Origin of the sequence: uncultured Sanguibacteroides sp., assembly GCF_900543425.1 — a bacterium.
Classification (GTDB): domain Bacteria; phylum Bacteroidota; class Bacteroidia; order Bacteroidales; family Marinifilaceae; genus Gabonibacter.
This window is the reverse complement of the sequence record NZ_UQRQ01000026.1, coordinates 1-41,545: the sequence shown is the minus strand read 5'-3', so window position 1 is coordinate 41,545 and position 41,545 is coordinate 1. Positions and strand designations below refer to the sequence as shown.

Annotated in this window: 27 protein-coding genes, 1 tRNA gene and 1 pseudogene; 17 read left to right on the top strand and 12 right to left on the bottom strand. The window is 42.7% G+C overall.

The window, feature by feature from the left end; genetic code table 11:
- From QZR76_RS12160 to QZR76_RS12150, 3 genes and pseudogenes are all read left to right on the top strand, one after another.
- Nucleotides 1-1,751: pseudogene (locus QZR76_RS12160) on the top strand (cation-translocating P-type ATPase); the annotation flags it as partial.
- A 20-nt stretch (nucleotides 1,752-1,771) separates the two neighbouring features.
- Nucleotides 1,772-4,042, top strand: a complete 2,271-nt coding sequence (locus QZR76_RS12155) for a cation:proton antiporter (RefSeq protein WP_027201058.1) — start codon at nucleotides 1,772-1,774, stop codon at nucleotides 4,040-4,042.
- Nucleotides 4,043-4,252: 210 nt separating this feature from the next.
- Complete coding sequence (locus QZR76_RS12150; RefSeq protein ID WP_027201057.1) at nucleotides 4,253-5,524, top strand: hemolysin family protein; 1,272 nt, start codon at nucleotides 4,253-4,255, stop codon at nucleotides 5,522-5,524.
- A 10-nt stretch (nucleotides 5,525-5,534) separates the two neighbouring features.
- Here the strand turns inward: QZR76_RS12150 and QZR76_RS12145 are convergent, their stop codons facing one another.
- Both QZR76_RS12145 and QZR76_RS12140 read right to left on the bottom strand, forming a co-directional pair.
- A complete protein-coding gene (locus QZR76_RS12145; RefSeq protein ID WP_118258304.1) occupies nucleotides 5,535-5,915 on the bottom strand; it encodes a NifB/NifX family molybdenum-iron cluster-binding protein in 381 nt (126 codons plus the stop codon).
- An 80-nt stretch (nucleotides 5,916-5,995) separates the two neighbouring features.
- On the bottom strand, nucleotides 5,996-6,898 hold the full coding sequence (locus QZR76_RS12140) for a bifunctional methionine sulfoxide reductase B/A protein (protein WP_118258305.1): 903 nt from the start codon (nucleotides 6,896-6,898) through the stop codon (nucleotides 5,996-5,998).
- 128 nt (nucleotides 6,899-7,026) lie between these two features.
- On the opposite strand from QZR76_RS12140, the gene QZR76_RS12135 reads away from it, so the two are divergent.
- From QZR76_RS12135 to QZR76_RS12125, 3 genes are all read left to right on the top strand, one after another.
- Nucleotides 7,027-7,575, top strand: a complete 549-nt coding sequence (locus QZR76_RS12135; protein ID WP_118258306.1) for a DUF308 domain-containing protein — start codon at nucleotides 7,027-7,029, stop codon at nucleotides 7,573-7,575.
- 275 nt (nucleotides 7,576-7,850) lie between these two features.
- Entirely contained in the window at nucleotides 7,851-9,191 is a 1,341-nt protein-coding gene (gene argH / locus QZR76_RS12130; RefSeq protein ID WP_294143082.1) for an argininosuccinate lyase, read from the top strand.
- Between the two features lie 522 nt (nucleotides 9,192-9,713).
- Nucleotides 9,714-11,048 (top strand): sigma-54 dependent transcriptional regulator, encoded by a 1,335-nt coding sequence (locus tag QZR76_RS12125; RefSeq protein WP_270429442.1) that lies wholly within the window; start codon nucleotides 9,714-9,716, stop codon nucleotides 11,046-11,048.
- A 14-nt stretch (nucleotides 11,049-11,062) separates the two neighbouring features.
- Here the strand turns inward: QZR76_RS12125 and QZR76_RS12120 are convergent, their stop codons facing one another.
- The 9 genes from QZR76_RS12120 to QZR76_RS12080 all read right to left on the bottom strand — a co-directional run bounded on the left by QZR76_RS12120 (nucleotide 11,063) and on the right by QZR76_RS12080 (nucleotide 18,868).
- On the bottom strand, nucleotides 11,063-13,543 hold the full coding sequence (locus QZR76_RS12120; RefSeq protein WP_117775029.1) for an ATP-binding protein: 2,481 nt from the start codon (nucleotides 13,541-13,543) through the stop codon (nucleotides 11,063-11,065).
- A gap of 86 nt (nucleotides 13,544-13,629) precedes the next feature.
- Complete coding sequence (locus QZR76_RS12115) at nucleotides 13,630-14,220, bottom strand: type 1 glutamine amidotransferase family protein (protein WP_034502005.1); 591 nt, start codon at nucleotides 14,218-14,220, stop codon at nucleotides 13,630-13,632.
- Nucleotides 14,221-14,391: 171 nt separating this feature from the next.
- Nucleotides 14,392-14,466, bottom strand: a tRNA-Arg gene (locus QZR76_RS12110).
- Between the two features lie 80 nt (nucleotides 14,467-14,546).
- Nucleotides 14,547-15,014: a biopolymer transporter ExbD gene (locus tag QZR76_RS12105; RefSeq protein ID WP_027200553.1), complete on the bottom strand. Its 468-nt coding sequence runs from the start codon at nucleotides 15,012-15,014 to the stop codon at nucleotides 14,547-14,549.
- Nucleotides 15,014-15,598, bottom strand: a complete 585-nt coding sequence (locus tag QZR76_RS12100; protein WP_027200552.1) for a biopolymer transporter ExbD — start codon at nucleotides 15,596-15,598, stop codon at nucleotides 15,014-15,016. Before QZR76_RS12100 ends, QZR76_RS12105 begins: the two co-directional genes overlap by 1 nt.
- Before the next feature lie 26 nt (nucleotides 15,599-15,624).
- Nucleotides 15,625-16,071, bottom strand: coding sequence for a hypothetical protein (locus QZR76_RS12095; protein WP_117721796.1), 447 nt, complete (start codon nucleotides 16,069-16,071; stop codon nucleotides 15,625-15,627).
- A 3-nt stretch (nucleotides 16,072-16,074) separates the two neighbouring features.
- Nucleotides 16,075-16,887, bottom strand: coding sequence for a MotA/TolQ/ExbB proton channel family protein (locus QZR76_RS12090; RefSeq protein ID WP_294143081.1), 813 nt, complete (start codon nucleotides 16,885-16,887; stop codon nucleotides 16,075-16,077).
- Nucleotides 16,888-17,014: 127 nt separating this feature from the next.
- Nucleotides 17,015-18,055, bottom strand: coding sequence for an asparaginase (locus tag QZR76_RS12085; RefSeq protein WP_294143080.1), 1,041 nt, complete (start codon nucleotides 18,053-18,055; stop codon nucleotides 17,015-17,017).
- A 33-nt stretch (nucleotides 18,056-18,088) separates the two neighbouring features.
- Nucleotides 18,089-18,868, bottom strand: a complete 780-nt coding sequence (locus QZR76_RS12080; RefSeq protein ID WP_294143079.1) for a TatD family hydrolase — start codon at nucleotides 18,866-18,868, stop codon at nucleotides 18,089-18,091.
- A 126-nt stretch (nucleotides 18,869-18,994) separates the two neighbouring features.
- On the opposite strand from QZR76_RS12080, the gene QZR76_RS12075 reads away from it, so the two are divergent.
- The 11 genes from QZR76_RS12075 (at nucleotide 18,995) to QZR76_RS12025 (ending at nucleotide 40,239) form a co-directional block, all read left to right on the top strand.
- Complete coding sequence (locus QZR76_RS12075) at nucleotides 18,995-19,531, top strand: RNA polymerase sigma-70 factor (RefSeq protein ID WP_294143078.1); 537 nt, start codon at nucleotides 18,995-18,997, stop codon at nucleotides 19,529-19,531.
- Between the two features lie 225 nt (nucleotides 19,532-19,756).
- Nucleotides 19,757-20,977: a FecR family protein gene (locus QZR76_RS12070; protein ID WP_294143077.1), complete on the top strand. Its 1,221-nt coding sequence runs from the start codon at nucleotides 19,757-19,759 to the stop codon at nucleotides 20,975-20,977.
- 86 nt (nucleotides 20,978-21,063) lie between these two features.
- Nucleotides 21,064-24,456, top strand: a complete 3,393-nt coding sequence (locus QZR76_RS12065; protein ID WP_294143076.1) for a SusC/RagA family TonB-linked outer membrane protein — start codon at nucleotides 21,064-21,066, stop codon at nucleotides 24,454-24,456.
- Nucleotides 24,457-24,468: 12 nt separating this feature from the next.
- Nucleotides 24,469-26,052 carry a RagB/SusD family nutrient uptake outer membrane protein gene (locus tag QZR76_RS12060; protein WP_294143075.1) on the top strand — a complete coding sequence of 528 codons (1,584 nt, stop codon included), beginning with the start codon at nucleotides 24,469-24,471 and terminating at the stop codon, nucleotides 26,050-26,052.
- A gap of 20 nt (nucleotides 26,053-26,072) precedes the next feature.
- Nucleotides 26,073-26,822 (top strand): DUF4843 domain-containing protein, encoded by a 750-nt coding sequence (locus QZR76_RS12055; protein WP_294143074.1) that lies wholly within the window; start codon nucleotides 26,073-26,075, stop codon nucleotides 26,820-26,822.
- Between the two features lie 19 nt (nucleotides 26,823-26,841).
- On the top strand, nucleotides 26,842-28,491 hold the full coding sequence (locus QZR76_RS12050; protein WP_294143073.1) for a PKD-like family lipoprotein: 1,650 nt from the start codon (nucleotides 26,842-26,844) through the stop codon (nucleotides 28,489-28,491).
- A 38-nt stretch (nucleotides 28,492-28,529) separates the two neighbouring features.
- On the top strand, nucleotides 28,530-29,450 hold the full coding sequence (locus tag QZR76_RS12045) for an ABC transporter ATP-binding protein (protein WP_294143072.1): 921 nt from the start codon (nucleotides 28,530-28,532) through the stop codon (nucleotides 29,448-29,450).
- A 24-nt stretch (nucleotides 29,451-29,474) separates the two neighbouring features.
- Nucleotides 29,475-31,838 (top strand): Gldg family protein, encoded by a 2,364-nt coding sequence (locus QZR76_RS12040; RefSeq protein ID WP_294143071.1) that lies wholly within the window; start codon nucleotides 29,475-29,477, stop codon nucleotides 31,836-31,838.
- Between the two features lie 733 nt (nucleotides 31,839-32,571).
- A complete protein-coding gene (locus QZR76_RS12035; protein WP_294143070.1) occupies nucleotides 32,572-33,015 on the top strand; it encodes an immunoglobulin domain-containing protein in 444 nt (147 codons plus the stop codon).
- A 192-nt stretch (nucleotides 33,016-33,207) separates the two neighbouring features.
- A complete protein-coding gene (locus QZR76_RS12030) occupies nucleotides 33,208-36,519 on the top strand; it encodes a hypothetical protein (protein WP_294143069.1) in 3,312 nt (1,103 codons plus the stop codon).
- A 423-nt stretch (nucleotides 36,520-36,942) separates the two neighbouring features.
- Nucleotides 36,943-40,239, top strand: a complete 3,297-nt coding sequence (locus QZR76_RS12025; protein WP_294143068.1) for a hypothetical protein — start codon at nucleotides 36,943-36,945, stop codon at nucleotides 40,237-40,239.
- Between the two features lie 209 nt (nucleotides 40,240-40,448).
- On the opposite strand, the gene gdhA is transcribed toward QZR76_RS12025, so the two are convergent.
- On the bottom strand, nucleotides 40,449-41,545 hold a 1,097-nt coding region (gene gdhA, locus QZR76_RS12020; protein ID WP_294143067.1), incomplete at its 5' end, for an NADP-specific glutamate dehydrogenase.

Genomic DNA, 41,545 nt, shown 5'->3' with positions numbered 1-41,545 from the left:
TTCCACCAATAATCTGGTGCGGAAGATGCACGCTTGCGAAACGATGGGTGCTACAACCGTTATTTGTACGGATAAAACGGGAACCCTGACCCAAAACCAGATGACCGTGTACAAAACCAACTTCTACGGTCTGAAAGATCAACAACTAGCTGATAACGAGAATTCTCGACTGATAAAAGAGGGTATTGCCGTGAATACAACTGCATTCCTCGACTTTTCCGATCCGGACAAAGTGAAAACCTTAGGCAACCCGACCGAGGTTGCCTTATTACTCTGGCTAAACGGACAACAAGCAAATTACCAAGAACTCCGGGAAAATGCCACGGTGATCGACCAGTTAACCTTTTCCACGGAACGGAAATACATGGCCACATTGGTTGACTCTCCCGTCATGGGAAAAAAGATTCTATACGTGAAAGGAGCTCCCGAAATCATCTTCGCTCAATGTAAGAACGCATTGATCGACGGGGAAGGGCAACCGATCGCCAATTACAAAACGACCGTGGAGAACCAATTGCTGGAATACCAAAATCAAGCCATGCGAACACTGGGTTTTGCTTACCAAGTCATCGAGGATAATGAATCGCATTTTAAAGACGGACGCTTATACAACACCGAATTAACCTTCCTTGGTATCGTAGCAATTTCTGACCCGATCCGCCCGGATGTACCGGACGCGGTAAAACGCTGTTTTGATGCCGGAATACAAGTAAAAATGGTGACGGGAGATACACCGGGTACGGCAAAAGAGATCGGAAGACAAATCGGTCTGTGGACAGAAAAAGATACCGATCGGAACGTGATCACTGGAGTTGAATTTGCACAATTAACCGATAAAGAGGCCTTGGATCGGGTACTGGATTTAAAAATCATGTCCCGAGCCGATGGACAAACAACGCCTCGTTCAATTGCTACAACAAAAACAAGTCATCGTGGCCGTTACCGGGGACGGGACGAACGACGCCCCCGCCTTGAATCATGCACACGTGGGTCTATCCATGGGTAGCGGAACCTCCGTGGCTAAAGAGGCCAGTGACATCACCTTGCTAGATGACTCATTCAGTAGTATAACCTCTGCCGTGATGTGGGGACGTTCTGTATATCAAAACATTCAACGATTTATCTTGTTCCAGCTTACCATTAACGTGGCAGCCTTGATTATTGTATTACTAGGCTCTTTGTTCGGCTCGGAACTTCCCATCACGGTAACACAGATGTTGTGGGTAAACCTCATCATGGACACGTTTGCTGCCGGGGCTTTAGCCTCACTCCCGCCTAGCCCGGAAGTGATGAAACGAAAACCGAGAAACTCGAATGCCTTTATCATCGTCCCTCAAATGCAGAGACTGATATTAGCCACCGGAATCACGTTCGTGGTTATCCTACTCGGCTTGTTATATGTACTCTCCAATTATGCCGGAGGTATTGAGGCCGGAACACCGGAAGGACTTCGTAACCTGACGATCTTCTTCACGGTATTCGTGATGTTACAGTTCTGGAACATGTTTAATGCAAAGACTTTCGGAACAAATGATTCCGCCTTTAAAAATATATTCAAAAGCGAAGGCTTCCTCACCGTGGGAATGGCAATTATCGTGGGACAGATACTCGTAGTCAACTTCGGTGGTTCCGTTTTCAGGACCATCCCGTTGACCTGGAGCGAATGGATCTGGATCACGCTTGCCACGTCTCTTGTACTTTGGGTGGGAGAAATATTCCGGGCGTTCAAACGAATGAAAAACAGAAAGTAGTGTAAAAATTATTGGGGATCATGAAAAGGAATAGCACAAACTACTGGATATATCTCGGCATGATGACCGTCTTCTGTGCTTTGATTTACTTTGCACTTTGCACGGGTCAACATATCGATCATTCAGAAGTCAGTAGTACGGTAAACACGGAAATGAGTTCATTTGAACTATTCAAACGAATCATTTCCGACAACCTGACAAACTCACTAACGATCTTGTTGTTACAAATCATCGTGATTTTGATCACCGTCCGTATTTTCTCATTCCTTTTCAAATACATCGGGCAACCCGGTGTTATGGGTGAAATCGTGGCCGGAATCGTCTTGGGACCTTCGTTGCTGGGATATTTCTTTCCGGAATTCTCTGCCGCACTATTCCCTCCTGAATCACTGATGAACTTGAACCTATTAAGCCAGATCGGGTTAGTTCTGTTTATGTTTGTCATCGGACTAGAGTTAGATTTCAGTGTCATAAAAGACAAACTAAACGAAACTCTGGTCATCAGTCATGCCGGAATCGTGGTTCCTTTTTTCCTGGGAGTGGTAGCTGCCATCTGGGTATACGCTGACTACGGGGCACAACAAGCGGAATTTTTACCTTTTGCCATGTTCATCGGGATCAGCATGAGTATCACGGCCTTCCCCGTGTTGGCCCGAATCGTGCAGGAACGTAACATGACAAAGAGCCCTGTCGGAATGTTATCCATAGCCTCGGCAGCCAATGATGACGTCACCGCATGGTGTTTACTGGCCATCGTAATCGCCTTAGCTAAAGCGGGTAGTTTCGTCAGCGCCCTCTACACCATTGCCTTAACGCTCGTCTATATCGCCTTCATGTTTATGGTCATGCGTCCGTTTCTGCGTAAAATCGGGGATATTTATGCCAACTCGGAAGTCATCAACAAGACCTTCGTGGGATTCATATTCTTGTTTCTGGTACTTTCGTCGGTAGCAACAGAAATCATTGGTATTCATGCCCTTTTTGGGGCATTTATCGCCGGGGTGGTTATGCCCACGAACATCGGGTTCCGTAAAGTCATGATGGAAAAGGTGGAAGACATTTCTTTGGTATTCTTTCTTCCCCTATTCTTTGCCTTTTCTGGATTACACACGGAAATCGGTTTGATTAACACGCCGGAGCTATGGGGTGTGTGCTTACTGTTCATCGTGGTAGCCATTGCCGGAAAGTTTGGGGGGTGTACGCTGGCTGCACGGGCTGTGGGCGAAAACTGGAAAGATAGTCTTATCGTCGGCACGCTAATGAACACACGGGGACTCATGCAACTCGTGGCCCTGAACATCGGGTTCGAGATGGGAATCCTTTCTGCCCAAATGTTCGTGGTATTATTGATCATGTCTTTATTGACCACGTTCATGGCAACCCCTATGTTGTCGCTCGTGGAAAAGATATTTGCCAAACAAGAGGAAAAAGCCCATCACCACGAGAAAGTGTTGCTCTCCTTTGGTCGTCCCGAAACCGGTAGAACCTTACTGGGTATGGCTGATCTTTTACTAGGACATCGGCTACAAAACAGTCAACTTATTGCCACGCACTTCACGTTGGGAACTGACTTAAATCCTGCCAAAGCGGAAGAATTTGCAGAAGAGAGTTTTATCCCCCTTCGGGAAGAGGCTCGCCATCTGAATTTACAGGTAGATGAACGTTATCAAGTAACCGACAAACTAATTCAGGAAATGGTTCACGTGGCCAAGAAAGAACACGTGGACTACCTGTTCGTCGGAGCAGGACAACAATTCATGCAGGACAATAGCACGGCCCCCGGAAAACTAGGTAAACGATTCACCACGATTTCCCGCTGGCTGAAACAATTAAAAGATCGCCCGTTACATTTACCGGGAACGCTACTCCGGCAAAAACTGGAATCTATCATGGATCACGTGGATTGTTCCGTGGGAATCTTCGTGAACAGAGGTTTCACGCAGGCTTCCCATATCTTACTTCTCGTTGATAGTGAAGACGACTTGTTTCTCTTCAATTACGCCAGAACCCGGTTGGGCGAACAAAGCATGACCATCCGAATTTGCTTTATCAACGAACAGGTGGATAAACAACTACAATCCAGAATCATGAATGATTTCGTTCAAATCGATTCAAACAAATTCGTACTGGACAAACCATTAACCATGAACACTTTTATTGAAAACAAAGAAACCTTATTAGTGATGAGTTATACCACTTGCGAAAAGCTGTCAAAAGATCAGGAACTTTTTGCAAAGTTACCCTCACTCCTAATTATAAGACCGAGACAATTAAAAGTTGAGAAAATTTAGAGTAATGTAGAATTTAAAATTTAGAATTCAGAATGGAAAAAACTACCCCCTCTGGCTCCCCCTTACACCGGTGAAGCAACGGACGCAAGAAGACGTTTCAATGTTACATTGTAGCGTTTCCTCCCCCTGTGCAAGGGGGAGTTAGAGGGGGTAGCTAAAGCGCTGACTTTGGGCGGCTGGAATCTAAAATCTAAAATTTAAAATTAATATATGGAATTTCTAATCATCATAGGACTTATCATTTTAAACGGGGTACTCGCCATGTCTGAAATAGCGATGGTCTCTGCCCGTAAATCCCGTCTTGAAACAGAAGCCAAAAGCGGGAACAAATCCGCACAAAGAGCATTAAAATTAGCAAATCAACCGGATCGATTCCTTTCGACCATACAGATTGGAATCACGTTAATCGGTATCCTTACCGGTCTTTATTCCGGGCAAGCCCTCGCTGGAGACTTGGCAGTATGGGTAGAAAAAATAGAGGTGTTACAACCTCACGCATTACTAATATCCAAAACGCTTATCGTAATCGTCGTGACTTATCTCACACTAATTTTCGGGGAACTCGTACCCAAACGCATAGGAATGGTCGCCGCGGAAAGAATGGCAAAACTAATTGCCGCCCCGATGGATATTCTTTCCCGTATAGCCTCACCTTTCGTGTGGTTACTCTCTGCCAGCACGTCATTCATGATGAGACTATTGGGATTGAACAAATCGGGAGAGAACAAAATCACGGAAGAGGAAATTAAAGCAATCATCCAAGAAAGTACCGCCGAAGGTGAGATTCAAGAAGTAGAACAAGACATCGTGGAACGGGTGTTTAATCTCGGAGACCGGGATCTCGGCTCCATCATGACACACCGGAGTGATCTCATCTGGCTGAACATACAAGATAGTAACGAGACTCTACGAGAAACGGTAAACGCACATCTTCACACTATTTACCCGGTGGCTGACACGAAATTGGATAATATCGTCGGGGTTGTTTTCCTGAAAGACCTTTTTGGAAGAATGGATACCCCGGATTTTAATCTAAAATCCATCGTTCGCCCACCTCAGTATTTTCCCCAGAATCAAAGCGTGTATAACGCCATGGAACATTTGAAACAGGGACATATAAAATATGGATTGGTCACGGATGAATTCGGAAGTATCGAAGGGATCGTGACGTTACAGGATATTCTAAAAGCCTTGATCGGAGACCTGCCGGAGCTTGGAGAAGAGCCGGACATCGTGCAACGGGAAGATGGTACTTATCTCGTGGACGGCCAATGTCCTTTCTATGATTTCTTGGCCTATTTCGATATGGAATGTCTTTATGCAAACCATTACTACAACACGTTAAGTGGACTGATCTTAAAGATTTTGGAACATATTCCCCAGACCGGAGAGAAATTGACCTGGTATAACTTCGAGTTTGAAATCGTGGATATGGATGCCGCTCGAATCGACAAAGTCCTTGTCAAAATAAACAAAGAGTAAGGGGTTTCCCTTACTCTTTATGATGACTACACTGGTGTTCTTCCCCTTCGTGATGATGATGGCAACCGATGCCGGAATCCAGGATAAACCCTTTTAAATAACCTTCCGCTATTTTCCGGACATCCCCTTTACAACCACGGAAAACTTTAATTCCTTGGTCACTTAATACCTTTAAAGCACCGTCACCCATGCTGCCGGCAAGCATCACGGTAACCCCTTTTTCTTTCAACACAGAAGCAATATTCGATTTACAACCGCATCCTTGTGGAGAAGGGAGTGTTTCAGTATTCGTGATATTTTTATCGTCATCTACCGTGAACAGCGTGTAATATGCGCAATGTCCAAAATGATCATCAACAACGTTTTCTCTTGTTGGTACTGCAATTTTCATGATTCAATTCCTTTCTTTTATATAAATAAATTCTCTGTTATCCTTTGAAATATTTATCCAAACAAAGGTACATGATTTTTTCAAAATCGCCTCGTATATCCATGACAATAAGGCAAAGTTCCTTTCCTAGTATAGTAATTCTGATGATAATCCTCTGCCACCCAAAATGTTGTAGCCGGAGCTAACCGGGTCACCACCGCATAGCCCTTCACTTTTAACTCCTGTATCAGCTTTTCAGCCACGGCCTTCTGTTCCGGACTATTATAGAATATTTCCGAACGATATTGTTCTCCGTAATCCGGTCCTTGGTGATCTTTTTGCGTGGGATCATGTATTTCGAAAAATAACTTTGCCAACGTCTCGTAATCGGTCTTCGATGTATCAAACAACACTCGTACCGCCTCCACGTGTCCCGTGTTTCCCTCACATACTTCCTCGTAAGACGGGTCCTCAACTTTCCCGCCAATGTATCCGGACTCAACGGCAAGCACCCCGGGAGCCTTTTTCATGTAATACTCCACACCCCAAAAACATCCCCCGGCAAAAATAGCCGTGTCTATTTTCAATTCTTCCGCGGGAACAAATTCCATCGAGATCGAATTCACACAATGACGGGTATTCTTCGGGGTAAAACCCTCCCCCATGAACACGTGCCCCAAGTGCGCCCCACAACGAGCGCAGACAATCTCTGTCCGCCTCCCGTCAGCATCCGGTACCCGTTTCACCGCTCCCGAAATCTCATCATCAAAACTCGGCCATCCGCACTGGGAATCAAACTTATCCTCTGAACGGTAAAGCGGAGTCCCGCATTGCTTGCAAACGTATGTCCCTTTTGCCTTAAAATCATAATATTTACCCGTGAAAGGTCTCTCCGTCCCTTTATGAATGATTACCTGTTTTTCATCCGCTGTTAACTCTTTCTTTTGTGCCATAATCATGTAGTTTACTAAAAACAACATCAAGAATAATATAATTGTTCTCATCATCGCTTTTTTATACTCTGAAACGTATTTCCCATCATTTGGTTATTTATTTTTAATGACAATATAACAACTTTTTGAATGCATTTCACATATAAAGAAATAAACTAAACTTAAAAAATATCAGAGAAATGACTACAACAAGTGCAACAACATCTACCGGCCCTAAAGGATTCAGATGGTTATATCTTATCCTGGGGATCGTGTTATTCGTTTTTGGTGTCGGTATTATCCGGCACCCGGTGGCTTCCTACTTCGGACTGGCCATGTATTTCAGTATCGTTATCATTGTTATCGGAATCAGTGAAATCATGAACGCTTTTGCAGGCGGTAACTCCCGGCATTGGGGATGGGGATTGTTCATCGGGTTACTTGACCTGATTATCGGTTTTATCCTATTGATCCACCCGATCATCACAGAAGACATACTTCCTTACATCGTCGGCTTTATTCTCATGTTCAAAAGCATTGATTACATTGCCGAATCATTACAGATGTCATCACTAAAAATCAGAGGCTGGGGATGGATATTCATCGCAGGAATCATCACCTTGTTCTTTTCCTTCATGATCGTTTTCTATCCCCTATTCGGAATATTTAACATCATCATCTGGACCGGTCTTAGCTTCCTCTTCGCCGGTATCTCTTCATTTGTATATGCCTTTGTAGGGAGAGGATAACAAACTAGAGGGTGTGTCAAAAGTCATTTTTCAAACTCCCTCCCCCCTTCGGGGTACTCCCTCTATAAACAGAGGGAGAGTTGAAATACTCCCTTTCTTTGGTAAGAGTCACCAACTCCTCCTCTGTTTATAGAGGAGGTGGCACGAAGTGACGGAGGAGTTTCTTGAGGATAAAATACCTTTTGACACACCCTCTAGTTGAAAAGATAAAAGTAGAAAATCAAAAGGCGTTGGCTTTGTACGGCTGGAATCTAAAATTTAAAATCTAAAATAGAATGAAGCTTTGGGATAAAGGATATGATATAGATGGTTTTACGGAATCATTTACAATAGGGAAAGACCGGGAGCTAGATGTTATGCTGGCGGGGGCCGATGTCATTGGGAATTTGGCTCACTTGAAAATGTTACATGCCGTGGGCTTGGTGAACGGGGAGGAATATAAATCTTTACAACGAGCATTGGTTGATATTTACGGGATGGTGGAAAGAGGCGAGTTCGTGATAGAAGAGGGAATTGAAGATGTACATTCTCAGATTGAGTTATTGTTGGTGCGGGAATGTGGGGATGCGGGGAAAAAGATTCACACGGGACGTTCTCGGAATGATCAGGTGTTACTTGATTTGAAATTATTTACCCGAGAGGCAATATTCGAGACGTTGGAACATATAGAACGTTTGTTTGATTTGTTGATACGGCGGGCAGAGGAGAATAAAGATGTGTTGATTCCCGGTTACACGCATTTGCAGGTGGCCATGCCTTCTTCTTTCGGCTTGTGGTTTGGTGCTTATGCCGAATCGCTTGCTGACGATTTGTTGGCGTTAAAGGCGGCTTACGATATGGTGAACACGAATCCTCTTGGTTCCGGGGCGGGTTATGGCTCGTCGATTGCTTTGAACCGGCAAATGACGACTGATTTGCTCGGATTTTCAAGTTTGGCTTATAACGTGGTTTACGCCCAAATGCAAAGAGGAAAGATGGAAAAGAACGTGTTATTCGGGTTGGCTGCCGTGGCGACGACTTTGGGACGTTTGGCTGCTGATGTTTGTCTTTTTGCTTGTAATAATTTCGGGTTTGTACATTTGCCGGATAAGTACACAACAGGGTCCAGTATCATGCCGCACAAGAAGAACCCGGATATATTCGAGTTAATCCGAGCGAAATGTAATCACTTGCAGTCGCTTCCCATGCAAATGGCTATGATCTGTACAAACCTGACTTCCGGGTATTTTCGGGATATGCAATTGACCAAGGAGTTGTTTTTACCCGCTTTTCAAGAGTTGAACGATTCCCTTTTTATGGCTCATCTCGTGTTTCAGGAAATGGAAGTGAAACGGGATGTTTTATGCGATTCCCGTTATGCCTATATTTTTTCCGTGGAGGATGTGAATGAACGAGTAATGGCCGGGATTCCATTCCGGGAGGCTTACCGGGAAATTGGTATGCAAATTCAAGAGGGGCATTACCGTGATGGGTTACGGGAGATTCATCATACACACGAGGGAAGCATGGGTAACCTTTGTCTGCCGGAGATTAAAGATAAATTCGAGCAAAGAGTATCTGGCTGGGATATTACTACGGTTCGTGAGGCGGTAGAAGACCTGTTGGGGAACAGGTAATCTACATTTTGGGAACAGGTTGTAGGGATTTTTTCCACACTTGTTCTACATCTTTCCACATACTTATTCTTTCAATGTTGTTGTGCAAGTAATTGATATACATAACTATGTTTCGCAATTACGATTTCTGTTCAGCGATGGCATACAATTCTCTATACTATAAGCAAATGGTTGAATGATTAAAATTGATTGGTTATGGGAATTTGTATATTTTTTATCGTAATAGCTATTTCGGGACTTTTGTTACCGCATTTCTTAGCAGAACCTGAAATGAAGTAGTGTGAACGTAATTATCTTTATGATAGACAATGATTAATATAAATACGACGGATATACGTCAATATCTGTTAGTAAGAGCGGGAGTTTTATTCGTGTAGTTGGAGGTTTGAAGAGATTTATTACATTTGTTTCTAGCAGGTATCTCTTTTTTAGAGGGTTACCTGCTTTCTTTTCCTAAATTCCGTTAAAAACTTTTTTGTTTAGTCGATTAAGGCTATTTTCGTGTTAGAAATAAATCGACTTATGGCAAAGATTTTAATCGTGGATGACGATACAACATTTTGTATCATGTTGAGAAAATGGTTGGAAAAACGTGGATTTGAGGTAGATACTGCTTTTTCCTACAAAGACGCTGTAAAACAATTGGATAAAGCAGGATTTGATCTCGTGTTGACGGATTTGCGTTTGCCGGATAAGGATGGGATCGATTTGCTCCGGGTGATCAAGGAAAAAACACCGGAAACACAGGTACTTCTAATGACGGGGTATGCCGATATACAGACTGCGGTTACAGCGATTAAACTGGGAGCTTTTGACTACGTGGCTAAGCCTGTTATCCCGGATGAGATTCTTAAAAAGTTACAGGAGGCTTTGAAGTTGGAGGCTGGTCCTGTTGCCAAGTCTATTCCTGCGAAAGCGAAAACGACGAGCTTTTCTTATATAAAAGGAGTGAGCGAGGGTGCCGACCGGCAATATGAATATATTCATCTGGTAGGGCCTACCACGATGACGGTTTTGATTAACGGGGAGAGTGGTACGGGTAAAGAGTATATCGCTCGCCTGATTCACTCGATGAGTAACCGGAAGGATGGGCCTTTCGTGGCGGTTGATTGCGGGGCGATACCGAAGGACCTTGCCGCAAGTGAGTTCTTCGGACATATTAAAGGTTCTTTCACGGGCGCTGTTACCGATAAACAGGGGTATTTCGTGACCGCATCGGGGGGTACAATTTTCTTGGATGAGATTGGTAATTTGCCTTATGACGTGCAAGTTCAGTTGTTGCGCGCACTCGAAGAGCGAAAGGTGCATCCGGTGGGTGGGAATGTTGATATTCCTTTTGATGTTCGTATTATTTCAGCCACGAATGAGAATCTCAAAGAGGCCGTCGCAAGTGGTCGTTTCCGGGAGGATTTGTATCATCGTTTGAATGAATTTTCCATTCAGGCATTGCCCCTTCGGGAGAGAAAAGAGGATATTCTGATTTTTGCCAATCATTTCTTGGATAAGGCGAACGAGGAGTTGGGGAAACAAGTGGCTGGGTTTGATGAGGAGGTTATGCGTATTTTTAGAACTTACTCGTGGCCGGGGAATTTACGGGAAATGCGTAATATCGTGAAACGGGCGACGTTGTTGTGTATGGGGAGTTTGATTTCTAAAACTTGTTTGCCCCCGGAGTTGGAGCAAAAACCCGTGGAGCCTGAAAAGACATCTACAACACGGCGAGAGATGGAAATTGAACTGATCAGGGATGCCATGCAGAAATGCCGGAATAACAAGAGCGAGGCTGCCCGTATGCTCCAGATAGACAGGAAAACATTGTATAATAAATTAAAAAGTTTCGGTCTGGAGGACTTATGAGATATTTTGAGAGATTATTGGCGTGTTTCTTTTTCCAGTAATTGGAGAACATCGTTTCCTTCTTGTAGGATCTTTTCAATATTCTCTCTTATTTTATTTTCCTCTGTATCCAATGGCATTTTTTCCAAGAAAAGCAATGAGGGAATGACATCGTTAATTGCTAGTTGCTTGAACATGGGTAGCATTTTGTGTGCTAACTTGGCAATCTGTTCCGTTTCATGTGATTCCAGATGTTGGGCCAATAGCTGAAAATTGGTCTTGCAATCCGATATAAAAGACCCGATAATTTGATTGGCGGCATCTTTATCGTTATCGGCAAAGACCATGATCATGTCTAAATTGTAAGGGGCGTTTTTATCGGAGGTTTGTGTTGTCGGTTGATTCATCTCTATTGCGCATCCTAATAGGTCGTTTACCCTGCTATAAAGTTGTTCCGGGGTATATGGTTTGTTTAGATAAGCTGAAAAGCCTGCTTCTTGATACTCCTTTTCGTGCATATCGTCACGGGCAGACAAAGCAATTACCGGAATGTTTTTTATTTGTTGGTTTGGGGATTCACGGATTTGTTGCACAAGTTCGAATCCGTCCATTTCCGGCATCTGGATGTCGGATAGAACAATATTATAATTCCCTTTTTCCAAACGGGATAGCGCCTCTTGAGGATGCGTACATGTATCACATTGAATGCCTGCTTTTCTGAGTAATTCTGTTGTGACGGTCAATTGAAGGATGTCATCATCGACGATAAAGGCTTTCATCCCTTCATGCATAACCGGGAGTGAAGAGGGTGTTTCTGTCGGTTGGGATTCCTGTGATGTGGCCTTTATCAACGGGAATTTAACCGTGAAGGTACTTCCCTCGCCTTTTTTACTTTCGAGGGTTAATTCACCATCAAGTAAATGGACGAGTTGTAATGTGATTGTTAAGCCAAGACCTGTACCTTCGGCCCCGTTGTTGTGCTGCGGGGTTAGGCGGGTGAATTCTTTAAATATCAATTCTTGTTCTTCTTTCGTCATTCCCGGTCCGGAGTCTTTGATTACAATGATAAACTGGTCGTCTTTTGTACCGGAAATAAAGGCGGATAAAGAAACTTTTCCTTCCCGGGTATATTTTATGGCGTTCGATAGGATGTTAACCACGATTTGGCGAACTTTCATGGAATCACCAAGGTAAAGTCCGTTTAGGACGTTGCTAATATCGCTTTTCAATTTCAGGTTCTTTTGTGCCGCTAAAGGGAGGAAACTATCCGCCGTCTCTTGTAACAGGCGTCCCGGGTTATATGGAACCGTGTTGATTTCCATTTTGTTGGATTCCAATTTGGAGAAATCAAGCATATTGTTGGCAAGATGCAGGATATGTTCGGCAGACCCCTTCATGTTTTTGAGAAAATAGTGCTGTCGCTCTTCCAGTTGGGTGTTATTTATTAGTTCAATGTACCCGATGATGGAGCTTAGAGGGGATTTTATGTCGTGAGTGACAGTTAGCATGAGTTTCTCCCGGTTATGTAGTAACCGTTCCGTGTATGTTTTTGCCGCTTCTAGTTCCCGCCTGTATCGTTGACTTTGCGTGATGTCATTGATAATAAGAACGACGAAAAAGACCACTAGTACGCAAGCGATGATTGCGATCCAGGATATAGTTCTGGTGAGATGATGCGTCGTGATTTGCTGTTGTTCTAAGCGTATCATCGTGTTTTCGAGTTCTTCTTTTTCAAGGTCTTTCAGTACTCGCTTGAGGCGTTCCGTGATGTGTTGACCACTCTGGATAACGATATCCTCTCGCCGGGAGACTTCCGCATCGATCTCTTCTTTTTGCTGCTGGTACTGGCTCCATGAATCCCGAATTACGTTCATTAATGTGTCCGTGTTGTTATTTGTTGTGACCATACTGAGCGTGTCAACGATGCGATGGAGGGTCGTATCGACTTTTAGGATGGAATCTCTTTTTGTTCGGAATAATCCTTTTCTTTCCCGGATGATATAGTTACTGTCAATAACGGTAATAATCTTTTCCCGGAGATCGGGGATGACATCTGCCGAATCTTTGAGCGTACCTATTTTTTCAATTGTTTTGTTATAGAAATCTTCGGGTATATAGTATTTTTTGACGTAATACAGGTCTTTCAAATTCTCGATACGTTTGCCTAAAAGCGTATTTATCGTGTCTATTCGCAGGTTCTGTTCTGAGCTTATGGATAGATTTTTCAAGGTATCCATATTATCCTTGATGTCCTCTATCAATTTCATATACGTGTCAAAATTCTTCTGTGTCCCCGTTTGGGAAAAAGCGATTCCGGTATTTTCTGCCTCGTATAGTTTGGTGAGCGTGTTACTTATGATGAATAGTTTTTGTTGCATGACGATTTCATCATTCCCTTTTTGGGTTAAGGCAATAGTTTGTTTGTAGATAAAGACAATTGCAATTGCTCCTAACAAGAGAATTAGGATATATCCCGTGATGAGTTTGAGCTTGGTAAATTTGAAAGGTCTTTGCATAGCGAACAGATTTATAGCAAATGTATAAAAAAATAGTCAACCAATTAATAAGGTTGACTATTTTAGACGTGCCGATGTACTACTCTTTAAAGTTCGTTTTTGTAAAATGAATAAGTCTCTTCTATAATTTCTGGTGTTGCGGCATCCAATTGATATAAAATCTCCCGGCAAAATTCCAAAGGAGCATTACCGTTAGCCGTTACGATGTTATTGTCTCTTACGGCTTGATCGTTTATGTAATTAGCTTCACCCGTGTACTGGGTACCCGCATATTGTTTGAGGTAATCCAGTGTGTTACTTGTATGTTTCACATGGTTGAGGAAGCCATGCATTCCTAGATACACGGAGGCATTGCAGATTCCGGCAACCAGTTTGTTTTCTGCGATTGCTTTCTTCACTAATGATGCGATGGGGTTCGCCTCGGGCAAAAACCAGTTCATACCGCCGATGAGTATAAGTCCTGCATAGTCATTCGGCAGGTCATTAATATCGTAATCCGGCAATACCCTGAACCCGCCTATCGAGCTGATGGGATCTTTGGATAGAGATAACGTTTTCACCTTGTATTTAATCGGACATCCCGGTTTGACCCCCATATTTAGACAGGTGGAGATATAAGCACCTTCCCAGTCTGCAAAATTGTTTAGCAGTACAAAAATCACTTCTTTTTTATCCATTCTTTTAATATTTGGTTTATTCTATTTGCCAGATCGAAATCTAATATCATCTGTATTCTTTCTACAAATATAGGGAAAAACAAGAGTAGTTCGTTATTTGGATGCAGATTGGGGCATGGCAAAAAAGAACCCTCTATAACATTTTATGTTTTAGAGGGTTGTGTAGTAAAGTGGTGATCCCCACGGGACTCGAACCCATATCAAAGGAACCGGAATCCTTCATTCTATCCATTGAACTAGGGGACCATATTATCCGATTGCAAAGCTAATCAAATTTTTAAAAAAAGGGAGCAAATTGCTCCCTTTTTTAATGTATAATAGATAAACTATTTTACTTTTTTACGAGTAGCGTAGCTTATACGTAAAGAATTTGCTTTACGCAATTCTTGTTTTACGTCGGTTACGATACCCATTTTCGTAAACTGATCAACTTTTAAGTTATTCGTGATCATATTCCGTTCTTCCTCTTTACGAGTTTCTTGTTCAGCAGCAACGAAACTACTGATTTCATTTACGTTTGCCAGCTTATCATTCAACTGAATACGAGGTTCACTTCCGTAAGTAGCCACGTACTGGTCTTTCGGTTTTCCGATAAAGATGTTACTTACTAAAGATTTTTTCTCTAGTTTGCTAATCTCTTTTGCTTCGGGCATACCGTTATCAACCATCACGAGAACTTCTCGCATCGTGGTACTAACCATGAAGAAGAATAATAGCATGAACACGATGTCCGGTAGAGACGCTGTTGAAATAGCAGGAGTCTCTTTTCCGCCTTCTTTTCTAAATTTAGCCATTACTTCTTTCCTCCTTTCCCGATGTTTTTAGGTTCGGCCTCGGATATTGCGGTCGGAACAAGTTTTCTCACGGCGTCCATTTGTTCTTCCGTAAGTTCACTATATTTCTTACCCCATTTTTCCATGGCTTTTATATCCCTAATTTCATTATATGCTGCTGTCAATTCATCTTGAACGGCAATATACATTTTGTATGAGGTCCCCCGGTCACTTTGTAGAGAGATAATTCCTCTTGAAACTTCAGCTTGACCAAAGAAAGGAATTTCCTTAACAACTTTACTCGGTAAATCTTCTCTATTTTGCGGGTTCAAAATAAACTCTTTAGCCTTTTCCTTCAGGTTCTCAATTTGCATCAGTTCCCCGTTCACGGCCAACAAATCGTTCTTATTTACCAAAACTTGTAAGATATTACGTTTGGCAACAGGAGGTGCGATAACTTGATCTGGTGGCGGCATGGGCGGTAACCGTCTGAATAATCCCGAATCCACATCCATTGTTGTTGTCATCAAGAAGAATGTCAACAGCAAAAAGGCGATATCCGCAGTGGAAGAGGCATTAATCTCTGGTGTTTTTTTTCTTGCCATAATCTCTTTTTTATTCTTCAGGAAAATTATCTAACGCGTCTAATAATTTCTGTTACAACAATAGCACCGATAGCTCCTATACCTAAGAAATAGGTTGTGATTAGGATGGTATCCGTGAATTTTAAAGTTCCCGGAACGTTATCTGAACCGCTGTATCCCGGAATGTTCATGATTGTTCCGTCAGACATAGAGTAAGCGATTAACACAAGAACGATGATTCCTGCGAGAGCAATAAAGCTCTTCATTGCTTCTTTAGGTCTGGTGAATAATCTGGCAATCGGGAATACTAACGCCGCAACAATAGCAACGCCAAACAGTAGATATGACCACCATAGTAGTTGTTCCGTGTATACCGGGGTAACATATTGTGAATTTGGAAGTTCACCTCCAAAATAGAATAACCCCAGCAACACGACCGTAATGACGAACATTACGATGGTCACAATATTTAATATTTTGTTTATTTTCTGCATGGTTTAGTGTTTTTGATTGTATTTGACAAGAATGTCTAATAAAGTTACGGAAGCATCTTCCATGTCATTCACGATTCCCTCGATTTTTGCAACACAGTAGTTGTAGAACACTTGAAGAATCATGGCAACGATCAAACCGGCTACGGTCGTAATCAATGCAACTTTGATACCTCCGGCAACCAAAGACGGTTGAATATCACCTGCAGCCTGAATCTTATCGAAGGCGTCGATCATACCGATTACAGTTCCCAAGAACCCTAACATCGGAGCCAATGCGATAAACAAGGCGATCCAGGACATTCCTTTTTCCAATAATCCCATTTGAACTGATCCGTAAGATACAACTGATTTCTCAACCATATCTATACCTTGGTCGTAACGGGAAAGCCCTTGATAGAAAATACTTGCGATAGGGCCTCTTGTTGTTCTGCAAACTTCTTTAGCAGCCTCAACTCCTCCGTTTTCCAGCGCATCCTCTACTTTGTCTATTAATTTTTTAGAGTTAGTAGAAGCCAAGTTCAAATAAATAACTCTCTCGATAGAAATTGCCAAACCAAAGATTAGAGCCAAGATAACGAAGCTCATGAATGCCGCTCCACCTTCGATGAATTTTTGTTTTACTACAGCATGGAATGAAGAACTCTCTATATTTTCTTCGTCATCCATGGATAGGGTCGGTGTGCTTGTTGCAGGTTCTTCTGTTTCCGTGGTTTGGATATCGACACTTACTGTCTCATTTTCCTGTGCCATTAGCATAGATGATGCTCCAATAGTAAGCATTCCAAAAACTGCTATTAGTGCAAATAATTTTCTCATGATCTATTTAACTGATTTTTAGTTTATAAATAATTAAAATTTAACTCTATATTTTGTTTTCTTCTCACTTTGTTTACTTGTACTTGGTTTCCACCACAAATTAGAGCGGCAAGGTATAAAAAAAATGTTAAAACCCAATGCGTTTTGGGGATATTTCTCCCTTAAGCGTGTTATTTAAACATTTTTTTATTTCGTTAGGGTCTTTATATTTGCCTAACACGTACATCATCTTGGTTACCGCTGCTTCTGTCGTGATGTCATAACCACTTATTACTCCGCAATTTAATAACTCTCTACTGGTTTCGTATTTTCCCATTTCCACGCTTCCTCCTTGACATTGAGTCACGTTATAAACATATATTCCCCGGTGTAATATTTCCTCTATTTTGTTAAGAAAAACTTTATTTGTAGGAGCGTTTCCGGAACCATAGCTCTCTAAAATGAGGCCTTTTAATCCGGGGATATTCATAATGGCATCCATGATCTCGGGGCGCATGCCCGGAAATATTTTGAGGATAGCGATATTCGTATCTACATCACAAAAAGCGGAAACGGTTTCCGTGCGGGGAGTGTAATCGATTGCACCGTAATTGTAATGTATATGAATCCCGATTTTTGCCAAAGGGGGATAATTGAACGATTGGAAGGCATCGAAGCTCTCTGCATTGATTTTCGTGGTGCGATTCCCCCGGAACAATTTATCTCCGAATAACACGGATACTTCAGGAACAATCGCTTTACCCTCGTCGTATGCCGCGGCAATTTCCACGGCGGCAATCAGGTTCTCTTTTCCGTCCGTTCTGATTTTTCCAATGGGCAGTTGTGAACCGGTAAAAACTACCGGTTTATCTAAGTTGTTCAGCATAAAACTCAGGGCAGAGGCAGAATAGGCCATCGTATCGGTTCCGTGCAGAATAACGAATCCCCGGTATTTATCGTAATTTGTCAGGATAATCTGACATAATTCTTTCCATAGTTCGGGTTGAAGATCGGACGAGTCGATGATCTCGGGTAAGGTATAGCTGTCGATCAGAAAACCGAACTCTTTGATCTCCGGAACTTCTGATGCGATCTGGTCGAAATTAAACGGACATAATGCTCCGGTTTCAGGATCATTTACCATACCGATGGTTCCCCCGGTGTATATGATTAATACTGGTTTTTCCATAAACGTGGTTTTGGACTTTAAACAGGAATAACTTTATTCGCACCTTTCACTATGCAAATTAAATAAATTAGTCGCATTGTTTGTCGTAGTTGTCTCTATTTTTTTTACTTCAACCCCTAATATTTCAGCAATTTTAGCGGCTATATACGGAATATAACTACTTTCATTTCTTTTTCCCCGGAAGGGAACCGGAGTAAGATAAGGTGCATCCGTTTCCAAGACAAGGTGATCTGCTCCTACTTCCCTTACCACCTCGGCCATAAGCGATTTTTTATAGGTAACAACACCCCCGATGCCCAATAGGAATCCGAGATCGATGGCTCGTTTGGCATCTTCCGTGTTGCCGGGAAAGCAATGAAGGATTCCTTTCATGTTGTAATGTTGACGTTTTAGCACGGCAAAGATTTCATCAAGAGATTCACGAGAGTGAATAATGATCGGCAGATTCGTTTCTCGGGCGACATTCAATTGTCTTTCGAATACCTCTATTTGCTCTTTATAGTAAGTTTTATCCCAGTAGAGATCGATTCCACACTCCCCGATACCGTAAATCGTGTACTTCCCGAGAAGTTTCTCAAAGGCCGCGTACTCCTCTTTATAGGAAGCATGAACGGAAGTGGGATGCACCCCGAGCAAGGGGAGCATTACGTGTGGGTGTTGTTCCGCGAGAGTCAACATGGAGGAACGAGTGGTCCGGTCGATGTCCGGCAGTATAATATACTTCACGTCGGCGGCCAGCGCTCTTTCCACGACTTGCTCCCGGTCTTCTTCGAATTCTTCGGCGTAGATATGAGAATGTGTATCTATAAACATATGGAATTTATTTGCTGTTTAGTCAGAAACAAAGATAATGAATCATCGGGGGAATCTCAATATTTAAAGAAAATTTGGATTTCGTTTGATTTTTGCTAATTTTGACCCAATTCTTCCGGCATAATTATGAATATTGTGATAGATAGGATACAACAAGGCAATGAACTTGCTTTTAAAGAACTGTTTGATGAATTCTATCAAGCCTTGTGTGCGTTTGCAACAACTTACCTGAAGGATGATGTATTGGCTGCCGATATCGTGCAGGAGGTTTTTGTTAAATATTGGGATCGTCGTAATGATTTCGATAATCTTTTTAAGGTCAAATCTTTTCTTTATACCGTTGTCCGTAATGATTGTTTGAATACAATTCGAGATAAGAAGGGAAAAAGAGAGGATATTTCGGTTATTGAATCGGATATTTTCTATGTCGATAATTTAGTGGAAGAAGAGGCTTATCGTATTTTTTATAACGCGGTAGAAGCTTTGCCGCTCCAGACCCGGGAAGTTATTCAATTAGCTTTAGACGGATTGAAAAATGCAGAGATCGCAGAACATATGGGAATAGCGGAAAGTTCCGTGCATACCTTGAAGAAGCTTGCTTATAAAAAATTGAAAGTGACGTTGAAAGACTATTATTATCTCGTGTTTATTTTCTTACCCTAATTTTTTCTTTGAATATAATTGTTTGTTTATAAGCATATTGTCGCTTCGTATCAAAAAAATAAGTAAAAAAGTCTGTTTTTCGTTCCCCATAAAAACGGGTTTTTGTGTTATATAAATAATGAACGATGAATGGATGCTAAAAAGGATCGTTTGATAGTATAAAAATAGATCAAATGTGATTTTTTACTAATTATTTGATAATAAATAAAGAAGGAGATTTCTAATATGATAAAAAACGAGCAAAAAAGACCGGAAAAGAGTGATTCAATAAACGATCCTTTTTTGATAGCTCGATGGATTGCAGCTTTTTTGACGGGCGAATTGACGGAAGAGGAGAAGGGTGAGTTGGAGGCCTGGCGAAAAGCTTCGGAAAAGAATGATGATTTGTTTGAACGTATTGTAGATGAAGAGAATCGTAAGTTAAAAAGAGCTCAGTTCACCTCTTTCAATAAAAAAATGGGATGGGAGAATTACCAGGAAAAACAATTTCGGAGAAGACAACGAAAGTTCCTTTCGCGTTTTTTACCTTATGCGGCCGTGGTTATGATCTCGTTGAGTGGTGCTCTTTATTTTTTTATTAACCGGGAGCCGGATAAAAAAGTATCTGTTGCACCGATGAACACGATTCTTCCGGGAACTCCTAAAGCCATATTGACGTTGGCCGACGGCCAAAAGATCGATTTGGAGATCATGAGCGGAGCGATCAAGACGGAAAAAGAGCAGGCTTTTATTTATAATACCGGCCAGCAGCTTACTTATAGCGATACTTGCCTCGCGGAGATATCGGATACGGTGGCTTACAACGAGATCACGGTACCGAAATGCGGAGAATACCAATTGAGCCTGAGCGACGGTACGTTGATTTATTTGAATTCGATGACTAAAATTCGCTATCCGATCCGGTTTACCGGGGAGACAAGGGAGGTGGAACTGGAAGGAGAGGCTTACTTTATTGTGGCGAAAAATACGGAGAAACCGTTTATCGTAAAGACAACTTCTTATGATGTGACAGTTTTGGGAACCCAGTTTAATGTTTCGGCCTATACGGACGAAGCGAATGTGACCACTACCTTGGTACAGGGTACCGTGGCGGTTTCCGGCAATAAAATCGACAGAGTCAGACGATTGATTCCCAATGATCAATTTGTTTTAAACAAAACTACGGGCCAAACGGAATTAAAGCAGGTGGACGCCAGCTATTCTACAGCGTGGAAAGACGGCAAATTCCGTTTCCGGGATGTTCGTTTGGAAGATATTATGCGGGCTGTAGAACGGTGGTATGATGTCAAAGTTATCTATGAAGATGAAGAGGTAAAGGATTTCCGTTTTGGGTTTAACATGGGACGCCATGAAATGATAGAGCCTCTATTAAGGATATTCGAGTTAAACGGTAAAATAAAAATTCAAAAGGAAGGAAAAGTTTTAAAAGTAAAGCGGGATCGATAAAGAACAGGAGATGCCGGTAACATCTCCTGCCTAAACCATCTCGCTCGAGCGAAATAATCTATTAATGCAATTTAAAGAACAAATTTATGAAAAAAATTCTGATGTCTCTCCGGAATCCATCCGGAAGATTAAAAAAAGCATGGGTTATGTCAAAATGGACTCTATTATTTGTTCTTCTGGGGATGTTAAATGTACATGGGGCGGTCTATTCCCAGAATGAACGGCAGGTAACACTTTCAATGAAAGACGCTTATTTGAAAGATGTGATTTGGGCAATCGAGCGTCAGACGGCTTTTATTTTTATGTACAATCAAGAAGATCTGGACAAGGTGGGGAAGATCGATGTCGAACTTAAAGCTTCCAAAATCGAAGAAATCTTAAAAGTTTGTTTGAAGGGAACGGGATTGACTTACGTGATTCAGGATGCGGTGATCGTGCTGAAACCAGTCGCTCCCGACGACAAAGTAAAGGAGATCCGCATTGTTGGAAAGGTGATCGATGAAAAAAAGCTTCCCTTACCCGGTGTAACCGTTCTGGTAAAAGGAACGAGATTGGGAACTGCTACTGGTTTCGACGGAAAATATTCGTTGAAATTGCCGGAAAGGAAAGACATTGTGTTGGTCTTTTCATTTATGGGAATGGAGACCCAGGAGATCAAATACGCCGGCAAAGACACCATCAACGTGACACTGAAGGAGGATAAGGTCAAACTTCAGGATGTGGTCGTAACCGGATATTTAAACGTCCGGAAAGAGAGCTTTACCGGCAATGCAACCACTGTAACGAGAGATCAGTTGATGAAGGTCAATAACAAGAACGTGATAGCGGCATTACAGGTTTTCGATCCCTCTTTTAGAATCAAAGAGAATAAGTTATGGGGATCGGATCCGAATGCTTTGCCGGAATTTAATATTCGAGGCGAATCTTCCATAGGGCAACAAAAAGGGTTGGATATCGAGAAGGAACGAAGGACTCAAAGAACGAATCTGAAGAATAATCCCAACTTGCCGATTTTTATTTTAGACGGTTTTGAGGTAGATGTACAAAAAATCTACGATATGGATATCAACCGTATCGAGAGCATGACCATATTGAAGGATGCTGCCGCTACTGCCATGTACGGTTCGCAAGCTGCTAACGGAGTGATCGTGGTAACTACCGTAGCTCCGAAACCGGGAGAGATGCAAATCTATTATAATTTTTCCGGTAGTGTGGATATGCCCGACCTATCCGATTACAATCTTTGTAATGCAGCTGAGAAATTGGAGGTGGAACGTTTGTCCGGTTTGTATACTTCCGATAATCCGGATACCCAAATAGATTTGACGGCTAAGTATTACCAGAAATTGAAAGAGATACAGAGGGGTGTAGATACCGATTGGATGTCAAAACCTTTGCGTAATGTTTTTGGTCATACTCATAGTTTGAATTTATCAGGTGGTGTGGAGAATATTCGTTATAGCCTCGATTTGAATTATAATGAGGGTAAAAACGGAGTGATGAAGGGATCTTACCGGCATATTTATGGGGCGGGATTGACGTTTGATTATCGTGCCGGTAAATGGTTACAATTGTTGAATACGGTCAGTTATTCGGTAACTCGTTCCGAAGACTCTCCTTACGGACAATACACGGAGTATACGAAAGCTCAGCCTTATTCTGCCATTTATGATGAAAATGGGAAATTGATCAAAGAAATTGAAACGGGCGTCAATACAACGATCAATCCTTTGTGGAAGGTGGCTAATCTGAACAGCTTCTTTAATAAAATGAACCAAAATGATATCACGGATAATTTTCAGTTGAATATCGTATTGATAGAAGGTTTACAGTTTAAAGGACAATTTGGAATCCGGAGCGTAACTTTCAGAACGGAGAATTTCACGGACCCTGCTGATCCTTTCTACTCGATAGCGGCTGCTGAGGATAAAGGAGAATTGCGAAGAAGCGATAATAAAAACTGGAATTGGAACTTGAAAGGTATGTTTTATTATAATCGGGCGATAAACAAACATTTTATTAATGCAACGGCCGGAGTAGAGGTTTCAGAAAATCAATCCGAAACGACGTCTGTTACCTTAAATGGCTTCCAATTGGGTAATATGAATAAACCGCAATTTGCGGCTAAACAGCCGAAACCGATACAGGAAACGGAGTCTACCAGCCGTAAAGTTGGTTTCTTGGCATCCGTAAACTATTCTTATAACGATGTTTATCTGTTCGACGGTTCTGTCCGATTAGACGGTAGTTCCGATTTTGGAAAAGACAAGCAGTTTGCTCCTTTCTGGTCTGTCGGCGGCGGTATTAATTTTCATAATTACGCTTTTTTGAAAGACCATTGGTTAATCAGTCGATTGAAATTGAGAGCAACTTACGGTTCTACCGGAAATGTAGGTTTTGCTCCCTATTCGGCGATTACAACTTTCCAGACGGCTACCGATACTTGGTTTTATACGGGTCCTGCCGCTAGCTTAATGGCTTTGGGTAACCCGAGGTTAACCTGGCAAACAACAGATAAATTTGATATCGGATTGTCGGTAACCTTCCTGCATGACCGAATCTTTTTGGAAGGATCTTATTATCATAATAAAACACGGGATTTAATAGATGATATGAATATTCCGACTTATTCAGGATTCTCTTCTTATAAGGTAAATTCCGGTTCTACTCTAAACGAAGGTTTTGAGTTAAGCATGAATGCAACTGTGTATCAAAACAACGACTGGATGGTGACGTTGAATGCCAATTTAGCTTCAAACAAGAGTAAGATTACAGCCTTGGGAGAAGAGATGAATACTTATAATCAGAAGATTTTGGCGGAGTATGAGAACGATCGTACAGAATATGGCGATGTATTGAGTCGTCCTGTAGCCTTCTATTATAAAGGGAAATCTTTGAGTGCGATCTATGCAGTGCCTTCGGACGGGATAGATCCTGCTAACGGAAAAGAACGGTTTATCAAAAAGAACGGGATGTCCACTTATACTTGGAATGCTAATGATCAGGTCGTCGTGGGGGATAATAGTCCAGATGCACAAGGTTCTTTTGGGGTGAATCTTGCTTGGAAAGGGATCACGATGAGTGCGTATTTCGATTATCGATGGGGGGGACAAACCTATAATTCGACTTTAGTAGATAAGGTGGAAAATGCTCAAATCTCTACTGAAAACGTGGATAAACGGGTATTGTCTGCCCGTTGGAAACAAGCCGGAGATATGGTTCCTTATTATGATATCAGTAAAAATCCGACTAAAAACCCGACCAGTCGTTTTGTTCAGGATGATAACCGTTTGGATTTTACGAGTCTTTCTATCAGGTATGATTTTAATTCCGAATTGATTCGGAAATGGAAAATGAGAAATTTAAGTATTCTTTTTAGTGCAAACGACCTGTGTAAATGGAGAAGTGTAAAGGAAGAACGGGCTATTAATTATCCGTTTGCAAGAAGTTTCAGTTTTACGGTAAATGTAGGATTTTAAATAAAAGTAAATATGAAAATGTATGTTAATATATTCGTGTTGGCCCTTGTCGTAATGTTTTCCTCCTGTAAGGATTGGTTAGACGTTACTCCGGACGGCCAAGCCACGGAAGGAGATTTGTTTTCCTCCGGTAATGGCTATCGTTCCGTGTTGAACGGATTATATAAGGCCATGGGTAATACACAATTGTATGGAATGGATTTAACCTATGGAATGATCGATTGTATGGCCCAGATGTACGATTTGGAGACAAACGGGGCCTTTGCGAATGAAAAATATAAGGATGCTCAGAAATTTGACTATAAAAGTTCGAATCTATCCGGTTCTATAGAGGATATATGGGCAAAGGCTTATAATATTATTGCTAATGCCAATGCTTTGATTCAAAATATCCAGAATGCTTCTGATAATATATTTGCGGAAGGAGAAATGGAACGTAAAATGATATTGGGAGAAGCGTTTGCTTGTCGCGCTTTGATACATTTTGAATTGTTGCGTTTGTTTGCTCCGGCTCTTGTAAATGATGACGGACGTACTTATATTCCTTATATAGATGCTTATCCGACACTCCAGACCGGAAAATTAGGCGTAAAACCCGTTCTGGAGAAAGTAATTACCGATCTGAAAACAGCGCGGGAACTAACAGCTGTATTTGACACGACTGTTGTCGGTCGAGCTGTGAATATTGTGGGAACAGGACGTTTTTGGAATCTTTTTGAGGTTAATGGCGCAAGTATAGACAAATATATTGACGGTTTTCAGAGTGAACTGGTAGATGATTTCTTTAAAGGAAGGGGATATCGATTGAATTATTATGCCGTAACGGCTCTTTTGGCCCGGGTTTGTCAGTATGCCGGGATGGAAAAAGATGCATTCGATTATGCCGAAGAGGTGGTAGGATTCAAAATGAAATTGTTAGATGGAAGAGAAATATCCATGTTTAAGGATGATTTTTCCGGGATAATGGCAGTGGATGGGCATATGACTGAAAGTTTTGAAAAGAGGAGTGATTTAAAAATGGTATCTAACCTGATATTTGCGGCTTATGATAAGTTAGCCTACGAGAGGGATGGTATTTATAAAACTTATTGGACCGCTTCAGTTATTCCCAATTGGTTTCAAATATCGGATTCTTATTTTAAACGGGGAGATGTGGATGAATCCGAAACGGATTATCGTTGGAGATACTTGATGTATATGGGGAACTATTTATATCCTGTATCCGGTAAATGGTATCCTCATCAGAATGATGTCCGTACGCAGGAGAGGTGTGTGCCGATTTTTCCGGTAATACGTGCTACGGAAATGCAATATATTATGGCAGAATACTACGCTCGTAACGGAAATATTGGAAAAGCTTACGAAATATTGAATGCTATCCGTGAAGCTCGTGGTATTAGGGGTAGTTCGTTATCCGGTTTGTCATGGGCAGAATTTCAGGCAGATTTGATACATGATGCTCGGAGAGAATGGATATCGGAAGGGCAAATGTTTTATCTCTATAAGCGTTTGAATGCCGGTTTGAAAATCGGTGATCAAGTACGACCGATGACTCGTGATGAATATTTATTACCTGTGCCTGCTGATATAAAATGATAATTAATAAATCGGATACGATGATGAAAAAATATATTTTACTATTGATTTGGATTCCTATGTTTTTGATTTCCTGTGATAAAGAAAACATAGAGGTATTTCATGGGACAACCCAAATCTATTTCGATAAATTCTATATGAATGCGATAAAGCCTGGAACGGAACAGGCAGATTCTACCGTAATGTCGTTTTTCTTTTTTCCGGAAGATACGAAAATGATCGAGGCTTCGTTGGTGGTTAATCTATCAGGGACTCCTTTGACTTCCGATCTGAAATTCGGCTTAAAAGTGATAAAAGAGGGTACTACGGCAAAGGCGGATGAGTATAAATTGGATGAATATTATACTTTTCATGCGAAACCGATTTCTTCGGGACAATTGGAAATTAAAGATACGATACATGTAAAACTTTTGTATAGCGATCGATTGAAAGATTTGGAAGAGGGTGTAAGGTTGGTAGTTGAATTAGTACCAATAGATGGTCTTCAATTGGGACAGTACGAACGTCGTCGGGCCGTGATTATTTCTACTGCCCTCGAATCACAACCGGAATGGTGGACCCAGGAAGTGGAAATAACGCTTTTAGGACGTTATTCGCAAAAGAAATATAAACTGTTTTTACAACATGCTGACCCCAAAGGGGAATTTAACGAAGAGTTGATAGAGAATCGTCCGGATTTGGCCCTCGAATATGTATTGAAATTTAAAAAATGGTTGGCCGATAATCCCGGACAAACGGATCAATATGGAGAAATAACGGTGGAAATTTAATAATTAAAAAAGATCTGTTATGAAAAAACTAAATATATTGTTTTACTTGTCTTTCTTCCTTTTAATCGGTTGTTTGGAAGACGAAGGAAATTATGACTATAAAAATATCAAAGAACCGAAATGGTATGCCGATCCTATAGCACAACCGATAAGTGTTTATGGCAAAGAAGGAGAAATTATGGAATTTCGCGGGCATAAAGCTTTTAAATGGGAAACCGATTCGGCTCAACGGGAAAAAGAGGTCCGGTATGAGTGGGTTCTAAAAGGGGTTGTCATAGGGGAAGAAGCTGATTTTGATATAAAAACCGATTCGGTGATCAAAAAGATCAATCTGACAGAATTCCCGGCAGAAAACGAATACCTGTATGGAACGTTTACGATTATCGATAAGGAAACGGATACCCGTTTCATCTCAAAGGTAACTTATTTTATTACGGCATCGAGGGGATCAGGTGATTGGTTTGTATTGGCGGAAGACGGGGCGAATGCCAAATGTTACTACATCGACCGTATGGTGGATCAACAAACGAACAAAACAACGTTTGAAATTAAGGATTCTTACGATAAGGCTAACGGAGAAAATATTCCGGGTAAACCGTTGTTTCTGGCTTATACCAGAACAGCTAGGAATATCGGCCCGTTAGGCTCGGGAACCATCATCACGGATAAAGTAGCTTATGAATTTCGTTCTGAAAATTTTTTGAAAGTCGGGGAGTTAAAAGACCAGTTTGGCGACGGAACTCCGGAGAATTTTAAACCGTTGGCTCGTGTGGATGCATGGGAGAGAGAGGCAAGTGTGGGTAGAACCACACTCCTTACGACAGAAGACGGACGATTATTCAGGAGACAAATGTCCAAGAATAATTTAGGAGGAGATTTTATCAGTACCCCTTATTTTTTGGATGAGAAAGGATATAAGATTATGAAATTCGGACGAAAAGTCTATGGTCTAAGTTCATTTCCTTGTTATGATGAAAAGAATAGCCGGGTGGTAATGATCGTTTTTACAACGAAACAACCGGAGGGAGCGATGCCTTGGGATCCGAGCTATCAAACGAGCAAATTACTTCCGGTACTTTACTCTTCGTTCGTGAGCGGATGTCCTGAAGTATGGAATATGCCACAAGGTACTAAAATGCTGGATATAGGGACTAACGGAACTGAAGGAGGATTTATGGGATCTCCTTTAATACTAAAATCTACATTACTCTATAATTTGAATGGTAAAACATGGTATGGAGAGTTCGGTGTGAATGCGACGACGGGAGAAGTGGTACAGGCTACTGCCGGATGGGGGCCCTTCCCGGGAGCGACTCTTTCCAAATTGGTTGAATGTCCTACGAAATTACCGGATGATTCGTTTGTTTTATCTGCTTCGTCATACGAGTTACCGATAATTGTTTACACGGATGGAAATGCGGTTAAGTATATAGATAAAGACAGGGAATACAAGAGCTTCACTTTGGTTCCGAATTTTGGAGAGAAGGTAACTTTTGTGGGATGGGATGGCAATTATCAAGTTCTTGTAGTTGGAGGAATAAATGGAAAATTGGCTTTCTATAACGTAGTGGATAGGGATGATCCGAAATTGATGAAGGCGGAACAATTGAGTGGTAAAGTAGTTTCAGCTAAAGAAATCACAACGAAAGTAAGTGGAAGTGAATACTAAATTTCAAGAAAAGTTTGTAAAATGATAAATCACATTGTATGGAAGAACCAATTTTAAAGTTAGAACATTTATCCCATCGTTATAGTGTGCAGTGGGCGATACGGGATATCGATTTCGAGATTACGAAGAATGGTATTTACGGATTACTCGGCTCCAATGGAGCCGGGAAATCCACGACCATGAATATCATGTGCGGGGTGTTAAAGCAGACGGAAGGGGATGTATATATCAAGGGGGTGAGTATACGGGAAAATCCGGTGGAGGCAAAACGCCATATCGGTTTTTTGCCGCAGGTGCCGCCTTTGCATCCGGATCTGACAGTATGGGAATATTTGGAGTTTTGCGCAGAGATCCGGCATATCAGGGATCGGGAGGTACCCAAGGCGATAAAAGAGGCAATGGGACGTTGCGGCATCTCTCATTTTGCCAAGCGGGTGATCCGGAATCTCTCCGGGGGGTACCAGCAACGGGTCGGGATTGCTCAGGCGATCATCCATAACCCGGAGTTCGTGGTATTGGATGAGCCGACAAACGGGTTGGACCCGAACCAAATCGTGGAGATCCGCCATTTGATCAAGGAGATTGCTGAAGAACGTACGGTGATTCTCTCCACGCATATCTTGCCCGAGGTTCAGGCCACCTGTGATTATATCCGGATGATCGAGCAGGGAAGTATGGTTTTCGCCGGAACGGTAGATGAATTTGATAATTATATTAAACCGAGTACGATTCTGGTTTCATTGGGGGCCATGCCTCCGACAGAGGAGATCGAGGCACTTCCGGGAGTAGTCCGGGTGGAAGAGCTGGGAGGCCCCCGTTTCCGCGTACAATTCTCGGATGCCCGGGAGGCGATGGATCATATCGTGGAAGCGAGTTTCACACGCGGCTGGCAGTTATCGGAGCTTCAACAAGAAAAGAGCTCTTTGGATACGATTTTTGCCGAATTGTCTAAAAAATAATTGATTAAATTTATTTCGTTAAAGATGAGAACAATATTTAAGTTAGCAAAAACAGAACTGAGAGATCTATTTTATTCTCCGATAGCCTGGTTAATTCTTATTATATTTACTTTCCAGACCGGTATGCTGTTTTCCGGAATGATTCATAATTTTGCAGTAGCGCAGGAACAAGGGGCAGAATATGGAAATTTGACTTATTATTTATTTGCCTCTTATAATGGTTTATTTGCTAGTGTACAGTCTTATCTGTATCTTTATATTCCTCTGTTGACCATGGGGTTGATGAGTCGGGAGTTGGGTAGCGGCTCCATTAAACTGCTCTACTCTTCCCCGATCACGAATACGCAAATTATTTTGGGTAAGTATTTAGCCATGTTGATTTACGGGTTGGTGTTGATCGGCGTGTTGGTGGTGTATGCTGCTTATGTTGCTTATACGGTTCAAAATGTGGACATCACACTTATTCTTTCGGGATTGTTGGGAGTCTATCTGTTATTATGTGTTTACGTATCGATCGGATTGTTTATGTCCAGTTTGACTTCTTATCAGATCGTGGCAGCCGTGGGTACGTTGGCTGTTTTGGCAGCTTTGACTTATGTAAAAGGGATGTGGCAAGGTATTCCTTTGGTTCGGGAAATTGCATATTGGTTCGGGCTTTCCGGTAGAGCTTGGGCTTTCGTGGGAGGTTTGGTTTCCACGGAGGATGTACTTTATTTTTTCGTGGTAGTCGCTCTCTTCCTTTTTATGACCATTATTCGTATGCAAACAAGGCGCCAAAAAGTGAGCTGGATGATTTCTTTGGGTAAGTATATGGGAATTTGGATTTTAGCTATAGCATTGGCTTATGTATCTTCGCGTCCGGTATTTAAGTTCTACTATGACGCCACTCAAATGAAGATAAACACGTTGACGCCAAATAGCCAAGAAATTATTAAACGCGCTACCGGAGGGTTAACCCTCACGACTTACGTGAATATTTTGGATAAATTTGCTTATATCGGTGATAATGAGAATTATATAGCTGATCGTGGTGCATTTGAACAGTATATTCGTTTTAAACCGGAGATTAAGATGAAGTATGTTTACTATTACGATACGATTAAAAATGATCGGTTGGAAGGGCAATATCCGGGAATGACATACAAGGAGAAAGCGGAAAAAGAGATCGAACGAAAAAAGATGAACCCGAAAAAGGTGTTGAGTCCGGAGCAGATTCGTGCGCAAATTGATTTGGTTACTACCGAGGGAAACCGCACAACTCGTTTGTTGGAACGGGAGAGCGGAGAACGAACATTTTTACGGATGTTTGATGATAATGATCAATATCCTAGTGAAGCGGAAATTTCTGCTGCACTCAAACGCTTGGTAATGGATAAATTGCCCGTAATTGGTTTTTTAACCGGACATGGAGAACGGGAGACCGACCGACCGGGAGACCGGAATTATTGTATGTTCACACATACGCCTTCTATCCGTGCAGCGTTGATTAATCAGGGGTTTGATTATAAAGATATCCGTTTGGATCAAGAGGTACCGGCAGACGTGAATATCATGGTGATCGCCGAAATGAGACAACCCATGACAGAGGTCGAGAAAGTAAATTTTGATAAATATATTGCCCGGGGTGGAAATTTGATGATTATCGGAGAGCCGAAGCGTCAGGAGGTGATGAATCCGTTGGTGGAACAATTCGGCGTAAAGTTTATGGATGGCTTTTTGATTCAACCTTCAAAAGACAAGAAATTGGTAGAAGAGGGTAAAGATAACGGCAATTTAGGATTCTTGGTCGGAATGGTGGCCCCTGCAAACCCGCTCGACTTGATTATCACCCGACCGACAGAGGGTGCCAAAAAATTGAGTTACGTGTTTAAACAAATGCATCCCGGTTTTGTGATCACGATGCCTAGTACGTGCGGTTTGGAATATTCCGAGGATAAAGGTTTTAACGTTACTCCCTTGTTTATGTCCGATTCTACGTGTTGGAATGAAGTGGAGTCTACGGATATTGTAGATCAGGTGGTTGAGTGTAATCCGAAAGCCGGAGAGGAGCAGAAATCTTATGCCGTCGGATTGGCTTTGTCCCGTGAGATGGGTGAGCGGGAACAAAGAATTATCATATTGGGGGATGCCGATTGTTTGAGTGACGGAGAGTTTAATCATAAGCGGGCAATGATATGGGCTACCAATTATGTTCTTGTTCAGGGCGGATTCGATTGGTTGTCAAATGGAGAAGCCCCGATTAATATTACTCGTCCGGCTTCAATAGATAGAAAACTTTTTGTATCGGCAAATGAAGCGGAAGTTTTACAATATATGCTAATTGGGGTATTCCCAGGGCTCTTACTCTTGCTCTACCTGTTTATCTGGATCAGGAGAAGAGGTCGTTGATGACTTTTTATGATTAGAGATTGTGTTATATGTTAGAGAATAGATTTCGAGATTAGTGATTAAATGTCAGGTGATGAAGGGATTGGGAGATTTGACGAGTCTCCTGATCTCTAAACACCGGATCATAGATTAAAAGATTTACGATTTCGGATTTTAGATTCACAATTTAAAGATGATGATATTGAGTGATAATATAAAGCTATTTCAGGACAAGACAATTGCTATTGGATGATTATCGATAACGAACATATCGTAGTAAATGATCTAAAAATAAAATAGTAAGGTGAATTAAATTGTGTAGAGTAAGAATCGTAGTGTGAAGGGCGAAAGAGGCGAAAGTTCTTTCGCCCTTTTTGATTCCCGGCTAAAAAGATTGACAATGAAAATGATTCAAAGATTAAGAGAGAATTTACGATTTCGGATTTTAGATTTACGATTTAAAGAGGACGAGATCAAAACTCAATTATAAATCGTAAATCATAAATCAAAAATTAATTTGTAATTTACAATGAATGATGAGAATTAGATAATTCTGAGATTAAAAGATTTAGTGATTAAAAAGAGAGAAGGAGGTATTTTATTAAAGAATCGGCCGAGTACAATGTGATCTGAAAATAATTCGAAGGAGGATAATGACGGGGAAATATAGTCCTCGATAGAATGAACATGGAGATGATAGAGAAAAATTCATCTTCGAAATTAAATTTCTACTAAACATTTAAATTTTAAGATCATGAAAAAGATTGTGATGTTATTAATGGTTTCGGTATTCTTCCTGATGGGAGGAGAGTTTGATGGAGTGGCTCAAAGTAATGAAAATGGTACTCCTCAAATTATAAGTGATGCTCGTGGAGAAATAGTTGTAAGAGCTGGGAATACTGCTCAATGGTCATATGAACTATTAAACTTAGAAAATTGGAGTTATGCTGCGTTATTTGTTCAACGTCCTGGAGAGCAACCTAAATTTATTATTTATTTAGATTGTAATGGAAATATTCATAGAGCAAATCCTTCAGATTATAGATTTGATATATCTTATAATTATTATAAAAATATTATTTATGTAACCTTGTCTAATGCTCAGGCTTCTGATGAAGGAGTTTACTATCTCATGGTGAGAAAAGGGACAACAGACTATTTTTCTGCTGGTGATCAATTAACCGTGCTATATCTTTGATTCCGATAATATTTCGGTAGCACTTCGGGACGGGGTTAAAGTGCTATCAATTAATGCATGTAAATAATAGATTAAGAGATTCTGTTGCAGTTAAATCATTTAATCACAGAATCTCTTAATCACAGAATAATTGTCAATCTACAATTTAAAATTTACAATAGATGTGTGGTGTTAACTTAAAAATAAAATAGTATGAATTGGCGTGATTTGATTTTGGTAGCGGTATACGAGCTGAAGCAGCAAAGCCGGAGCCGGACGTTTTTATTTTTCGTGTTGCTGGCCCTGATCGGGGTGGTGGGGTGTCATGCGTATTGGCAAGGATGGGGGAATAGCGGTAACTGGAAGATGGTGGCGTTGCCTTGCTCCATGCCGTTGGTGAATGCTTACCTTTTCGGGGTGGTACAGTCGGTTTTTTTGATCGTGATGCTGGCGGATGTGCCCCGGCGATTGGCACGGACGGGGGCTATAGAAAGTCTTTACGCCCGTCCGGTGGGGAACGCAACTTATTACTGGGGTGTGATCTTGGGAAATCTTATGCTTTTTCTGCTGGTCGATATCGTCGTGATCACGGTTTCTGTCTTGGCGGTCAATTTAGCAAGTTTAGCCCCGTTGAGTTTAAAATACTACCTTTTTTACTTGTTGACGTTGACGATTCCCTCGTGGGTGTTTGTCGGCGGGTTGACGTTGTGGTTGAGTTATTTGTTCCGTTCCCGTGTACTGGCGATGGTGATACCCGTGTGTTGGTTAGTGGGATCGATCTTCTGGCTGCCTTATCAGGTTCACGGTACGCTGGATTATATGGCGGGCGGGATCCCGAATTTGTTCTCGGGAATCACGGGGCACGTGAACCCGTGCGGCTATTTGTTGCACCGGTTGACGTATTTTTTGGCGGGGACGGGGTTGTTAGTCTGGAGTGCTGGAAAGATGAAGCGTTTGTCGAATGGTACGGTTGGTTTAAGGCTAAATCGTTGTTTAGGTGTTTTTTTGGTAATAGCCGGGTTACTCTGCGGCATGGCGTTGGAAAATTCCTATTACCGGGATCGGCAGGTACGGACGGACTACCGGGATAGTTTCCGGCGGAATTGGCAGGAGAGAACTTGCCGGGTGAGGAGTAATGCGATCACGTTGAGACAGGAGGGTAGGAAATTGAAGGCGAAGAGCGAGTTGACGGTTTATAACCCGGGGCGGGAGGTGCTGGATCGGGTCGTTTTGGTTTTGAATCCCGGTTTACGGGTAACGGGTTTACGGTCGGGAGGAAGCGATTTGGCTTACCGGCGGGATCACCAGTTTATCCTGATCGATCGTCCTTTGGGAGCGAGGGATTCTTTACGCGTGCAGGTGGCTTACGAGGGGAAAATCGACGATCGTTTTTGTGATTTGCACTTGAGGGATACGGTGTACGAGAATCCTTTTTCTAACGATCGTTTTTTTGCCACGGGTCGTCGTGGAGCTTTTGTAGAAAAAGAGTTGCTTTTATTGACCCCTGCCTCGGCGTGGTACCCGGTGGCGATACCTCCCGTGAATCCTTTTATGCCCATGGCCACGGGTCGGGATTTTACCCGTTTCCGGTTGGAGGTGGAACACCCGTTGCAAAAGGAGATTATTTCTCAGGGTCAGAAGTTTAAAGCGGAAGGAACCATTACGTTCGTGTGTCATAATATGTTGAACGGGATCTCTTTATGCGGGGCCAATTATCAATGTTATACCATCCCGTTAGATGAAGCATTTGGTTTGCGATTAAGTACCGAAACTCGGGATAAACGGTTTGTGAAGAGTTTATCCCAAATAAGTCAGGTCGATTTTATCTCCTGGAAGGAATTTCCGCTTTTGAGCGCATTCGGAAGTTATCGATCAGGGAGTTGGTATGAGCCGGAGACTCCGTACCTGAACTTGTTGGAAGTTCCGGTGTCGTTCCGTTCGGATTCTCATGCGGGAAAACCGGAGGCCGGGTTAGTGGAACCGGGGATGATATTTTTGCGGGAACGGGGATTTGATATGAATATTGTTCAAGTCATGGCTATCGATAAAATTGAAAACGAGGAGGTTTTTTCGAAGGTCGTTTATGCCCTGTATGACGGAGTATTCTTTTCTAAGCGGAAACAACAGGATAGTCATCCCTTGATGGATCTTAAGAAGAAAGAGACAATGTTTGGCTGGGATTATTCGGAAAATGATAATAACGGCTCTTCTTTGAATGAGGTTCAACGGGTTTGGGTGCACGCTTTAAGATATCCTTTCATGGGGAAAATATTTGAGGAATTGTTTTCAAAGAATTTCAGTACGGGACGGGGAATAACAAAAATGTTTGCTCCGATGAGTGTGAAAAAGGAGGATAACGGTTTTTTTATCGGACGTTCTTTGACGGATATATTATCGGAGAACGAGAAAGTCGAGTTATTGGATAAATTGGAGGATTTATGGATTCGATTGACCTTGGATATCCCGGGACAGGAACTGAGACAAAGTTTGGATAGTTTGTATCGTTTCCGGATGGGGGAAGTGGATTATGATTCCCTGTTACAGGCATGGAGTGTACGTTGGGGGGTAAACGTGGAGGATATCATAACGGATTGGATTACCACGAAGAACGAACAATATTTTAAAGTGAGAGATGCCGTGAGTTATTTTGATCCTGCTTCCGGGCGTTACAAAACCGAGGGAATGATTATGAATGCCGGGAAATACAGGGGGATTGTTTCTATAGAATACGGTCCTTTGAATAAAATGCAACGTAGTGTTTGTTGTTTGGAACCGGGGGAGGTAAAAGCTTTTGTTTTTGTGACCGATGGACCTGTTATGTGTATCAATACCGGCTTATCGGCTAATCGTCCGGCGGTTTTTACTTTAGAAAACAGAAAAGCTGAGGTATTGGAAAAAACCTGGGAGTTGATACAAGAGTGGCGTCCCGTACCGGTATCCGAATTTCTGAAAAATGAAAATCCGAACGAGTTTATAGTCGATGATCAGGATGCCGGATTCGAGGTAAAGAACGGTAATCTCTCGTGGTTCCAGAAGGGACGGAAGGCTACTCCCTTACTTGTAGGTTACACTCAAGCGGGAGGAGATGCCAGACGCTGGCAGCGAGTGATAGATGCCGATGCTTGCGGCGATGCTATCCGGGGGTATCATTATATCGGCGGCGGTTCCGGAAAGTCTACCGCGACATGGCGGGCGGATATTCCGGAGGCGGGACGCTACCGGGTCATGGGAAAAGTATATCGTGTCTACACGCGACCACCCGAATTTTCGGACTCACCGTCGGGCGGAATCTCTTTTGACGATTCCGGAATTATCTACTATTACACGCTCTCTTTCGGGGAGCGGGAGGAGAAAGCGGAGGTCAGTTTGGATGCAGAGCTATCCGGGTCTTCGGGCTGGGCCCTTATTGGAGAATACGATCTTCCGGCAGGCGAGGTGAGTGTAACTCTCTCGGATAAGGAGGTACGTCGGCGGAAAGAGGTGGCTATCGTGGCGGATGCCGTGAAGTTTATAAAATTGAAATAAGAAGTTATTATTTAAATAACATTTAGGTAGCACTTAGGGACGGGGTAAAGTAACGATTGCAAATGATTTGCGATTTTGAATCATGATGTTTTATGTATGGACGAAAAAGTTTTGTATTTAATTTTTCGAATCTGTTTCAGAAAGGTCTGGTCTGGAAATTTAATGTGTTTGCATAGGTGTGGCTAAGGCTTGACGATATAAATTCCATATGATGATTTTAGGCGAAGGATTTGGTTGCTTTTATTTGACCGGAATTATATCGTATTGTAACTATATTAGTAGGATGGGATTGCATAAATTGAAAAATGTATTCCTGTCCTGCTTTGTGTTTTTCGATAAGTACGATGTCTATTTTCGGGGTAACAGTTTGATTTAAAGATTTAAATATCTATATTAGTGAGGCTAAACCTAAATTGAAAGCTTATGAACACGTGTTTGTCCTTTCACGTGGCGGTGTACGAGATAAAACAGCAGAGTCGAAGTTGGATCTTTCGTTTTTTTGTCTTGTTCTCGTTGATCGGGATCGTGTCGTGTCACGTTTACTGGCAGGGACAAGGTGGTGTGAACTGGAAGATGATGGCTTTGCCTTGCTCCATGCCTTTGGTTAACGCTTACCTGTATGGCGTTATTCAATCGTTGTTTTTGGCGGTAATGATGGCGGATATTCCCCGCCGGTTAAGTAGGCCGGGAGCCCTGGAGAGTTTACAGGCTCGCCCGGCAGGTAACACGACTTTCTACTGGGGAATTATTACTGGTAACCTCGTTCTTTTCTGCCTGGTTAATGTCGTGGTGATTTTGCTTTCCGTTCTTGTTGTCAATTTAACCAGTCTTGCCCCGGTGGGGTGGGGTTATTACCTGTTTTACCTGTTGACGTTAAATATCCCGTCTTGGCTGTTAGTGGCAGGTCTCTCCTTGTGGATCAGTAGTGTTTCCGGTTCCCGTTTTTTGTCGATCAGTCTTGCCGTGGCGTGGTTGATCGGTTGCTTGTTCTGGTTGCCTTACTTCCAGCACGGGACGCTCGATTACACGGGTAGCGGCGTTCCTAATTTATTCTCGGGTCTGGTGGGACACGTGAATCTTTCCCGTTACTTGTTGCATCGTTCGATTTACACGTTGGTCGGCCTGGGCTTTTTGGCGTGGGGTGTAAAATACATGAGGCGCTTGCCCAACCGGTCGAGCACCCGGAAGCGTCATGCCTCGGGCGGGATCTTGCTCGTTTTGGCGGGCCTCGGTTGTGGCGTTTTGCTGGAATACTCTCATTACCGGGACCGGTCGACTCGTGAAGATTACCGTTCGAGTTTCGAGCGTAACTGGCGCGAGGAAACCTGCCGGGTAAGGAGACACGCTATCCGATTGCGTCAAACGGGCAAGGGGTTGAAGGCGGAGAGCGACCTGCTGGTTTATAACCCCGGGAAACGGGATTTGAATCGAATCGTCTTGTTTTTAAACCCCGGTTTGCGTGTCTTGTCGGTGAAATCCGGGGAGAACGCCTTGTCTCACGACCGTGACGGGCAATTTGTTTTGATCGATCGATCTTTGGCACCGGGGGACACTCTATCCTTGCGGCTGGCGTACGAGGGGAGGATCGATGACCGTTATTGTGACTTGCACCTTTCGAGCGAGGAACACGAGGACGTTTTTCACGGGGATCGTTTTTTCCCGACGGGTCGTCGCGGTGCTTTCGTCGAGCATAATTTGCTCCTGTTAACCCCGGCCAGCGGTTGGTACCCGGTGGCCATTCCCCCGGTTAATCCTTTTATGCCGATGGCAACGGGTCGTGATTTCACTCGCTTTTCTTTAGTCGTGGAATCTCCCCTCCAGAAAACGGTAATCTCTCAGGGGGTACCGGGGAAGACGGGAGATGAAATTCGTTTTACCAGCCGGAACCCGTTGAACGGAATCTCGTTATACGGTGCTAACGTTAAAGACTATAACTTGCCGGTAGATAAAACGTTCGGTTTCCAGGTTAATTTGACCGGGTGGGGAGACAGGTTGAGATCGATTTTCTCGGGCGCGAGTCGCGAGGCTTTCTCCAGGTTGAGTAAAAATCCCCCGATGTACTGGTACGATTACAGGAACTTCCTGTCGATGTCGTGGTATGAACCGGGGTGGCCTTATCTTTACTTGTCGGAAGTGCCGGTTTCTTTTCATTTATTCTCTCACGAGGGGAAATCCTCGGGTGGACTGGTAGAACCTGGGATGGTCTTTTTTCACGAGCGGGGATTCGACCTGGACATGACCGGGGTGATGAAGGCCGGTAAGGTCAAGACCGGGGAAGACTTTTTATCAGCATGTGATGACCTGCATAGCCGGTTGATTGACGGCGTAATCAGGCAGCGGGGGAGTCATCCCTTGTTGGACCTCGGCCGGCAAAAAGTAAAAGTTACTTACGTGGCGGATAGTCCCGTGAGAACACTTGGTGCGGAATCGAATGTTTGGGTTTATTCTTTAAAATACCCGTTCATGGGTAAAGTGTTTGGAAGGTTAGAGAGACAAACACGTGTTATGAATAAAAGCCAGAGTATATCCGGGATGATTTTTGCCGGTCAAAAATCGTTTCACGATTATTTCACCGGTCGAACCTTGCTGGATCTTTTATCGGACTCGGGTTCGGAGAGGGGTATCAGGAACCAAGTGTTTCACATGAAGACACAGGATCTTTTGATCAGGTTGACGTTGCGTGTTCCCGAGAGGGAATTGCGGTATTGTTTAGATAGCTTGTATCGACACGCTCGTGGCGAGATAGATTATGACTCGCTGCTGGAGAGGTGGGGGACTCGCTGGGGATTTGACATGAATAGTCTTGTAGAGGATTGGATGGCGACCAGGCACGAGCAATATTTTAAAACGAGGGACGAGGTGGTGCTTTACGATCCCGTTACCGGGCTTTCCAAACTCGAGGGAAAGATCATGAACGCCGGTAAGACGGGAGGCGTGGTCTCCATCGAGTACGGTAGCGTCGCCGAGATAGATCGTGTCAGCTGTTATATAGAGCCCGGGGAGGTGAAATCTTTCTCGTTCGTGGTGAAGGGGGACTCTTTTCACTTGAATACCTGGTTATCGACGAATCGCCCGAGTTTTTTTCGTTTTCCCGCGAGGAAGAACCGTGAGGATGGAGAACCCTGGGAACTTGGCGGGGAATGGCGCACTATCCCGGTAGAAGAATTTCTGGCGAGCGAGAACAAGAACGAGTTCGTGGTAGATGACCAAGATGCCGGTTTCGAGCTGGTGGACGGTAACCTCACCTGGTTTCAAAAATGGTTCCGGAAGGCACCCCGTGTGCGGAATTTCCAGGATGGAGAGACCTCTCGTTGGGAACAGGTGATCACGATGGAGGCGGAGGGAGACTCGATCCGGGGATGTTACTGCATTGGCGGGGGAGAGGGTAAATCGACAGCCACGTGGCGGGTAAATCTCCCGGAGGCGGGACGTTACCGGGTAGTGGCGAAAGTGTATAGACGATCTCTTGTACGCGGGCCTGGCAGACCGGGAGGAGTAGTTTATCATTACACGGTTTTCCACGGGGATAAAACAGAGGACGTAGCCGTGAATTTAGATATCGCTATACCCAAGCATATAAGCTCTCGTGACTGGGCCTTGCTTGGGGAGTACGATTTTCCGGCGGGGGAAGCGAAAGTGGTGCTTTCCGATAAGGAGGTTCAGAGAAGGAAGGATGTGGCTATTGTGGCGGATGCGGTAAAGTGGATAAAAATAGAATGATTAAAGATATAATGATTGAGTGATTTAGAGATTGGGTGATTGGAATGATTTACGATTTCGGATTTTAGATTTACGATTTAAAGAGGGTAAGATCAGCATTTAATCATAAATCGTAAATCATAAATCAAAAATTAATTTAGAAGGTGTCGGTTGGGGGGACAAAAAAACCGCTTCTTTTTGGAAGCGGTTTTTTTATATAAAGACTTTGATTATACATGTCCTTGAGCGCACATAGCTTCAGCAACTTTGATAAAGCCACCGATGTTGGCACCTTTCACGTAGTCGATCTTGTCTCCGTTTTTACCGAATTTAACGCAAGTATCGTGGATGTCTTTCATGATCTGAGATAATTTAGCGTCTACTTCTTCAGCAGTCCAGCTATATCTCATAGAGTTTTGGCTCATTTCAAGACCAGAAACGGCAACACCACCGGCGTTAGCAGCTTTACCCGGAGCGAAAGTAATGTGATCGTTAGCGTATTTAACGGCCTCAGCGGTACAACCCATGTTAGAGGTTTCAACGATCATCTTACATCCGTTAGCAACTAATTGTTTTGCATCTTCTTCGTTCAACTCGTTTTGGATTGCACACGGGAATGCGATATCGCATTTAACTTCCCACGGTTTACGTTTCGCGAAGAATTTAGCACCGAATTTCTTAGCATACGGTTCTACAACGTCGTTGTTACTTGCGCGAAGTTCCAACATATAGTTTACACCTTCTTGAGTAAGACCTTTTTCGTCATAGATATATCCGTCAGGACCAGAAATGGTAACAACTTTAGCACCTAATTGAACTAATTTCTGAGCGGCACCCCAAGCAACGTTACCGAAACCAGATAAAGCAACTACTTTACCGGCAATTTTTTCACCCTTTTCTGCCAACATATGTTGAGCAAAATATACGGTACCGTAACCGGTAGCTTCCGGACGTACTCTTGAACCACCGAATTCACGGTTCTTTCCGGTTAATACACCGACAAATTCGTTACGAATTCTCTTGTATTGTCCGAACAAGAAACCGATTTCACGACCACCTACACCGATATCACCGGCAGGTACGTCGGTATCAGCTCCGATGTGTTTGCAAAGTTCAGTCATGAAGCTTTGGCAGAAACGCATTACTTCATTATCTGATTTTCCTTTCGGGTTGAAGTCAGAACCTCCTTTACCTCCACCCATAGGAAGAGTCGTCAAAGAGTTTTTGAAAGTTTGTTCGAATCCCAAGAATTTCAAACCGCCAAGAGTTACTGACGGGTGGAAACGTAAACCTCCTTTGTACGGTCCGATAGCACTATTGAATTGAA

What these genes read in the sequence shown, in the direction of transcription:
- QZR76_RS12155 (WP_027201058.1), top strand. Translation starts at nt 1,772, where the DNA reads ATGAAAAGGAATAGCACAAACTACTGGATATATCTCGGCATGATGACC.
- QZR76_RS12150 (WP_027201057.1), top strand. Translation starts at nt 4,253, where the DNA reads ATGGAATTTCTAATCATCATAGGACTTATCATTTTAAACGGGGTACTC.
- QZR76_RS12145 (WP_118258304.1), bottom strand. Translation starts at nt 5,915, where the DNA reads ATGAAAATTGCAGTACCAACAAGAGAAAACGTTGTTGATGATCATTTT.
- QZR76_RS12140 (WP_118258305.1), bottom strand. Translation starts at nt 6,898, where the DNA reads ATGAGAACAATTATATTATTCTTGATGTTGTTTTTAGTAAACTACATG.
- QZR76_RS12135 (WP_118258306.1), top strand. Translation starts at nt 7,027, where the DNA reads ATGACTACAACAAGTGCAACAACATCTACCGGCCCTAAAGGATTCAGA.
- argH (WP_294143082.1), top strand. Translation starts at nt 7,851, where the DNA reads ATGAAGCTTTGGGATAAAGGATATGATATAGATGGTTTTACGGAATCA.
- QZR76_RS12125 (WP_270429442.1), top strand. Translation starts at nt 9,714, where the DNA reads ATGGCAAAGATTTTAATCGTGGATGACGATACAACATTTTGTATCATG.
- QZR76_RS12120 (WP_117775029.1), bottom strand. Translation starts at nt 13,543, where the DNA reads ATGCAAAGACCTTTCAAATTTACCAAGCTCAAACTCATCACGGGATAT.
- QZR76_RS12115 (WP_034502005.1), bottom strand. Translation starts at nt 14,220, where the DNA reads ATGGATAAAAAAGAAGTGATTTTTGTACTGCTAAACAATTTTGCAGAC.
- QZR76_RS12105 (WP_027200553.1), bottom strand. Translation starts at nt 15,014, where the DNA reads ATGGCTAAATTTAGAAAAGAAGGCGGAAAAGAGACTCCTGCTATTTCA.
- QZR76_RS12100 (WP_027200552.1), bottom strand. Translation starts at nt 15,598, where the DNA reads ATGGCAAGAAAAAAAACACCAGAGATTAATGCCTCTTCCACTGCGGAT.
- QZR76_RS12095 (WP_117721796.1), bottom strand. Translation starts at nt 16,071, where the DNA reads ATGCAGAAAATAAACAAAATATTAAATATTGTGACCATCGTAATGTTC.
- QZR76_RS12090 (WP_294143081.1), bottom strand. Translation starts at nt 16,887, where the DNA reads ATGAGAAAATTATTTGCACTAATAGCAGTTTTTGGAATGCTTACTATT.
- QZR76_RS12085 (WP_294143080.1), bottom strand. Translation starts at nt 18,055, where the DNA reads ATGGAAAAACCAGTATTAATCATATACACCGGGGGAACCATCGGTATG.
- QZR76_RS12080 (WP_294143079.1), bottom strand. Translation starts at nt 18,868, where the DNA reads ATGTTTATAGATACACATTCTCATATCTACGCCGAAGAATTCGAAGAA.
- QZR76_RS12075 (WP_294143078.1), top strand. Translation starts at nt 18,995, where the DNA reads ATGAATATTGTGATAGATAGGATACAACAAGGCAATGAACTTGCTTTT.
- QZR76_RS12070 (WP_294143077.1), top strand. Translation starts at nt 19,757, where the DNA reads ATGATAAAAAACGAGCAAAAAAGACCGGAAAAGAGTGATTCAATAAAC.
- QZR76_RS12065 (WP_294143076.1), top strand. Translation starts at nt 21,064, where the DNA reads ATGAAAAAAATTCTGATGTCTCTCCGGAATCCATCCGGAAGATTAAAA.
- QZR76_RS12060 (WP_294143075.1), top strand. Translation starts at nt 24,469, where the DNA reads ATGAAAATGTATGTTAATATATTCGTGTTGGCCCTTGTCGTAATGTTT.
- QZR76_RS12055 (WP_294143074.1), top strand. Translation starts at nt 26,073, where the DNA reads ATGATGAAAAAATATATTTTACTATTGATTTGGATTCCTATGTTTTTG.
- QZR76_RS12050 (WP_294143073.1), top strand. Translation starts at nt 26,842, where the DNA reads ATGAAAAAACTAAATATATTGTTTTACTTGTCTTTCTTCCTTTTAATC.
- QZR76_RS12045 (WP_294143072.1), top strand. Translation starts at nt 28,530, where the DNA reads ATGGAAGAACCAATTTTAAAGTTAGAACATTTATCCCATCGTTATAGT.
- QZR76_RS12040 (WP_294143071.1), top strand. Translation starts at nt 29,475, where the DNA reads ATGAGAACAATATTTAAGTTAGCAAAAACAGAACTGAGAGATCTATTT.
- QZR76_RS12035 (WP_294143070.1), top strand. Translation starts at nt 32,572, where the DNA reads ATGAAAAAGATTGTGATGTTATTAATGGTTTCGGTATTCTTCCTGATG.
- QZR76_RS12030 (WP_294143069.1), top strand. Translation starts at nt 33,208, where the DNA reads ATGAATTGGCGTGATTTGATTTTGGTAGCGGTATACGAGCTGAAGCAG.
- QZR76_RS12025 (WP_294143068.1), top strand. Translation starts at nt 36,943, where the DNA reads ATGAACACGTGTTTGTCCTTTCACGTGGCGGTGTACGAGATAAAACAG.